This window comes from Yersinia thracica (assembly GCF_902170565.1).
In the GTDB taxonomy this organism is placed as follows: Bacteria; Pseudomonadota; Gammaproteobacteria; order Enterobacterales; family Enterobacteriaceae; genus Yersinia; species Yersinia thracica.
The window spans coordinates 1-57,671 of the sequence record NZ_CABHXX010000133.1; the positions used below are offsets into that span (position 1 = coordinate 1).

The following is a 57,671-nucleotide window of genomic DNA, read 5'->3' on the forward strand; positions in this document are numbered from 1 at the left end:
GCTTCTGCCTGCCGAAACAGGCTTCGATATCGTCTTGCGAGTGCCCACACAGATTGTCTGATAAATTGTTAAAGAGCGTTCGTTACCCGTTTGCCTTTCGGCGAATCTTACGGTAACGCGGGAGGCAGATAATACGCTTTCCCGCTGAAGAGTCAAGGATTTATTTGTTTTCTTTCGAAGCCAAAATGATTCTTTTCTCTTCCTGACCCGGCGAAGTTTGTTTCGTTGTTCCCGGTCAGTGGAGGCGCATTATAGGGAGTTCCTGACAGCCTGCAACCCCTAATTTGAAAAAACTTTTCAACCGTGTTTTTTTTCAGCAATTTGCGGTGATAACCACCATTATTGTCACTTTCTGTACTGTAGCGCCGAGAAATCCTGAGCAAAACCGCTTACCTGTTGCCAATCGGTATACTCAACTTCTTTACTGGTATCCGTTTCTCCACCCGTCATTCGCATAATAAGTTGAATCATGACCCTGTCTATCCACCGATAGCGGGGATAACGCAGGGCTCCAGCGAATACCGTACACAATGTAGGTTGCCAAGGTGTGCCGAGTAAGAACTTGCGAACATAAGCATTAGTCTGTGGCGAACGTTTCTCTGGTTTACGCGCGGTCAGATTGACTGCAAAGAACGCACTCGGCATCTGATTAAGCTGTTCGACATGTTTATTGACGAATTTACTCAATACCGGGCTGAAATGGCCATACCGTACAGAGGCACCAATCATTACTTGCTGGTACTGGCTCAGGTCTATTTTCTCCACATCGGCCAAGTCCTGTATTTCACACGTGACCCCGGTGGATAATTCCTTAGCTATATAAGAGGCGATAGTTTGCGTTTGGCCGTCTCGGCTGGAGTAAAGTATCAATACTTTCATAGCAATGTTCCTTATGCAGAATTACTCACGCCAGAATGTTGGAGTGAAAAGAACCAGCAAGGTGAAAACTTCTAACCGGCCAAATAGCATTGTTATCACTAATATCCATTTAGCCGCCGGATTCATAGAAGTGAAGTTATCCGCAACTACGCCCAAACCAGGCCCCAGGTTGTTCAATGTTGCGGTCACTGCCGCAAAAGCAGAAAACTCATCAACACCCGTCGCGATGATAGCCAACATACTGATAATGAAAACCAATGCATATGCAGAGAAGAAACCCCAAACTGCTTCCAATATCCGCTCCGGCAATGCTCGCCGCCCCAGTTTAATGGTGTAAACCGCGTTTGGATGAACCAAGCGTTTTAGCTCACGCGAACCTTGTAGATAGAGCAACAGGATTCGGATAACTTTCAAACCGCCACCGGTCGACCCCGCACATCCCCCAATAAAAGCAGAGCATAATAAGAGTATCGGTAGGAATAACGGCCACTTGGAAATGCTGTCCGTCGTGAAGCCCGCCGTAGTCGCCATAGAGACCACTTGGAAAAAGGCTTGATTTAAGGTTTCCATCCCCGACTTGTACACACTATGTTGCCAGAGCACTAAGGTACAAACGATAACCAGCGTCAATTGTACAAATATAAACATACGGAATTCGGGATCACGCCAATAAACTTTTAAACTGCGGCCACTGAGCACAGCAAAATGCAGACCAAAGTTACACCCCGAAATCAGCAAGAAAATAGCAATAATGGTGTTAATCGTTGGGCTATTGAAGTAACCAATACTGGCGTCATGAGTAGAAAAGCCGCCTATCGCGATCGTAGAGAAACTGTGAGAAATAGCATCAAACACCGACATCCCGGCAGCCCATAGAGAAAGCGCACAAGCAATGGTCAACAAAACATAGATAAGCCACAGTGTTTTCGCGGTTTCAGCAATCCGGGGGCGCATTTTATTATCTTTCAGCGGGCCGGGCATTTCTGCACGGTAGAGCTGCATCCCCCCAACACCCAAGATAGGCAAAATGGCCACCGCCAACACAATGATCCCCATGCCACCAAGCCATTGCAGCATTTGTCGATAGAATAAAATAGCTTTAGGCAGCGAATCCAATCCCACCAACGTAGTGGCTCCGGTAGTTGTCAGCCCAGAGAATGATTCAAAGAATGCATCAGTCAGCGAAAGATTAGGTCGCTCAGAAAATAAAAACGGTAATGCCCCGACACTGCCCAGCACTGTCCAGAACAGCACCACAATCAAAAAGCCCTCTCGGGGCTTCAACTCATGCTTCTGTTTTCGGTTCGGTAGCCACAACAAAAGACCTATTGCCAGAGCAACAAAAAAGGTTTCGCTGAAGGCACGGCCGGCACCATCACGATAGATCAAGGCCACTATCCCAGGAATAAACATTGTCCCGGAGAATAAGATAACTAGCAGGCCGACAATACGGGTTATGGCACGAAAATGCATTCCGGCACGTTCCTTAGCAATTCACTTGGATGGGGATTATTGCGAAATGGGCGTCAATTGCAACGTACCACGACTGAGATCCCGCAATTTATCCCCGACCTGACTGGCTTGAGTTGCTGGCAAAGAGAGATGAAGTGTCACGAATTGTGCGTAATCACTCTGTAAAATCTGGCCTTCAACCTGCTGTAATAATGTTTCTACTATGGACAACTGCGCATAGTCACACTGCAAAGTATATTCTACCTGCGGGACTTTATATTTTACTTCAATTTGCTTCAACGCCTGTTGAACACCACTGCCATAAGCCCTGACTAACCCACCAGTACCCAGCTTGATGCCACCATAATAACGTACAACTACCGCGGTTATTTCACCTATTCCACTGCCCATCAGTTGAGCAAGAATCGGTTTACCCGCCGTGCCCGAAGGCTCACCATCATCGGAAAAACCTAATTGCTGTGAATCTGTAGGTGCCCCGGCAACAAAAGCCCAGCAATGGTGCCGGGCAGTTGGATGCTGTTGCTTTACCTGCTGAATAAAATCTTTCGCTTCATTCACCCCACTGATGGGAGCCAGCAAGGTGATGAATCGACTTTTTTTAATCTCTTCGCTGATAGTCACCGGCGCAGCAGGTATTAAATAAGGCTGCATCAGGCCAGTTTCAGGTCACGAGTCATGTTCTCAACCTGATTATCGTGAATAACGATATTGTCTTCTATACGAATACCACCATAAGGTTTCAGTGTTTCAATAAGATCCCAATTGAAATGCTGACTGAATTCACCAAAGCGCCAAGGTGCCAGTAAGGATTCGATAAAGTAGAGGCCGGGTTCAATGGTCAACACCATGCGCGGTTGCAGAATACGGGTGCAACGTAAGTAAGGATATTTGGATGGTGCGCTGAGATGCGTTCCTTTATCATCCTGCATAAAACCAGCAGTATCATGAACTTGCAACCCTAGAGGGTGACCAAGGCCGTGCGGTAAGAATGGGCAGGTAAGGCCTTGTTCAACCATCGCCTCTTCACTAATACCAGTCACCAAGTTATGAGTTCGCAGCAACTTGGCAATACGCTGATGCATTTGAACATGATAATCGGTATAGCGCTCACCACTCTTAATGGTTTTAATCAGCTCAAGCTGTTCATTATTAAGGTCTTTGATCAATGCGGCAAAATCGTTTTCACTGTCTGCGGCATAAGTGCGGGTCAAGTCAGCAGCATAGCCGTTATATTCCGCGCCCGCATCCATCAGGAAACTACGCATTTCTGCCGGTGGCTGGTGTTGTAGCGTGGTGTAATGGAGTACAGCCGAATGCTCATTCAGCGCAACAATATTATCGTAGGGAACATCAGTATCACGATGACCGGTAGCCATCAGATAAGCGAGATTGATATCAAACTCACTCATACCGGACTGAAATGCTTCATGAGCTGCGCGATGCCCGGCAACTGCCGTCTTTTGCGCTTCGCGCATGCATGCCAGTTCATAATCTGTTTTATAAGAGCGGTAGAAATGCAGATAATCCAACACCGGCTGCGGGTTGATATTTTCAGCACTGAAACCCAAAGAATGGGCGCGTTCTTGAGCATATCCAATGTACGCAACTCGCTCGCGCTGTGCCGGTAACAGTTGTGCAATATCATTAGCGTTTGCCAATGGTTGAATATCAATGGCCTTAGTCCAGAAGCTATCCGGTAGCGGCTCAACACAGTGCCAATAATCTACCGGGGAGTAAAACCATAACTTCGGCGGATTAACGCCATCAACCCATAACCAGCAGTTTGGAACTTGCGTCACCGGCACCCAAGCTTTGAATTGGGTATTAACTTTAAAAGGATAGTCACGGTCATCAAGGAAAATACGTTGTAACTCACCGGAATGAATCAATAAAGCATCTAACTGATGACGCTCTAACACCTCGCGAGTGCGTTGTTGTAGAGTGGATAAATGTTCGTTATATAAAGAAGCCAGCGTTTCCATCACAGTACCCTTCGCTATTAGAACTTAATTTTTTAATCTTATCATAGTCGCCGAAGCCATGTTTCGCCGACACTCATTCCATGATGTGATAACAACGATATCCAAAATAACTGACGTGACAACTCGCTCGCAAGTAGACAATAAATCCGTTTTTCAGCCCCTCGATACGCCTCGAATAAAATTGATGAAAATCAATTATGCCATCCGATTGACTGTGATCTTCACTGCAAAAAATCAATCTCTTGTTTGCAATTCATTAACAAAATATCCACACTTCCTGAATATCTGGTCATACCAGATCACACGCGCTTATTCAGGAGATAGATATGCTCTACCAAAGCGAAACATTAAAGCTTCACTGGCTGGAAAACGGCATTGCCGAGTTGGTGTTTGAAGCACCGGGTTCAGTTAATAAACTGGATACTAAAACTGTAGCCAATCTGGGTGAAGCCTTGATTGTGTTGGAAAAACAAAGTGAACTCAAAGGGTTGCTGCTGCGTTCCACCAAAGCGGCCTTTATTGTCGGTGCTGATATCACCGAGTTTCTGTCCCTGTTTAATGCCCCACCGGAAAAGTTGCATCAATGGTTGGTTTTCGCCAACGACATTTTCAATCGTTTGGAAGATTTACCGGTACCGACCATATCTGCGATCAATGGGTATGCGCTGGGTGGCGGGTGCGAATGTATTCTGGCCACAGATTTCCGTGTGGCTTCACCAGAAGCACGTATCGGCCTACCAGAAACTAAGCTCGGAATCATGCCAGGTTTTGGCGGTTCAGTTCGCTTGCCACGGTTATTAGGCGCTGACAGTGCGTTGGAAATTATCGCGGCTGGCAAAGATATTATTGCTAAAGATGCTTTAAAAGTTGGTCTGATTGATGCTGTCGTCGCCCCTGAAAAACTGGCTGATGCCGCTTTAACCATGCTGAAACAGGCTATTGACGGCAAACTTGACTGGAAAGCCGCTCGCCTCCCGAAATTGGAGCCTCTGAAGCTCAACCCCACTGAAGCCGCCATGTGCTTTACCATTGCTAAAGGCATGGTCATGCAAGTAGCAGGTAAACACTATCCGGCCCCCTTGACCGCCGTCAAAACCATTGAGGCCGCCGCAAAACTTGGCCGAACCGAAGCATTGAAGCTGGAAACCACCAGTTTTGTCCGTTTAGCAGGATCCAATGAAGCCCGGGCATTAGTCGGTATTTTCCTCAATGATCAATATGTTAAAGGACAGGCTAAAAAACTGTCCAAAGGTGTTAGCGCACCAAAACAGGCCGCTGTGCTGGGTGCGGGGATTATGGGCGGTGGAATTGCCTATCAATCAGCACTAAAGGCTGTGCCGGTCATTATGAAAGACATTAATGAAAAATCCCTGACACTGGGGATGAATGAGGCGGCCAAGTTACTGAATAAACAGTTGGAACGCGGCAAAGTGGATGGTCTGAAAATGGCGAGTATCTTAGCGACCATCCAGCCAACACTTGATTACACCGGTATTGAACGCGCCCAAGTCATCGTAGAAGCGGTGGTGGAAAATCCTAAAGTGAAAGCGGCGGTGCTGGCGGAAGTTGAAACATTGATCGGCGAAGAAACTGTTTTGGCCTCTAACACCTCTACAATTCCGATCGATCAGCTCGCTAAATCCCTTAAACGCCCGGAAAACTTCTGTGGCATGCACTTCTTTAATCCCGTTCATCGCATGCCGCTGGTTGAAATTATTCGTGGTGCGAAAACCTCAGATAAAACTATCGCCGCTGTTGTGGCATACGCCACGCAAATGGGTAAAACCCCGATTGTGGTAAATGATTGCCCAGGTTTCTTTGTTAACCGCGTTTTATTCCCGTATCTGGCCGGGTTCGGTATGTTAGTCAGAGACGGAGCGGACTTCCGCCAGATTGATAAAGTGATGGAAAAACAATTTGGCTGGCCAATGGGCCCCGCCTATCTATTAGATGTGGTCGGCATTGATACCGCGCACCATGCACAAGCCGTCATGGCGGTTGGCTTCCCTGAACGTATGAATAAAGATTATCGCGATGCGGTTGACGTAATGTTCGAAAACCAACGATTTGGTCAGAAAAATGGCCAGGGCTTCTACCATTACACCCAAGATGCCAAAGGCAAACCGCGTAAAGAGAATGATGAACAAGTGGATGCGTTATTAGCACAAGTCATTCAATCGGTTAAGCAATTTAATGATGAAGATATTATTGCCCGCACCATGATCCCGATGATCAATGAAGTCGTGCGGTGTCTGGAAGAAGGTATTATTGCCAGCCCGGCTGAGGGCGACATGGCGCTGGTGTATGGCATTGGGTTCCCGCCATTCCACGGCGGCGTTTTCCGTTACCTTGACACCATCGGCAGTGCAAATTATGTCGAAATGGCTCAGCGTTATGTTCATCTTGGCGCGCTGTATCACGTCCCTGCGGGGCTGAGAGCCAAAGCTGAACATAACGAAAGCTATTATCCTGTAGCAACAGCGCTGCCTGATATTTCTACCAGTCAACCGGCATGAGGTCTGAAAACATGGAAAATGTAGTCATTATTGATGCCGTCCGCACACCGATGGGTCGCTCCAAAGGCGGCGCATTCCGTCAGGTTCGGGCGGAAGATCTCTCTGCTCACTTAATGCGGGCAATTCTGAGCCGTAATCCTAAGTTGAATGCCGCCGAAATCGACGATATTTATTGGGGTTGTGTGCAGCAAACACTAGAGCAGGGCTTTAATATCGCCCGCAATGCTTCTTTGCTGGCCGAAATTCCTCATAGTGTCCCTGCGGTGACAGTAAACCGCCTGTGTGGCTCATCAATGCAAGCTTTGCATGATGGTGCCAGAGCTATCATGGTGGGTGATGCGCAAGTCAGTTTGATTGGTGGTGTGGAACATATGGGCCATGTACCCATGAATCACGGTGTTGATTTCCATCCGGGCATGGGCCGCACTGTGGCTAAAGCCGCAGGAATGATGGGGTTAACAGCCGAAATGCTGGCAAAAATTCACAATATCAGCCGCGAATCTCAAGATGAGTTTGCCGTCCGCTCCCATCTACGGGCATCTGCCGCCACACAAGAAGGCTATTTTGCCAAAGAAATTGTCGCCACCAATGGACATGATGCCGATGGCATATTAAAACGCTTTGATTTTGATGAAGTTATTCGCCCTGAAACCAATTTGGCAGGTTTATCGGCTCTGCGCCCAGCTTTTGATCCAGTGAATGGAACAGTGACGGCAGGTACATCATCAGCACTTTCTGATGGTGCCTCCGCGATGCTTATTATGAGCGAATCTCGTGCAAAATCATTGGGTTTGACGCCACGCGCCCGTATTCGCTCGATGGCGGTGGTCGGTTGCGACCCATCAATTATGGGTTATGGCCCTGTACCCGCCAGCCAACTGGCACTAAAACGTGCCGGGCTTCAGCTCGCAGATATTGGTTTATTTGAATTAAATGAGGCATTTGCCGCTCAGTCACTGGCTTGCCTGAAAGGTTTGGGTCTGCTGGAAAGCATGGATGACAAGGTAAACCTGAATGGGGGTGCCATTGCACTCGGCCACCCATTAGGCTGTTCAGGGGCGCGAATTTCCACCACGTTGCTCAACCTGATGGAGCGCCGTGACGTGCAATTCGGCCTGGCAACCATGTGCATTGGCTTAGGTCAAGGCATTGCTACTGTCTTTGAACGCGTATAACCAAAAAACATTAAGGGCCTGAATACAGGCCCTTAGACTGGAGTTTAGTTGCCGTTTTCCCGCCTGTCAGGGGCGGGCTTTTTAACTGCCGCTTTACTCAGATAAAAGCAAAAGCATCGCCATAAATATGGGATTCCAGCGCGCCGCGCTCTGCACAAAAACGCTCACGTGCAATCTTCGCCATTTCAAAACGACCCGCGATATAAATATCCTGTTCAGCAAGAGAACCGAAGTCTTGCAGCACGGCACTCAGAACCGTTCCGGTACGACCGCGCCAACCCTCTTCCGGTTGCTCAACCACGGGGATAACTTTCAACTGCGGATATTTTATCGACAGCGCTTCCAGTTCACTGAGATCATATAAATGTATAGCTTCGCGCCCTCCCCAATAGATGGAGACTTCGCGATCAGGTCGCTCAGCCAATGCCGCCAACAAAATGGAGCGCGCATAGGAAAAACCTGTACCACCGGCAATCAAGACCAATGGTCGATGACTGCCCTCGCGGAACCACGCCTCGCCATGCGGGATATCCACATCCAGCGTTTTCTCTTTCAGAATTCTATCCATCACCGCCATAGCATACAGATTGAGTTCCGAAGCCCCGATATGCAGCTCGATAAAGTCTGTTTCCAGTGGCGTGGACGCCATAGAGAATGGGCGTTTATCACGTTCATCCATGACGACCATCAAATACTGCCCAGCACGGAAAGAAAATGCAGATGCAGGCACCAATTGCACCCGGTACACCGTATCGGTAATGGCCTCTACGGAGGTTACTTTACAGCTTAAAGTTGTCATGCCTTCCCTCTGTCGGGTCATCAAATGCAAAACTAAGGACAAAATGGACGCCGGTTAGCGTTTCGTTTCTTTGTCACTGAAAATGGCGAGCTCGTCCCAAATAGCATCAACGCGGGCGCGGACTTCTTCATCCATTTTAATTGGACGCCCCCATTCACGCGGAGTCTCTGCTGGCCATTTGTTGGTGGCATCCAGCCCCATTTTCGATCCTAAACCGGAAACCGGCGAGGCGAAATCCAAGTAATCTATTGGCGTATTTTCAATTAATACCGTATCGCGGGAAGGATCCATTCGGGTTGTAATCGCCCAAATAACATCATTCCAATCACGAGCATTAATGTCATCGTCACAGACAATAACAAATTTCGTATACATAAACTGGCGTAAAAACGACCAAACGCCCATCATCACGCGTTTAGCATGACCAGCATACTGTTTTTTGATTGTCACCACGGCCAAGCGGTATGAACATCCCTCGGGTGGTAGATAAAAATCAACAATCTCTGGGAACTGCTTTTGCAAAATAGGAACAAATACTTCATTCAGCGCAACGCCCATCACCGCCGGTTCATCCGGAGGACGGCCAGTATAAGTTGAATGATAAATCGCGTCTTTACGTTGGGTAATATGTGTGACGGTAAAGACAGGGAAGCTATCAATCTCGTTGTAATAGCCGGTATGGTCACCATAAGGGCCTTCTGGTGCCATCTCACCTTGCTCAATATATCCTTCCAATACAATTTCTGCACTTGCAGGAACTTCAAGTGAGTTGGAAAGACATTTTACGACTTCGGTTTTATGCCCGCGTAATAAACCAGCAAAAGCATATTCAGATAGAGTATCAGGCACGGGCGTTACCGCAGCCAAAATGGTCGCAGGATCAGCCCCCAGCGCGACGGCTACCGGGAAACGTTCACCGGGATGTGCTTCACACCATTCTTGATAATCCAAAGCACCGCCACGATGGGATAACCAGCGCATAATTAACTTATTTTTGCCCAGGACTTGTTGGCGATAGATACCCAAATTCTGGCGCTCTTTATATGGCCCACGGGTAACCGTCAAGCCCCAAGAGACTAATGGAGCTGCATCCTCAGGCCAACAGTGCATAACAGGGATTCGGCTTAGATCGACATCCGCCCCCTCCCATACTTGCTCCTGGCACGGAGCGGAGCTTAAGCATTTCGTCGGCATATTCAATACCTGCTTGAATTTCGGCAGTTTATCGAATAAATCGCGAAAACCTTTTGGCGGGTCAGGCTCTTTCAGGAAAGCTAACAGCTTGCCGACATCGCGCAGTGCGCTGACATCTTCTTGCCCCATTCCCATAGCAACCCGTTTGGCTGTGCCAAACAGGTTACACAGCACTGGCATACTGTAGCCTTTCGGATTCTCAAAAAGTAATGCAGGCCCACCAGCACGCAAAGTGCGATCGGCAATTTCTGTCATTTCCAGATAAGGATCAATAGGCTGGCTAATACGTTTAAGTTCACCCCTCTGTTCCAGCAACGAGAGGAAGTCACGTAAGTCACGGTATTTCATGCTGATCATTTCGGCGGCTAGGTGATGCGCCATTATAGGCTGTCTTTATAGCGGTTGCTGTCTTTTTGTTAAAAATGAATGCAGGTTAACTCGAAAGAATATCATGTGGTTATTGACTATTTGTTATTAATATTTACAAAAATAGATAGAGATTTTTCGATAATAATTATAATTAATTTCTTATATAACAAATGAATATGTAAAATGATGTTTTTTCCTTACTGTATATGTATCCCCCTTTTTGTTATGCTGCCGGGTAGTCGCTAAAGGCATATGAAATTATGAAACACTGGCATTTATTATATTGTAAACGTGGTCAGCTTTTGCGTGCTAAAGAGCATCTAGAGCGACAAGAGGTGAATTGCTGGACACCGTTAGTCACTATCGAAAAGTTAGTGCGCGGAAAACGAACTGAAATGACGGAAGCACTATTCCCAAATTATCTGTTTGTGGAGTTTGATCCGGAACATATTCATACCACAACGATAAGCGCCACCCGAGGTGTTAGCCACTTTGTCCGATTTGGCGTACAGCCTGCGGTAATCCCGGCAATCGTTATTACTGAGATGCAATCCCATCCTGCAGATAAAATAATTGATCCTGAAATACCCACTCCTGGCGATATCGTGACAATTACTGAGGGTATTTTTTCTGGTTTACACGCGATTTATACTGAGCCAGATGGTGAAGCTCGTTCAATGTTGTTACTGAATATGCTCAATAGCCAAGTGCTACAAAGTCTGGATAATCGTCAGTTCGAAAAGCAATAAAACTCTTAATTAACAAACCCAAGGTAGGTATCTCAGTACCTACCCTGCGACTTTTATGACTACCAAACAATTAACGCTGCATATGGTCGTCATGCAACCATTGGGCAACTTGCTTGGCAAAATAAGTTAATACTCCATCCGCACCCGCGCGCTTAAAGCACAGTAACGACTCCATAACAGTTGGCTTTTCTTGCAGCCAGCCATTTTGGATTGCTGCCATATGCATCGCATACTCACCGGAAACCTGATAAGCAAAGGTCGGAACCCCAAAAGTATCTTTCACCCGGCGTACCACATCCAAATATGGCATCCCAGGTTTGACCATCACCATGTCGGCCCCTTCCTGCAAGTCTTGAGCGATCTCTTGTAAAGCTTCATCGCTGTTGGCCGGGTCCATTTGATAGGTTTTTTTATTTCCCCCTTTCAGATTGCTACTAGAACCAATAGCATCGCGGAATGGACCGTAGTAACAAGAGGCATATTTTGCTGAATACGCCATAATTTGCGTGTTTACCAATCCTTGTAGCTCTAACTGATCGCGAATAGCACCAATGCGGCCATCCATCATGTCGCTCGGGGCCACAATCTCAGCACCAGCTTCTGCATGTGACAATGCCTGGCGCACTAAAATCTCTTTGGTTATGTCATTAATGACATAACCGTCAACGTCAATCACGCCATCTTGCCCATGGGTTGTGTAGGGGTCGAGGGCAACATCCGTAAGAATACCGAGTTCTGGCACCGCATCTTTTAATGCTCGTATAGTGCGTTGTACCAGTCCATCCGGGTTATAAGCTTCTTCCGCATGTAATGATTTCATACCTGATTCAATAACCGGGAATAACGATATGACCGGAACGCCAAGCTTGGCAATGGTTTCAGCTTCTTTCACCAACAAATCAATCGTCATGCGAGAGACACCTGGCATAGACGAAACAGCTTGTTGATGGTTTGTTCCTTCCATGACAAACACCGGATAGATCAAGTCATTGACTGTCAGCTGATTTTCAGCGACCAGTCGACGGCTGAAATCATGGCGGCGCACACGGCGCATACGGCGACCAGGGAAGGTGCCCGGGAATGCATAGCTCATATTGTTCTCCTAACTCAAACCAACCGGAAAATCCGGCGAGCGTTTTCATCAGTTTTCTGCCCTAGCCATTTAGGATCTTCTTGTCGCCAGACAGCAACCTGCTGGACGATATGGGGCAGAAAACAGGGTTCATTGCGACGAGATGCAGGTTTAGGATGTATATCCCGTGGCAATAAATACGGGGCATCGGTTTCTAGCAGCAATTGCTGGACAGGAATACGCGGCAATAACGCCCTCAATTCAAGGCCACGACGTTCATCGCAAACCCAACCAGTGATACCGATAGATAAACCCAATGCCAGACAGGAATCCAATTCATCAGCAGTGCCGGTAAAACAATGCACAACAGCTGCGGGAATTTTATCTAGCCAAGGTGAAAGCAAAGCAATGAAACGATCGTGCGCTTCTCGGCAATGCAAGAATATCGGCAAAGAGAGTTCGGCAGCTAAGGCAAGCTGGGCGGTAAAGGCAATTTCTTGCTCAGTTGGAGTAGAAAAATTGCGGTTAAAATCCAACCCACACTCACCGATAGCAACGACTGCGGCATGTGCTGCCAATCCCCGGATTTGCTGCTCCACATCTTTTTGCCAACTGCTCGCATGATGGGGATGAACACCGGCGGTTGACCAACAATATCCCGGGTAGGCTGTGGCAAGCTCAAGGACTGCCTGGCTTTCTTCAGCATCGGTACCGGTAATAAGTATACCGGAGACCCCAGCATCTTTTGCGCGGGCCACGACCTGAGGGCAATCTTTTGCAAATTGTGAACTGGTTAAGTTCACGCCGATATCAAACATAAGCGTCCCAAAACAGAAGCCGCCCAGAAGGCGGCTAAAATATCAAAGTAGAAATTTAAGACTCTTTAGGAGGGTTATCGACTTCTTCATCCTCTTCCTCAATATCGGTACGGCGTTGTTTGCCGGTGTAGAAACGAGCAAAGAACACGCCCACTTCAAATAACAGATACATCGGAATCGCTAACAGTGTTTGTGACAGCACATCAGGTGGAGTAAGGAGCATTCCCACAACAAAAGCACCAACAAACACATAAGGCCGTTTCTTCTTCAATGCTTCAGGCGTTGTCACCCCCGACCAGCACAACAGAATTATCGCAATCGGAACTTCAAAAGAAATACCAAAAGCCATAAAAAGCGCCATAACGAAATCAAGATATTTGGTGATATCAGTCGCGATTAACACACTTTCCGGCGCGGTTTTGGCAAAAAAGCCAAAAGCTAGCGGGAAAACAATAAAATAGGCAAATGCCATTCCCAGATAAAATAAGAGGCTGCTGGATATCAGCAGTGGGACCATCAAGCGGCGCTCATGTTTATACAGCGCAGGGGCGATAAATGCCCAAACCTGATAAAGGATCATCGGCGCTGAAACAAATACTGAGACCATCATGGTCAATTTAATCGGGGTAAAGAACGGTGATGCGACATCTGTTGCAATCATACTTGAACCAGCAGGCAGTTGTTTGATCAACGGTGCTGACACCAAGTGGTAGATATCATTGGCAAAGAAAACCAAGACGAAAAAAACCACTAAAATAGTGATGATGCAATTCAATAGCCGCTTACGCAGTTCTATTAAATGAGTAATAAGGGGTTGGGTATCATCAACAGCCATGTTTACCGATCGCCGCCAGGTTGGTGAGTTCGAGGTTGATCAGCACTGAGTGAATCTGTGCTATGAGTATCAACTGCGGCAGTTTGTGCCTTAGTTACGCGGGTATTCGTAACAGGAACAGGCTCCCGTTCTACAGAGGAAATAGACGCAGAAACTACCTCAACCTGAACAATGGGTTTATCATCGCTATTATGGGTGGTTTCAACTGCTACCGGAGCGACGACTTTATCAATATCAGTACCCGGTGCTTGAGGTGATGCTTGAGCCTTCGTTGCTGACTCTGCGGGCGTAACACCATCATGAATCGCTTCCGGTTCAGTAACGAGCGGATTATGGATCGTATGTGGTGCTTCCGAGCCAATGTCAGAATGATAAGAACGCTTCAGTGCTTCAGCAGCCTCTTTGAGTTCATCCATTGAGGCTTTCAGCTCAGGTGTCAAGTTCTGCAAACCAGCTTCTTCTGCTTTTTTCAGGCTGTCTTGCAGCTCTTGTATCTTAAGTTCTTGGGCTAACTCGTTTTGCACTGTTGCCGCAAGTGAACGCAATGTCCGAATCCAACCCGCAACTGTTCTGACAGCAACCGGTAATCGTTCTGGCCCAAGGACGACCAGCCCGATCACCAGCACCAATAGCAGTTCACTAAACCCGATATCGAACACAGCTTATCCCTGCTCTTTGTCGTGACTCTTAGATTCTTCAGCTTTGACTGCCGGCTGCTGTTTTTCAGTAAGAGTCTTTGCAAAATCAGCATCATTGCTGGTTTTATCAGTATCAGTTGGCGGGGTTTGTGTATCATCACCAATCGCTTTTTTAAAACCCTTGATGGATGCACCCAGATCTGACCCTAACGTTCGCAGTTTGTTAGTACCAAACAGCAGAACGACAATCACGGCAATAATTAATAGCTGCCAAATACTTATACCACCCATTACATTCACCTCTATATTACAGGGGTTATTCCACAGAGGGCCGCATTATACGTCATATAGCCCCAGTGAATACCTATCTAACTTACCGCATTTTGAACTAGCGCATAGCTTCTTGAACAAATAAGTGGCTTCTTGAATAACTTTTACATAACTCATAAGCCGCGCAATGGTCTACCCACCGATACTTTTAGCAATAAGTCGCTAACTGGTTCGTCGCCAACCAATAAACCAAGCCAATACTCCAGCGACAAGAAACCCAGTTGAAATTTCTACTGCATCGGCCAAGAATAAAATGGTACCACTGACTAATAGTGTAGCGCCAACACCGAATAAATACCGTGATTGCCCCTGACGTTGCTGCTGACCTTGCATTTGAGTCGTGAGTTTATCGACACTTTGCTGTAGTAATTTATGCTGCTGCAAGCTGTCATAAACAAGTTCTGGTAACTCAGGGAATTTTTCCGCCCAGAATGGTGCTTTCTCTTTCAATGCACGAATAACAGCAGGTAGCCCGACTTGATCCCGCAACCAGCTTTCCAGGAAAGGTTTTGCCGTCGTCCAGAGATCAAGCTGTGGGTAGAGCTGGCGCCCTAAACCTTCAACATACAACAACGTTTTCTGTAATAAAACCAGCTGTGGTTGAACCTCCATATTAAAGCGACGTGCCGTGTTAAAGAGATTCAATAGCACATGGCCGAATGATATTTCCGCCAGTGGTTTTTCAAAAATAGGCTCACAGACGGTACGGATAGCGAATTCAAAATCCTCAACATTAGTGTCACGGGGAACCCAACCAGAATCGACGTGTAGTTCTGCAACTCGGCGATAATCCCGATTAAAGAAAGCAATAAAATTTTCAGCAAGATAGCGTTTATCTGCTTTATTCAGTGAGCCAACAATGCCGCAATCAATACCGATGTAAAGAGGGTCGTGAGGATGCTCATAACTGACAAAGATATTCCCCGGATGCATATCTGCATGGAAAAAACTGTCCCGGAAAACCTGAGTGAAGAAGACTTGGACCCCACGCTCAGCCAACAACTTCATATTGGTGCCTTGATCTTCAAGGGCTGTAATATCAGATACGGGAATACCGTAAATGCGCTCCATCACCAATACACTTTCCCGGCAATAATCAGAATAGACCTCGGGAATATAGAGCATTGGACTGCCTTCAAAATTACGGCGCAACTGAATAGCATTAGCGGCTTCACGCAGTAAGTTCAGCTCATCAAGCAGTGTTTTTTCGTATTCACGTACTACTTCGCGCGGGCGTAATCTACGGCCATCAGGTAAAAGCTTAGGAACCCAACCCGCCAGACGATACATTAAGCGTACATCTGCTTTGATAATCGGCAAGATATCAGGACGAATGACTTTAAGTACAACTTCCTGGCCGTTTTCTTTTAAACGCGCGGTATGTACCTGAGCGATGGAAGCAGAGGCTAAAGCTTCCTGCTCAAAATCATCAAACCATGTTTCTAGCGGCCCGCCCATCGCCATTTCAATATACTTGCGTGCAAGCGCACCATCAAATGGAGCGACTCTATCCTGTAACAAAGCAAGTTGATCGGCAATTTCAGGTGGGAAAAGGTCGCGGCGAGTAGACATCATCTGACCAAATTTGATCCAGACAGGTCCTAGCTCCTGTAAGGCTAGACGTAAACGCTCCCCTAGCGGTTTATCTTTATGACGATTAGGCAACCAGAAGAATAAATGACGGCCAATACGCAATGGTAGCGTCAAACGTATATTCGGGATTAACTCATCCAGCCCATAGCTCAAAAAAACCCGAATGATAAGATACAGGCGCCGAAGTTCTCCTGGCGTCATTGTTTTGTCTCCATGGTTACCAATCTGGTAGTCAAAGCCTCGGTAGCTCGAGCGGTGGCATCAACTTCTTCGTTGAACCACACAACTTCCAGCGGCGCTGGAGCCATTTTCCATTCTTCAGTTATTGCTTCAGCCAAGTAATTTTGCTGCTGTTGCAACTGGTTACTAAGAAAACGGCTACTTTTTTGTACTACCTGCCCAATGGTTTCCGCTGCTATATCACCAATATAGGGAGCCAGCCATTCTGCGGGCTCCCACTCGGCAAGATCTAATAACGTAACAAGCTGTTGAACCAACTGGATATCACCTTCGACAATCAGTTCACTACTACGCATCAAAGATGAAAGCTGCTGACGGTCACGCAGTTTCACCAGCACAGCAACATCCGTTTTCACTATGCAGTCCGCATCACCATCCCATTGACTTAAAACATCAACCTGCCGTTCGCTAAATACTAATAACAGAGGGAAGCTCATCTCACGTAACTCAAGACGCAGGACTTTCCCCGCTAAACGTAAACGTGCAGCTTTTAGGCTTTTATCGCGAAAGAGCACACTATTTAGTGATGTTTCTATAGCGGCTGTTATTAACGGCGACAACAAAGTTGGTTTCAGTAACAAAGGTTTAAATATCAGTGAGTTTAGCGGCATAACCATATTCCTGTTAGAACTTGAAACCCCGATGTAACGCAACAATACCACCGGTTAAATTGGAATAGGTTACGTTTTCAAAGCCGGCATCTATCATCATACCTTTCAGTGTTTCTTGGTCAGGGTGCATCCGAATAGATTCCGCCAAATAACGGTAGCTTTCAGAGTCCTGCGCCACAAGTTCACCAATCTTAGGCAATATATGGAAAGAGTAAGCATCATAGGCTTTGCTCAGAGGAGCCAAAAGTGGTTTGGAAAACTCGAGAACCAACAAGCGGCCTCCGGGCTTTAATACCCGAAACATAGAACGCAGAGCCTTTTCTTTTTCAGTTACATTACGCAAGCCAAACGAAATGGTAATGCAATCAAAGTAATTATCAGGGAAGGGCAAAGCTTCAGCATTGGCCTGTACATAGCTGACATTACCAACAATACCTTTGTCACGCAGCTTTTCACGGCCCATACGTAACATTGACTCATTGATATCAGCCAAAACCACTTCACCCTGCTCACCTACCAGGCGAGAGAATTTAGCCGTCAAATCTCCGGTACCACCCGCTAGATCCAATACCCGTTGACCGCGCCGAACACCGCTACAATCAATGGTGAAACGCTTCCAAATACGATGAACGCCGAACGACATCAGGTCATTCATCAGATCATATTTGGCAGCTACGGAATGAAAAACTTCTGCCACCATGCCTTCTTTCTGTTCTTTGGCTATGGTGCGAAAACCAAAATGAGTGGTTTCCTTCTCCTGATCTACCATTTTCTGTGCCTGCTTTTCAGTCTATTTTTCGAGGAAGTGTACCAGAACTCCGATGAAAGCCCCATCTCACTTGGTATTAAGGTAACTGCTTAATCACAGTTTTCTCAACATCATACAGAAGAGGAACATGCAGCTAGCCCTGATACTTCAGCGGTGCAGAATCATTCATTTCGGACTCTGCATCATCAGATAGCGCTAAATCGCCCTCAGGTTGATCTTCCATACTCGCTTTCTCTGCCAGTGTTGGACTAATAGGCCGTTTTACCTCGACCCCCAGAGTACGAAAACCTTCAACTTGTCCTATCAGGTTACCACGGCCTTGCGACAGTTTGTTCATTGACTGACGATAACTTAATTGCGCTTTATCGAGGCTTTGCCCTAACGACTCCATATCATCAACAAATAAGCGTAATTTGTCATAGAGTTTGGCTGCTCTCTCCGCAATACGTTGTGCATTTTGGCTTTGGTGTTCGTAGCGCCATAAGTTAGTAATAGTTCGTAAGGCCACCAGCAGTGTTGTTGGGCTAACCAACATAATATTGTGCTGTAGCGCTTCGCTGATCAATTCTGGTTGGCGATCAATAGCGACCAAAAATGCAGGCTCAACAGGAATAAACATCAGTACATAGTCAAGGGAACGTAAGCCCGGAAGTTGCTGATAATCCTTACGGCCCAACATCCTGATATGAGCACGCAGTGATGATAAATGCTCATTTAATGCCGCTTCGCGCTCAATATCATCTTCACTATTAAAATAGCGCTCATAAGCTACTAACGACATTTTAGCGTCGATAACGACATCTTTACCCTGTGGTAAGCGCACAATGACATCCGGCTGCATACGGCTATTACCATCAATTTTTACGCTAACCTGGGTTTGGTACTCATACCCCTCACGTAACCCTGAAGCTTCGAGCACCTTAGCTAAAACAACTTCACCCCAGTTACCCTGAGTTTTATTATCCCCTTTGAGGGCCTTGGTCAAGTTTAGAGCTTCCCGTGCCATTTGAGCATTGAGTTGTTGTAAGTTACGGATTTCATGGGTCAGAGTATGTCGTTCCCGAGCCTCTTGCCCAAAGCTATCCTGGACCTGCTTTCGAAAACCATCTAGCTGTTCTCGTAGAGGTAATAGTAAGCGATCCAAGCTGTTCTTATTTTGTTCGTCCGCTCGGCGACCAGTTTGTTCAAAGATGCGATTTGCCAGATTTTCGAATTGTGTGGTTAGCCGTTGCTCACTATTAAGGAGTAAACGCTGCTTTTCTTCTGCGCCCAGCCGTGTTTCTTCCAAGCGGATAGTCACTTCGCGCAATTCAGCTTCTTGCGCGCTATTCACTTCTCGTTGAGCCCGTAATTCTTGATTGAGCTGCTCACATTCATTCTGCCAATGAGCTAGCTGTTGTAGTTTTTCAGCATTTGCCGCTAACTGGCTGTGCAAATTACGCTGTTCTAATTCACCTTGCCGCAATTGCTGTTCATTACGTTGTAAAAGGGACTGTAATTCTAAGGTATTTTGCTGAAACTGTTGTAGTGACTGCTCCAACAACCGCCGTTCAATATCTTGTTGTGCTTTATTGCGCTGCTGATACAAGCTGGCAATCAGCCAACCAATAAGCCCACCAAGTAGGCAGCCTCCCAGCCCATAAAATAAACTGATATCCACGGTTATCTCCCCATTAACCTATTGTCAGTCAAGGTAAGGGGATACTGTATGGATGTCCAGAGTGTTTTTCCGTTACATACTATCTTGCGAAGCTGTACGCATAAATAACAAGCAGATAAAAAACCACTTACTTTGCACCAAAAAAATGCGTTAAAACTGTCAGCCACAAAATATGGAGGCGCTTCAGAACTCACGTAAAATTAATCTATCCAGTGAGAAATCCACTGAATACCGAAAGCGCCAGGAGCTAGAATACCGAATGCCCAGATGATGGCTGAAGTGATATTAGCCAACTGGAAATAGAATTTTGGCATAGCGCATATTCCGGCAACCAGAGGAACGACAGCACGTAATGGGCCAAAGAAACGGCCAATAAAGGCACCAAAGAAGCCCCAGCGCTCAAAGAAAGCGTGGCCGCGAACAAGTAGTTGAGGGTTGCGGGAAAGTGGCCACAGAGTACCGACGCGATTTTTGTAATGATCGCCAATCCAATAGGAGATCCAGTCACCAAAGAAAGCCCCTGCCACAGCGGCGGCCCAAATCGGCCAGAAGGAAATACCGCTTTCGCCAATTAATGCGCCTAATCCGAGCAAGATAACTGTTGCCGGTAGCAGTAAGGATAGAAAGGCTAGTGATTCACCAAAAGCGAGAATAAACACGATAGGCATTGCCCATGCTTCATGTTCACGAACAAAATCAGTAACGATAGTAATGACGTCATTTAAGGTCACAGGCATTTTCCTGTTATCAATAAAGTAGCCACTAGCATACTCAATGTGTCGCTATTTTTGCTTAACAAAAAATAAACGGCCATAAGATTCCGACCGTTCATTAGGACTAAAGCTATTAACTTGTGATATCAGGCGTTGGCAGTAACTACCTTATTGCCAGCCATTTCGGCTGATCTGAGAATCCACAGCTCACGCCATTTTTTCAGTGCTGATATCAAGATAATTACGCCCAGTGTCATCATGATGATAGAGATGATGCCATTGAACAGATTGTAACCTTTCGCTGCTGAGTTGAAGTACACATGAGTGATCATCCAGTAGCCAGCATAGTTTACGGTAACAAACAGATAAGCCAGAGGGATGACACAGGTCAGCATATAAACCCGTTTGGTTGCCAAGCGCAGGATGATAGTGGCACCAATGATTAAGCCAACAGAAGCCATTAACTGGTTTGATACACCAAACAGCGCCCAGACCGAGTTGATATCACCAGAGTTAAGGAGATAACCCCACAATGCACAGGCAATCACACTGCACGCCAATGTGCCCGGTAACCAATCAGTGCGTTTTAACGGAGCCCAGATATCGCCTAGGAAATCTTGTAGCAAGTAGCGAGCAACACGAGTACCAGAGTCAACTGCTGTCAGGATGAAAACAGCTTCAAACATCACAACAAACTGGAAGAAGTAAGCAGCCAGACTACTGAACCATGGCACACGAATGAATATATCTGTCATACCCACAGCTAGGGTTACAGCGCCACCGGTACGGCCATACAAATCTAAACCAATTTCCTGGCTCAGTTTTGGCAGATTAACCACTTCCATACCGAGCACACTCCAAGCTTCAGCTGAAGAGTTAATCGCAAAGTAGTCAGCAGGATGCAAAGAAGTTGCAGCGATCAAGGCCATCACCCCGACCATACATTCGGCCAACATCGCACCAAAACCGACAGGTAAGATATCACTCCATTTGTCGATTTGTTTTGGTGTAGTGCCTGAACCGATAAAGGCGTGAAAACCAGAAATAGCGCCACAAGCAATAGTAATAGAGATAAACGGCCAGACTGGGCCAGCCAGAACTGGGCCACCACCGTGTATAAACTGTGTTACTGCTGGGAATTGAATTTCAGGGTTAATAAACACAACCCCCACAATCAGTGCACCGAATACACCGATTTTCATAAAGCTGGAGAGATAACCGCGAGGAGTTAACAACATCCAGACAGGCAAGGCCGTTGCGAAGAAAGCATACATTGGCAGAATGATACTAACGGTATCTGCCTTCAGCATTAGCCATTCACCAAGCCAGGTACCTTCAATGTAAGGGCCGACGAATACGCATACCATAATGGCGGCGATACCAACATAAGAAGCCCCTTTCATGCTGCCGGTCATGCGCTCCCATAAGCCAACACAAATCGCGATAGGGATTGTCATGAACACTGCGAAAGTACCCCAGGGGTTACGTTCCAGTGCATGTACCACAACCATGGATAGCCCGGCCATGGTAATAGTGATAATAAACAGCATAGCCAGACCGGTACACCAGCCCGCGACTGGCCCGAGTTCTGATTTAGCCACTTCAGACAGTGATTTACCCTGATGTTTCATAGAAGCGAACAGAACAACGGTGTCGTGAACGGCACCACCGATAACACAACCAATCAATAACCATAGGAAGCCAGGTAAATAACCATATTGGGCTGCCAGTACAGGGCCAACCAAGGGGCCAGCCGCAGCAATAGCTGCAAAGTGGCTACCAAAATTCACCCATTTTTTAGTTGGGACGTAATCTTTGCCATCTTCAAAGGTGTGGGAAGGTGTTACTTCACTGTCATCGACGCGCAGAACCTTACGAACAAAAAAGATACCGTATAGACGGTAGCAGATCACAAGGACACACGCGGAGGCGATAACAAAGGTAATCGCATGTTGCATGAGCATTCTCTCCAGGGAATTTGTCAGGCGTTAACATACGCTTGGTTCCTAAGAGAAATATCAGCGAACTGGTTAAGCGGTAGTTTGCATCATTAAGCGGTTAAAAAGAGCCATCCAGTGGCGGCTCAATACACGACAAATTAGAAAAGCGGCTTCTTGGGGAACAACTATTTCAAGAAATATAACTGCTATTCCAAGAAATATAACTGCAATTTTTCACGCTCAGTGCTGCCAAGACCAAATTCCTGCCGTAGCCATTGCTCGCGGCTACCATAATGCTCTTGAATACTGCGCAGTGCTGTTTGGATAAACTCTTCTCGAGCTGACAGTACAAAAGCGAATTGTCCTAATGCTTGATCGTTCAGCTTTAGCGCCAACTCCGCCAACATATGCTCACGGAAAGGTGCGAGTGTCGTTTCGGTCAGCAGGTAATCTTCCAATACGGTCGACTCATCAGCACCTAAAGCAAACAGCACCAAGGCTGAACCTACACCGGTACGGTCTTTCCCGACGGCACAGTGTTGTACTACGCCCGCAGCGGCATGCTCTGGTGAAGCGCTATTTTGCAGCAAACTGACCAGCTGTTTATAAGCCTGATTATTAAATGGCAAGCGGCGATACAGCTCTAACATAAAGGCACGGGCATCAAATGTTGCTAACGTCTCGTTAGTCAGTTTCTCGAGATTGGCGTTAACTTCACTGCTAAGTGGATTGGCTGGAATATTGTGATAACTGGCACCCTGCCAAACGATATCGGGTTTGGCCTGGACTTCATCCGCATCGCGGTAATCAAGAATTTGAGTGACAGAGCCACTACTGAGAACAGCGCAATCTTTGGTACTCAAACGGTCAAGCGAACCCGAGCGAAACAATAACCCACGCTTGATTCGCCGGCCATCTGCAACAACGTTACCACCGAGATCACGAAAGTTAATACCACCATCCAGTGGCAGTAGGGAAGGATGAGATAAAACAGGTGTCGTCATATTTTCCTCTTATTATTGTCCATTATAAGAGCTACGACATTAACAGATACTCAGCCGAAATAAAGAACGGGCCAGTAAACTGACCCACTCATATGATATTTATTGATTTATTTACTGTGGGTTAGTTACCCATCAGTTGGATGAATTACAGCAAGTGGCGGGCCGCTTCAACGACAATTTTTACTGCATGACTTTCAGTCGCTTTCATGGTTTCTTCGTTCGGGATCTCTTGCTGGGTGCGGTTAACAATTACCCCAGCGACCATACCGGCACGTAGGCCCTGACTAGCACACATGGTCAACAAAGTAGCAGATTCCATTTCATAATTCATCACGCCCATTGCTTGCCACTCTTCCATGGAGCCTTTAAAACGGCGGACAACACGGCCAGAGAAAGTATCGTAACGTTCTTGCCCTGGATAGAAAGTATCTGAAGAAGCTGTGACACCAATATGAGTTTTCGCACCAACTGATTTAGCAGCATTAACCAATGCGGTGGTGCAATCAAAATCAGCCACTGCCGGGAATTCCATTGGAGCAAAATGCAGGCTGGCACCGTCTAAACGCACGGCTGCGGTGGTGACTAATACATCACCAACATTAATATGTGGCTGAATAGCGCCGGTAGTACCAATACGCAGGAACGTCCGTACACCAAGTTGCGCCAATTCTTCAACTGCAATAGAGGTTGATGGGCCACCGATACCGGTTGAGCAGACAATCACAGCTTTGCCATCAAGCTCGGCACGCCATGAGGTAAATTCACGATGCGAAGCCAGGTGTACTGGCTTATCCATCAATTTAGCGATTTTCTCAACACGCTGTGGATCACCCGGAACAATCGCCAGAGTCGCCCCTTGCAGATCATTTTTAGTCAGGCCCAAGTGAAAAACGTCGGATTTAGCCATGTGTGAGACTCCTCTTTCATGAGAGATGTTATAGGGGGTACAAAGGATTACTTTACTCAAAATCATCACATTATTTCGTGACATCGGTCACTCTGATAAAAGAAATGATAACTTTGAATACATTTATTATGTGATTTTTATCACATAATAAGCTTATTGAGTTCGATTTTTAGACAAAAATAGACCGCGGCAACGGTGATTTTGTATATGAATAACAATAGTAGGACTCATTGATTAATGTTGGATGAATATCTTCTTATCATCGGCTTATTGAGCAGACGTCCACATATCGCAATAAAATACTTAATTACTGCAAACCTGATCTCATTAATCTTAAAGATTACCTATAGTTAAGATCGTCAACAGCAAATATCAGGGCAATGGATAGCTCAACCCAATAAGACTTTACCGAGTCATACTTTCCTCATTTCGTAAGGAGACCACAGTGAAAACTGATCAATCTATGACTCTCCGGCAGGCAGCAAGCGGATTCACACCTGCGGTCGATCCGCTAGCCTCGACGATCCGCCATACCGATCAACAAGGTATTCACTGCACAGAAACCACCATCCCCTCTCAAGGCGATGAGCTACCGGCTTATGTTGCTAAACCGGCCCAATACTCGGGGCCATATCCTGTGGTTATTGTTGTGCAAGAAATCTTTGGGGTGCATGAACATATTCAGGATATCTGCCGCAGATTGGCGAAACAGGGCTATCTGGCCATCGCCCCTGAGCTGTACTTTCGCCAGGGTGATGCCAAAGAATATGATGATATCAATGCATTGGTTAAAAATCTGGTCAGCAAAGTACCCGACCGGCAGGTCATGGTCGATCTTGATCATACCGCCCACTGGGCATCGCGCCATGGTGGAGATACCAGCAAATTAGCCATTACTGGTTTTTGTTGGGGTGGGCGCATTGCATGGCTGTATGCCGCCCATAATCCGCAATTAAAAGCAGCGGTGGCGTGGTATGGCAAACTGGTGGGGGAGAAAACCTTACTGTTGCCGAAATATCCGGTTGATATTGCAGTGGATCTCAGTGCTCCGGTGCTCGGATTGTATGGCGGTAAAGACGGTAGTATCACGCAAGAACATATCGATATCATGCGCCAGGCATTGCGAGCCGCAAATGCCGATGCCGAAATCATTGTTTATCCAGATGCAGGACATGCCTTTAATGCTGATTACCGCCCAAGCTACCATGAAGAGTCGGCGCTGGATGGTTGGCAGCGCATGCTTGACTGGTTTGCGCAGCACGGAGTCGCAGCTAATCCTGTCGTTGAAGAAGATAATAATTGAAGAAAATAAATAGCAACAAGGGCGCTTGCACGCCCTTCAGACTGCTGATAAACCTCGACGACTCGATCTCAGGTGGTGAGGACAGGTAGAAGAGTAAAGCGTCCGCGCCAGGGATGGCGCGGCTCGAGCCTACAAGGAAGTATTGACGGCGTCTTTACGATCTACCTGTTTTCACCGCAGCGAGCACTTTGTCAGCAATTTCAAGGGCGCTTGTACGCCCTGTTATTGAGGTAAATAATCAGGCCTGTTCTTCGCGCAGACGTTGCGCCGCCAGAACCATGTTTGCCAGTGCCTGGCGAGTTTCCGGCCAACCGCGGGTTTTCAAACCACAGTCCGGGTTAACCCACAGACGTTCCGCTGGGATACGCTGGGCGGCTTTGCGTAATAAAGCTTCAATCCATTCCACACTTGGCACATTCGGTGAGTGAATATCATAAACGCCGGGCCCAATTTCATTTGGATAAGCGAAATCTTCGAATGACTCCAGCAGTTCCATATCTGAGCGGGAAGTTTCGATGGTAATCACATCCGCATCCAGTGCAGCAATGGAATCCATGATGTCATTGAACTCGCAATAACACATATGGGTGTGAATTTGAGTATCGTTTTGTGCAACCGCAGCATTCAATTTAAAGGCATCAACCGCCCACTGTAGATAAGCTTGCCAGTCCGCACGGCGCAGCGGCAGGCCTTCGCGCAGCGCTGGCTCATCAATTTGGATGATACCGATACCGGCCTTTTCCAAGTCTTCTACTTCATCGCGCAATGCTAACGCAATTTGTTTGGCAATGGTTTCACGGCTGACATCTTCGCGCGGGAATGACCAGCACAGTATAGTCACCGGCCCAGTCAACATGCCTTTTACCGGTTTGTCTGTCAGAGATTGAGCATATTTAGCCCATTCAACAGTAATGGCTTCAGGGCGGCTGATATCACCAATAATGACTGGCGGCTTAACACAACGTGAACCGTAGCTCTGTACCCAACCATTTTGCGTAAAGACAAAACCGTCCAGATGCTCGCCGAAATATTCCACCATGTCATTACGTTCAGCTTCACCATGCACCAGCACGTCCAGACCCAAACGTTCCTGCTCTGCAATAGCTTGCTTGATATGCTCGCTAATGCCGGTGCGGTAGTTTTTGCCGTCCAGCCGGCCTTGCTTGAAGTCCAAACGCAAGCCACGGATCTCGGTGGTTTGTGGGAATGAGCCAATGGTGGTGGTCGGCCAGGCTGGCAAGTTAAAGCGCTTACGCTGAGCGGCCGCACGTGCTTCATAAGGCAGTTGACGTTCAATATCTTGCGCCGTGATGGCCGCCAAACGCTGCTCTACTTGCGCGTTATGCACACGGCTGGAAGCCCGGCGGGCGCGGATTGGTGCGCTATAAGCTGCCAACTCAGCCAGTTTGGCTTCGGTCGGTGCATTCAGTGCTTGTGTGAGCAGCGCCAGCTCGGCACATTTTTGCAGGGCAAAGGCAAACCAGCTTTTCACTTCTGCATCAAGGCGAGTTTCTTCACTTAAATCAATTGGGCTGTGTAATAAGGAGCAAGAACTCCCCAGCCACAGCAGACGGCTATTGACCAGTGGTTGCAAGCGCTCGAACCAGTGACTCAGATCCGCACGCCATACGTTACGACCATTAATTACGCCCAGTGATAACAACCACTCTTTTGGCAGTTTTGCATTCAGGTCATTAATATCATCCTGACCAGCAACGACATCAACATGCAAACCTTGTACTGGCAGAGCGCGAATGGTGTCGAGGTTATGGCCGATGCTATCGAAATAGGTGGTCAGCAGCAATTTAACCTGGCCCTGTAGCGCCTGATAAGCCGGTTGGTAAGCACCCAACCACTCTTGTGGCAATTCCAGCACCAATGCCGGTTCGTCAATTTGCACCCACTCGATGCCGCGTTTTGCCAATTCAGCCAACACTTGCTGGTAAACCGGCAGGATATCTTTCAGCAATGAGAGGCGGTCAAACTGTTCACCTTTCACTTTACCCAGCCACAGATAAGTGACCGGGCCAAGCAGTACCGGCTTGATTTTGTGGCCTAATGCTAGCGCTTCGTCCACTTCATCCAACAGTTGAGTCCAGCCCAGTTTGAACTGCTGACCCTGTTGGAACTCGGGCACCATGTAGTGATAGTTGGTATTAAACCATTTGGTCATTTCTGCCGCTGCGGCTGGTGTACCGGTGGGGGCGCGGCCACGGCCAATACGGAATAAGGTATCTAAATCAATCGAACCATCAGCATTCTGATGGCGCTCTGGGACATTACCCAGCAGCAAACTGGTGGTCAGGACATGGTCATACCAGGCAAAATCACCCACTGGCACTACATCAACGCCAGCTTGTTGTTGCTGCTGCCAATGGCGGGCGCGCAATTCACGACCCACATTGAGCAATTCTTCTTGCGTGGAGTTGCCTGCCCAGTAACTTTCTTGTGCTTTTTTCAGTTCACGTTTCAGACCTACACGCGGAAAACCCAGTGTGTGATTTAAAATTGTCATCGTCTTATTTCCCATTTAGCCATCCAGATGTTTACACATCCATAATCAGCAGGTACTGTATTAATCACAAGCGCAATTTGTTCACTATCACTGTGAAGGACTCTCATGATCGAACTGAAACACTTACGCACCCTACAAGCTTTGCGTAATACCGGCTCACTGGCGGCAGCGGCAACACAGCTTCATCAGACCCAATCGGCGTTGTCCCACCAATTCAGTGATCTGGAACAGCGCCTGGGTTTTCGTCTGTTTGTGCGTAAAAGTCAGCCGTTACGTTTCACGACACAAGGTGAAATTCTGTTACAGCTGGCAGAACAAGTGTTGCCGCAAATCAAGCAAGCACTGCAAACCTGCAACGAACCACACCAAACCGCGCTGCGTATCGCCATCGAATGCCACAGTTGTATTCAGTGGCTCACACCGGCGCTGGATAGCTTCCACAAGAACTGGCCGCAAATATCTATGGATTTCAAATCAGGTGTGACATTCGATCCACAGCCTGCCTTGCAGCAAGGGGAGCTGGATTTGGTGCTGACATCTGATATTTTGCCGCGCAGTGGCCTGCACTATTCGCCGATGTTTGATTTTGAGGTGCGCCTGGTACTGGCTCCCGACCACCCATTGGCCAATAAAACCCGCATCGAGCCGGAAGATTTGGCGCAAGAAGTGTTAATGATTTACCCAGTACAGCGCCAACGGTTAGATGTCTGGCGGCATTTCCTGCAACCGGCAGGGGTCAACCCCTCACTGAAAAATGTCGATAACACCTTGCTGCTGATTCAAATGGTTTCGGCCCGGATGGGGATCGCCGCCTTGCCACATTGGGTGGTAGAGAGCTTTGAACGTCAGGGATTGGTGGTGACGAAAACACTGGGGAATGGTTTGTGGAGCCGGTTATACGCCGCCGTCCGTGATGGAGAGCAGCGCCAACCGGTCACTGAAGCTTTTATTCGTTCGGCCCGCCAACACGCTTGCGAGAGTCTGCCGTTTGTAAAGAATGCGGAGCGACCCAACGCCGGTGTACCCATAACGAAGCCATTATCACAATGGCCCCAATGATAAAGCTGGGCCAATGGGGTTTCTCTTGCCAAATGGCCAGATTCACCAGTAACCCAGCCGGAACATGCACATTATTCATGATACCCAAGGTGCCAGCATCGACTTGCGTCGCACCATAGTTCCACATGAAATAGCCCAAAGCCGAGGCGCCGACACCGAGCCACACTAGCACGCCCCATTGCAATGATGTGGTCGGCAGTTTTTGCGGATTGCCGAAAGCAAACCAGGCGATGATGGCGACGACCAAAGCGCCAACATAGAACCATGAAAAGGCCACATGCTGCGGGATCGGATGAACTTCCATCAGCCTTTTGTAGCCCACTTGCCCGATGGCGAAACAGATATTGGCCGCCTGAACCAATATCAATCCCCACCAGAAATGTTCGCTTAGATGGTCATAACGAATGATTGCCGCCCCGACCACTGCCAGCAAAGCACTCAGGGCATAGCTCCACCGTAGGCGCTGACGCCGCAACAAATCATAGATCAATGTGACATACAGTGGGGTCATCACGGTGAAGAGCAAAAACTCCGGCACGCTGAGGTAGAGATAGGCGCGGAAGCTGAACAAGTACATGATTCCTAACTGAATTGCACCCACCGCCATATACAGTAAAATCACCCGCCAGTGGATATTGCGCCAGCGCAGGAAAGGCAAAAAGACCAGCGCCGCTAGCCCGACACGCATCAGCACAGAGAACCAGCTATCCACCTGCCCGGCCAGATATTCGCCAATCAGGCTAAAAGAGAAAGCCCATAAGATGGTGGTGATAATCAGTAAAAACACAATAAATTGGCTCAATAGGATGACAATGCGCCATTGTAGCGGAAGCGGGATAGAATTTTTGCACGGAGTGGGTTTACATCTGGACAATAATAAACCAAACGAATCATGCCCGCAGCCAGGAGCATGATTCGCTGGTGAAAACTCATCTTCTGCGGTTAAGACATCCCGACACCAATAATGGTCAGAATCAATGGCGTGGTGACTGCGGCCAAAATCGTCGACATCACTAAACTGGCGGCAGCAGGGCCGGTCAGCACATTAAATTGGCGCGACATCAGATAGACATTGACGCCAGTTGCCATTGACCCGAGCAATACCACCACCTGTGTTTCCAGCACCGGTAAATTCATCGCCCACGCCAGCGCCCATATCACCATCGGCTGCACAATCAGCTTGAGAAAACAGATGGCACTGCTGATTTGCCAACCTTCACTCACGCGGTATTCCGCCAGCCCCATGCCCAGAACAATCAATGACAACGGCGGTGCCACCTGCCCCAGCATAGTAACCGGTTGGTCAATAAACTGCGGTAATTGCAAACCGGTCAAGCTGAATAATGTGCCGGAAATAATACCTATAATCAGGGGGTTGGTCAGTACACTGCGGGCCGTTTTGACAAAACCGGCTAATGTCGGTGAACCATTACGCGCCCATTCCACCGAAATGGTCACTAATGTCCACAAAATCAGGCCGTTAAACACCAAAACTAGCGCCACTGCCGGGATAGACTGTTCCCCCAGCATGAGGGTGGCGATAGGCAGCCCCAACATCACGTTATTGGAAAAAATCCCGCCGAGGGCAAACACTGAACCGGACACGCCATCCAGATGAAAGACTCGGCTGGCAATAATGCGCCCGATAATAAATACCACCAGACAACTGCCAAAAAAGGCAATCAGCAGGCGAGCATCAACCGCAGGGCGCTCGGAGAAATCGCACATCATGCGAAACAGCATGGCGGGCAGCGCGAGGGAGAAAACAAAGCGGGTCAAACCATCAGTAATGGTGGATGGCCACTGACCAAATCGCACCAAACAGTAGCCCAGAGCAAGTAAAACAAACAGCGGTGAAGACAAGACAATTTGGTGCCAGAGCGAAATAACAAAGGCGGGCATGGTTCACTTCCTGTCAAGCCGGGCCGGGTCAGCCCGTAAATGTAAGAATGGCTGACCTGCTCTGTTTCCTGTTCTGTTTATATCAAAGTCATTGGAGTTAGAGGTAGGCAGCAAACGAGCTAATCCCGATGAGCATACTGACTTTAAAATCAACGACAAGTATGTTATTCGAGTGAGTGAGCGCGGCTAACACCCCTGTAGCTTCAAGGATGAGGATATATTAAATCTATACGGTCAGTACAGATACAATCAACGCCCCAATTTAACAATTCCTGCGCCCGCGCCGGTTGGTTGACGGTATAGACCAAAATACGCAATCCCGCGGCTTTGAGGAGCGCCACCCGCTCTGCTGTCAGTTGTTTGTGATTGATATGCAAAGAAACGCAATCCAACTCACGGGTCAATGCTTGCCAATTATCATCCCATTTATCCAGCAATAAACCGCGCGGTAGCTCAGGTGCGGCTTGCTGTGCTGCGGCTAATGCATCAAACGAAAATGACGATAACAAGGGCGGAGTCGCCTGACCTTGCCACAAGAGGCGCGCCGCCAAAGCAATGGCCCGACCGGTAGGGATTTCAACACCGCTGGTCGGTTTGATTTCAATATTAGCCGCCATGCCATACTGAGCACAGCGAGCAGCCACCTCAGAAAGCAGAGGCAAGCGCTCCCCCTGAAATGCCGGGCTGTACCAGTCACCGGCATCCAACTGAATCAGCTTTTCCCAGGGTAAATCTCCGGCCACCCCCCAGCCATTGCTGGTGCGATCCAGTGTGTCGTCATGCAGGAGAAATATCTGGCCGTCTTGCGATAGCTTGGCATCAAACTCAATCATTTTGTGGCCGTGATGCGCGCCCACATCAATGGCTGCCAAGGTATTTTCGGGTGCTAATGAGCCGCCGCCGCGATGGGCAACCAGGGTAGGATAAGGCCAGTTTTTACTCATGATTCCATCCGTAGTCCGCTTTCTGAATCAAAAAAGTGTAGCGCCGCAGGTGGTAGATACAAATACAACACACTGCCCGCCGTGGGCATTTCTTCATGGGATAAACGGGCAATAACACTCTGACCGCCCCACTGCCCATGCGCCAAATTATCCGCGCCCAATAACTCGAGTGTTAATAAGGACATCGGCACACCCTGCGCTGAGGTTTTTTGCTGAGATACCCTTTGCTGAATATGCTCCGGACGGATACCCAGGGTCAAGCGCCTTTCTGCCCATTGGGGTCGCGGCACTTCCAGCGGCAGAGTCATGCCATCGGCTAAAATAAAGGTGTGCCCGTCCGAACTGACGGTTCCGGCGAGCAGGTTCATCGCCGGTGAGCCGATAAAACTGGCGACAAACAGGGTTGCGGGCCGTTGATAGACTTCACTTGGCGTGCCAATTTGCTCCGCCACGCCTTTGTTCATCACAATCACCCTTTGGGCGAGGGTCATGGCCTCGACCTGATCATGAGTTACATACAAACTGGTGGTTTTTAACCGGCGATGCAGCTGTTGTAGCTCAAGGCGCATCTGTACCCGGAGCTTAGCATCCAGATTAGACAATGGCTCATCGAATAGAAACACCGCCGGTTCGCGCACAATCGCACGGCCCATCGCGACCCGTTGGCGCTGACCGCCGGATAACTCGCGTGGTTTGCGTTTCAGCAGCGGGCCTAGCTCCAGAATTCGGGCCGCCTCATCGACGCGCTGGCGGATCTGCTCTTTGCCAAAACCACGGATTTTCAGACCATAAGCCATATTGTCAAACACACTCATATGGGGATAGAGCGCATAGTTCTGAAACACCATGGCGATGCCACGATCTTTGGGTTCCAAATCGGTTACCCGCTGATTATCAATATAAATATCGCCGCCGGTGGTGCGCTCAAGACCCGCGACCATGCGCAGCAATGTCGATTTGCCACAACCGGATGGGCCGACCATCACGATAAACTCGCCATCCGCGACATCTAAATCAATCTGCTTGATAACTGGCGTTACGCCGTCATAAGATTTGGTTACTGCTTGAAGCTTTAAACATGCCATATCAGGTTACTTCTCACTGTCTACCAGGCCGCGAACAAACCAGCGCTGCATCAGAAGGACCACCGCAACCGGTGGAATTAACGTCAAAATCATCGCTGCCATCACCTGATTCCACTGGGTTGGAGCGCCCGAACTGGAAATCATGCTTCTTATTCCCGCGACCGCCGTGCCCATAGAAGCATCGCTGGTAATCAGGATTGGCCAGAGATATTGGTTCCAACCATAGATAAAAGTGATAACAAACAGTGCCGCCAGATTGGTTTTGGACAGCGGCAAGACGATGTCCCAGAAAAAGCGCATGGCACCCGCGCCATCAATACGCGCGGCTTCCAATAACTCATCCGGCAAGGTCATGAAGAACTGACGAAACAAGAAAGTTGCGGTAGCGGACGCCATCAGCGGCAGAGTCAAACCGGTGTAGCTGTCCAGCATGTCCAGGTTGGCAATGACTTGAATAGTCGGGAAAATTCGGACTTCCACCGGCAGCATCAGGGTCAAGAAAATCAACCAGAAAAACAGATTGCGTAGCGGGAAACGGAAGTAAACGATGGCATAAGCAGACAACATTGATACCGTGATTTTGCCGACGGTAATCGCAAACGCCATCACAAAGCTGTTAAACAACATCAGCCCAAAGGGGGCGCTATTATTGCCCACCCCGGCATGCCAAATATGGCTGATGTTCTGCCATAAATGTGGCCCCGGAATCAGGGTCATGGGCACCTGAAACACCTGAGTGTCATCCAGAGACGCCGCGACAAAAGCCACATACAGCGGGAACAGGATCAATAGCACGCCGATAGTCAGCATGACATGGCAAAAGATATCCAGCCCACGGCGATTCTCAATCATTGGTAACGCACCTTACGTTCAACAAAGCGGAACTGGATAACCGTCAGGCCAATCACCAGCAACATCAAAACAACTGACTGAGCCGCTGAACTGGATAAATCCAACCCGGCAAAGCCTTCGCGGTAAATTTTGTAAATCAGGGTGGTGGTCGCTTGCATCGGGCCGCCGCCTGTCGCCGCATCAATAACCGGGAAAGTATCGAAGAAGGCATAAACCAAATTCACCACCAGCAAGAAGAAACTCACCGGCGAAATCAGCGGCAGCACCAGATTGAAGAAGCGGCGAACTGGCCCCGCCCCATCAATAGCCGCAGCCTCAACTAATGAGCGCGGGATCGATTGCAGTGCGGCAAAGAAAAATAAAAAGTTATAACTGATTTGTTTCCATACAGAAGCCAACACCACCAGAAACATCGCCTGCCCACTATTTTGTGCGTGATTCCAGTTGTAACCCAGCGTGGCAAGAAAATGGGTTATCAGCCCCAGCCCCGGATTGAACAAAAAGATCCACAACACCGCAGCCACGGCGGGGGCGACGGCATAAGGTAAAATCATTAAAGTTTGATAGATGCGGCTGCCCCGTAAAACGTAATCCACCATCGCCGCCAAGAATAGCGACACCACCAGACCGATGCCCGCCACCAGCGAGCTGAAAATTAGCGTGGTATAAAACGAAGCTAAATAGTATTCATCGTGAAACAGCGCTATAAAGTTACTCAGCCCGACAAACTGGCTGGAGAGGCCGAATGGGTCCAGCATTTGCACCGAATACCACAGCGCTTCGCCCGCTGGCCATAAAAAGAAAACAGCGGTGATGGCCAGTTGCGGTAATACCAACAGGTAAGGTAACCAACTACAGGAAAAACCGGGACGGGAAGATGACATAGAATTAACCGTTTATCTGACGTGGATTGATTAGCACCAGAGCGCCAATCGAAAACGCCATGTCCTGATTCAATACAGCACAAACTATTTGACGTTACTGGCGCAGGCAGTTTGGGGGCGGCCAGCGCACAGGTCCCTGAGCGTACACATCGTACGTGAGGAGACCGAGCACAGCCCAACCCCAAACTGACCAGTAAAGTCGTCAAATAACCTTACTTATTTGTTTGCTCGAAGCGGCGCAACAACACATCACCTCGGGACACCGCGGTATCTAATGCTTGCTGTGGCGTTTTCTTGCCAGTCCAAACGCCTTCCAGCTCTTCGTCTACCACAGTACGAATTTGTGGCATATTACCCAGACGCAAGCCCTTGGTGTACGGCAATGGCGGCTTGTTCAGCATTTGGCGAGTGGCAACATCAGCACCTGGATTCTTGTCATAGAAACCCTGCTGCTTCGTCAGTTCATAAGCGGCGGTGGTGATAGGCAAGTAGCCCGTTTTCTGGTGCCATTCGGCAGCAATTTCCGGTTGGGTCAGGAATTGCAGGAATTCAGCCACGCCCTTATAAGTATCTTTATCTTTACCCTCCATCACCCACAGGCTAGCCCCACCAATAATGGCGTTTTGTGGCGCGTTTTTCTCATCGGCATCGTAAGGCATCATACCCACGCCATAGTTAAATTTGGCGTAATGGCGGATATCGGCAAGAGAACCAGAAGAGGCGGTGGTAATGGCACAGTCGCCGTTATAGAACTTGGCGGTCGATTCATCTTTGCGGCCAAAATAGGTAAAATCACCTTTTTTGTTCATATCCGACAGCAATTGGATATGTTTAACCTGCACGGGTTTGTTGAATTCCAATACGGCATCAGTGCCATCAAAACCATTATTACGGCTGGCAATTGGCTGACCATGCCAGGCGCTGAAGTTTTCAATTTGAATCCAACCCTGCCAACCGCTGGCGTAACCACAAGTTGCCCCCGCGGCACGTAATTTAGCGGTGTCTTCGGCCAGTTCTTGCCATGTTTTAGGCGGTTGATCTGGATTCAGACCCGCTTTCTTAAATGCATCTTTGTTGTAATACAGCACGGGTGTAGAGCTGTTAAACGGCTGAGATAATAAATGGCCGGTTTTGGCATCGGTGTAATAACCCGCAACCGTTGGGACGAAGACGGATTCATCAAACTTAATATCGGCGTCTTTGAATACCTGGAATACCGGTTTGATAGCCTTACTCGCCATCATGGTTGCGGTGCCTACTTCATAGACCTGCAAGATGGCCGGGGCTTTCCCTGATCGGAAAGCAGCAATACCCGCCGCCAGACTTTGTTCGTAGTTACCTTTATAAACCGGTACAATTTTATAATCGGTATGCGACTGGTTAAAGCGATCAGCTAATGAGTTAACTTCGACCCCTAACTCCCCCTCCATTGAATGCCAGAAAGGAATTTCAGTGACCGCCATCGCATTGGCACTGAATGCCAAGGTTAGCGCGACACAAATCGACGTTTTACGAATAGTGTTGTTAAACATATCTAGCCCCTGAATAAATCTGTATGGCTCATCTCAATTAACTGCGGTGAATGAGCGAAATAAATCAGTTTTTGTTCGAAAGCAAACATGACACTGTTTCATGACAGAAATATAACTTTCAGATGACATAAAAATGACAAGAAATCTGGCGGGTTAAAATTGAATTGCAGGTTAATGAAACGAGTTATTCGCTCAAAAAAACAAATAGTGATTGATAAAGCAGGAGGAATACAAATATAAACCTGGTATTTATTCAATAACCTTTATTTTATTATTTCTTTTCCTTAAAGCAACCAATTAATTATTGAGGTGGTCTCATGTGGCATGTTAGGGTTATACCCGCTTTATGGTTGGAAATGTATTAATATATCAACATTAACACCCTAGGATTCATTAATATTATATACATTAACCATATAAAGCATCAGACATAAATAATGCCTTCCATATTGGAACGGATTAACTTAAAGGATTAACTACTAGGTATTTATGATGAAAAAGACTCTATTATCTATTATGACTATGGCAGTTTTGGCGAGTAGCACCGTGGCTCATTCAGCAGTGGAAGAAGTATCTATACCAGTTGAAGCAGATGTTCTTCCTGTTGTGGGCATAGTTGATGTTACTACGGGGTTACCATTAACACAGGTGACTAAATTGGTAAAAGATCCTGCTTCTCTTGAACATGCAGTGACCATGGGTGTTGTATTACTTACCAATGGTCATCAAAAAGCCGACGTTAAAATCAAGAATCCATTAGTTCTAGCAAACGCTACTATGGGTGAAGAGCTTATCACGAAAGATATAACATTAGCCGGGAAAGCTTTAACTACTCAGAATACCGAATTTGATGCGGGAGATATAAACATCCCTCGAGAGCTAACAATTGTAGTTGAAGAGATGGCAGGTGGGGCTAAGGTTGGTACATACACAGGGAATCTTGAACTGACTGTAGAATCTAAACCTTAATTCCAACATAGTTATCATATTTTTATTAACACATACAGCCAAGAGATTATTTTCTTGGCTGTATGGCCTTTGACATAAATATATAATGTAATGGTTTAATAACAACCAATGATGAATAAAATATATTAGTCGAAGGGATCTATTTCTATAGCTAACGAGTGGAATGGAATCCATGACAAAGGTCATAAGCGTTAATAAGGTAATGATATCTATTTTGTCATTATCCTTATTTGACTCAGCTTCTGCACAAGATATAACCATCGAACATCTAGTCCCAGTTGGGTTCTCAGAGGTAGAAGAAAATAATAATACTGCGCAGTTATTGGGTATACTTGATGGGAAAACATTACCCAGCCCACTATTTTTCTCCGAAGATAAACAGCAATTAAGTTTCGATAAACAGAAATATCGTAATAACCAGATTGATGAACCCTCTATCACATTACTATCACAGATAGTACCGCAAATTCCGTATTTACAGTGCCAACATGGCTGTGATTATGTCCTATCAGGCCATCGTGTTATTTTAGATAAAATCAATCATGTAGTGACCATAACCCATATTAGCAGCCGCTATCTGATGCCCACAACCACGTGGGGGCTGGTGCATAACCAATATATTGATCTGCGCACCACCGCAGAAAACTACCGGGCGGTATCAGCCCGTGGACAAGGTTATCTGGGGCTACCTTGGCAATCTTATGGCTTTGCTCAGTGGTTTTATAACACTACCCGTTCGAAGAACAATTATCAGTTCACCGACCCATCACGATACAGACACCAGACTGACAAGGGTATCGATAGTTGGTATTTGCAAAAAAACTTTCAAGCCCTCTATTTACGCGCAGGCAAGCAAAATAATATTGATAACAGCGCGGGCAGTATTCATACCCTGATAAATCCGTCTTTAGACCAATTCGTCACCTTAGGTAGCCAAAGCTATTTAGCCTTTGATAAACCTTCGGCAGGTAGTTTAGTGCTATATGCGACTGTCGATGGTGATTATGAAATCTACCGAGATAATCAGCTTATCCGCCGTATTCCCGCGCAACTGGGTCGCAACGAAATTGATTATAACCAACTGCCCGGCGGCTATTACAACGTTGAAATCCGTTTGGTAGACAACACCGGACGCCTCGTCAGTCAAGAAAGCCAAACCATCAGCAATATCAGTACGCAAACCAATTATGGCTGGTTCCTGACCATGGGCCAAGGAGCCATTCACAACAAAAACAATCCCCACTTGGTGCAATTTGGCCGCAGCATGGAGCTAAAAAGTGTTCAAACCAATTTCACACTGCTGCAAGATAATGCTCGTCACTGGGCAATCGAGGGGAATTTCTCGCGGCCACTGGGTTTAACCCCTCTTAATATCACCCCCACGCTGGGTGTGATGTCTGGAGAGAAACACAGCGGTGGCTATCTGCGTTTAAGTGGCGGAAATCCTGTGTTGGGGTACTTTTCTATGGCCCGTTATCAAGCGCCAGATGTGACGACATACACATCAACTATGGGCAGCACATCAGCTTCTTATAGCCGCCGTTTGGGGCCAACACAACTCAGTTATCAATTTAATAAATATAAAAACAACCAACAGCATCGTATTCAAAGTAGTTGGAATTGGCGGCAACCGCAGTTTGGGCTGAACCTGGCCCTTGGCATGCAAAAAGGTGGGCAATGGAACAGCCAAAATAACTACGGTGTCTTTCTAAATAGCACGCTGTCCTTCCGCCAAAGTAGTGCCAGCATCAACAGTGCTTATGCCCGACAACAATTAACCACCAGCGCCAGTTATCAAAAAGAGTTCACCGATAACCATGGCATCAGCTCTCTGGGCGTCAATGGCAGCACCAGCGGGAAAACTCACAGTATCGGTAGCTTTGCTCACCGTAGTGGGAGCCGTGGGGATATTTCTGCCCGAGTGGGTATTGATAACAAGATAGCCAATGGCGGGATCAGCTATAACGGTATGCTGGCCATCAGCCCAGAAAAAATGGCATTAGGCCGCAGCAACTATAGCGGTTCTGTATTACTGATAGAAACACCAGACTTAGCAGATATCCCTTATAGCTTCCAGGCTGAAAACCACCCGATAGCTGGCGGCGGCGTCTATGCCATACCGGTTCCCCGCTACCAGGATCGTTTCTTTGTCCGAACTCACAATGACCGTAGTGATCTGGATATGCACATCCAACTGCCAGTCAATATTGTTCGCGCTCACCCCGGTCAGGTCTTTACCAGCAAAGCCAATATCGCCTTTGACATGCTTTACAACGGTTTTCTTAAAGACTCACACGGGCAACCTGTTAGCGGGATAGTTCAAGAAACCGGTGATGCTGTTTACACCAATGGGCTATTTGCCATTAATTCGAATGTGATATTGAAAAACATTACGGTTAAAAATGACTCAGCCAGCTACCACTGCGATATGCGTCAGAAACATGGCCACACCTACGTTTGTCACCCCGATTAATACCGACAGGAATTACCATGAAATACAACAAGTTACTGTGCTTTTTTGTTTTATTATTGGCCCCTACCAGTGCGACTTTTGCGCAATTAGTGGCGACCCCCGCCCGCATGACCATAGAGGCAATGGCTCAGCACCGGACAATACAAGTTTATAACAGTGGTGATAAACCACTTTATTTGGATATCTCACTGCAACGGGTGGAAAATCCTGGGGTAAGCCCAGAGCAAAAGACACTGATCAGCGATATTGCTCAACCTGAAATGATTTTCAACCCTAGCCGGATTACCTTAGGGCCAAAACAAAAACGGGACATAAAGTTGCTGCCGTTAAAATCTCCAGTTCAGGAAACCTTATACCGTCTGTATGTTGACCCAGTAGTTAATATCAAAGCCGTAGGAGAAGGTGATAAAGGCAAAATCCATGCACCAATGACCATCAGTATTGGCTATGGTTTGCTTATCCATCATGTTCCTCCCAGAGCAGCACAAATTCGCCATTGGCAGTATCAATGCATACCTGACGGCCTGATGCTCAGTTCCACCGGTAGCGTTCACAACAAGTTTGAACAGCTAAAATCACAGGATAACTCTGCACTGACCGACAGCCTGAATTTGTACCCTGGTACGCCGATTACATTATCAACCAAACAACTTAGCGGAAAAGTAGATAATGAACCCTTTACTCTTCGTTGTGACTAGCTTGCTGTCGTTCTGCGCTCGTGCAGCAATAGATATACAGCCGCATGTATTGGAAATGCAGCAGGCCAGTGCGGTGGTAAATGTGATCAACCACGGCCCAACGACGGAGTACATTACGATTGGGTTGTTTCAGATCAATAATCCCGGCGTATCTCCTGACCAGGAATCATTAACTTTTGTTGGGGAGCAGCCACAACCATCGTTATTTGCCGTGCCCGCCAAACTGACTCTCGGCCCTAAGCAAAGCGGCAGAATATTACTTAAAGCACTGCAACCACCCGATAAAGAACAACTTTATCGGTTATCCGTAGTTCCTGAAAAGGATCTACGGATTAGTGGAGACCAGGGAGCAATATTGGGTGTGCAGCTAAGTTATAGGGGGCTGGTCAGGCACCTGCCAGTGTCACTGCAACCCCAATGGACGCATCACTGTGTCGATGGGAAAGTGAAATTACAGAACATCGGCAATATACGTCTACAGTGGCATCAGTTAAAAACCCAACAAGGGGAAATAGATAATTTTAATCTCTATCCCGATCAGCATCGGCAACTGACTGCCAGCAATGTTCAAGGGATGATTGAGGATAAATTATTCAGCTTGCAGTGCTCTGTGAGTTAAATATAAAGGAGTGTTATGAACATGATAAGAATAGCAGCCATATTACTATTATTTCCTTTGCAAGCCGCTGCTGAAGGTATTCCAATTCCATTAGGGGACATTTATATTCAATTGGAAGTTACGGCACAGCCCAGAATTGAGGTAGAGAAACCGCAAGGTGGCTGGTACAGCAGTATAAAATTAGATAATAGCGAAGAAAATCAATCACTTTTTCAGGCAAAAGTCCCAGTAACGGTAAAACTTCGACGACAAGATGGGTTTAAGATTGCCATTAAAGATCAGTTAATACTTATTCATCAAAATAAACCAGAACTGACTTTCTCACCGGCCAAAGTAAGCTGGGGGAAGGATCAGGGTAATCTATCTTTATTATCAAATATCCCACAAGTATTTACTGTTAATAAAGGAACGGCCAGCCAAACTAAAAATGACTATATATTGCATGTTTCTGCGCTGGCACCCACTGAGAAAAATACCGTAGGGAAATATCACGGCCAGCTAACATTAATCTTTGAAACAAATAGCTGAAAGTCATGGAGAGACACTGAATGAATGCTAAAATAAAAAAATTATTTATAGGGGTGTTACTGTTTATATTACAGCCGGCGGCTATGGCTGAGCACTATTATTACGACTACGTGAAAAACTATTCTAATTGCTCAATAAAAATGTCAGGTGATGACAAAGTGGAGGTTGGCTATACGGTGAACTTAGCTCCAGATTTTGATCGGGCTACTCCCGAAAATATTATACAGTGGAATAAATTAATTAATATTCCAGATGAAGATCTGAAAAATGCTTCATTAGATCCAGACAACCCTCTTATTTTGATTTATGCTTATAATACTGATGGTTCAAAGATTGAGATTACAACTCAAGATGTTCATAATGCATCGGTCCAAAACCGAACCCATGGGGTCTATCGTATATTATTCACACTTAACCTCAATACCCTTAATAGAAATATCAGAGTAGCCGCAGGGATTGGACACACCCTTAAATCTGCTAATAAACAGCAATATCCTCTGCACTCATTAAAAGGTATTTCTTTTGGCCCGTCAGGTGATCAATGTGAACCCTTTGATTATCAAGCAAACATCGCACCACAACCATTAAAGGTTGATCCTGAATTTCGTTTAGCCTCGGCATTTTGGCAATTCATTGATGTCGATCTGGATCGTTTACTCGATAGCGGAGCAACAGGTTTGCGTATATTACCGCGTAAGAGCTCTACCGATAGTTTTTGTATTACCTACCGTACTGTGGGGATACAGAATACCCGCTATATGATTAGTGCCAACAATAGCAATGGATTATCTGCCGACGGCAAGTATTTTCAATTCAAAAGAAAAGAAAAGACTATTAACTATAGACTAATTTTATCGGGTAATAACGGTCAATACAGTCCATACTTACCCTTAAGTAAATCATTTATGCTATTGGAAAATGGTAATAGCAATACGAAGCAGATGTGTTGGTCACCCGAAATTAATCTTTTTAGCACTGACACCACCGATAAAGGTTTTTATAGCGATACGCTGAATTTTACCATTACTCCTGAAGCATAAAGTTCATAAATAAGGCCCGAATAGGGGCCTTATAAAAGCATATTTCGTCAAACAACCAAATACCTAACCACCTAAATAAGCAGAGCGCACGGCTTCATTCGCCAGTAAGGCAGCACCGGTATCTTCCAGAACAATACGCCCATTCTCTAGCACATAGCCTCGGTCAGCCAATTTCAGCGCCTGATTGGCATTCTGTTCAACTAAGAAGATTGTCATCCCCTCTTCCCGCAGCTGTTGAATAGTATCGAATATTTGTAAAATGATAATCGGCGCCAGCCCCAAAGACGGCTCGTCCAGCAGTAACAATTTAGGCTGGCTCATCAACGCGCGCCCAATCGCCAACATTTGTTGTTCACCACCAGACATGGTACCAGACCGTTGAATACGGCGTTCAAACAGCCGCGGAAATAAGTCGTAAACCCGCTCAATACGTTGCTGATATTGCTGACGATCAGCAAAGAACCCGCCCATTGCAAGGTTCTCTTCAACCGTCATACGGGAAAATACCCGTCTCCCCTCCGGCACAATGGCAATCGCCTCACGCATAATACGCGCGGTTTGCCAGTCCGTAATATCCTGCTCGCCGAAAACAATGCGGCCCTCGGTAGCTCGCGGTTCACCACACAAGGTGCCCAACAGGGTGGTTTTACCCGCACCATTGGCGCCAATCAATGTAACTATTTCACCTTGCTGGATGTGCAGACTAACCTGATGCAATGCCTGAATTTTGCCGTAATGAGCGGAAACTTTATTAAATGACAACATGTTATGTTTATGCCTCGCCCGTTTTTTTATTTACCTAAAAATACTTTTACTTAAAAATAAGTTATTCGCCCAGATAGGCCCGGATCACATCCGGATTATTACGGATTTCTGCTGGTAAGCCCTGCGCCAACGGGGTTCCCTGATTCACGACATAAATACGATCAGAAATCCCCATCACCAGTTTCATGTCATGCTCAATCAGCAATACAGAAACTTGATGTTGATCGCGCAGTTCCATAATCAATTGATTCAGTTCATCAGTTTCTTTCGGGTTCAGGCCAGCTGCCGGTTCATCTAGCATTAATAGCTCAGGGCGGGTCACCATACAGCGGGCAATTTCCAAACGCCGTTGCTGACCATAAGCCAGATTCCCTGCCTGCCGGTTAGCCAACTCCAATAATCCGACCCGCTCCAACCAAGTTGCGGCACGTTCCAGTGCATCGGCCTCTGCCCGCCGAAAACCCGGCGTTTTCAGCAGGCCAGCAAACACACCACTTTTAAGATGCTGATGCTGTGCCACCAGCAAGTTCTCAACCACCGTCATTTCACGGAACAAACGCACGTGTTGAAAAGTACGAATCACCCCCATCCGCGCAATAACCTGCCCTGGCAACCCTTCAATATGGCGATCACGTAATTTAATCGTGCCACCCGTCGGGCGATAAAAGCCAGTCAGGCAGTTAAATATTGTAGTTTTACCGGCACCATTCGGACCAATCAGTGAGACAATCTCACCATGATTGAGATTCAGGCCAACATTGTTCACCGCCAATAACCCGCCAAAGCGCATCGACAGCCCTTCAACCGCTAACAAAGGTTGCGTATTCATGCTTGTTCCCCCTGTTTAGCTTTGATATCGGCGACTTTCAGCTTCAATTGCGGCCGTTTCATCGGTAATAGGCCCTGCGGACGCCAGATCATCATCAACACCATCAATGCACCCAACAACAACATACTGTACGCATTGAGGTCGCGCATTAATTCACGCGAAACCACCAGCAATACGGCCGCCAGAATAACCGCGAACTGTGACCCCATCCCGCCTAATACCACAATCGCCAATACAAAAGCCGATTCCACAAAAGTGAAAGACTCAGGGCTAACAAACCCTTGTCGAGCAGCAAACAGCGTGCCCGCAAAACCGGCAAAAGCAGCACTGATGGTAAATGCGGTCAGCTTGATTTTAGTTGGGCTCAGGCCCAATGAGCGGCAAGCAATTTCGTCTTCGCGCAATGCTTCCCAAGCCCGGCCCAGCGGCATGCGGAGCAACCGGTTAATCACAAACAAAGTCAGGATCACCAGCAACAGCGCCACCAGATAGAGGAAAATAATACGGTCACTTGGGTCATAAGTCAGGCCAAAGAAATTATGGAAAGTATCCCAGCCGCCGTCTTTCGCGGTGCGACTGAATTCCAAACCAAACAATGTCGGTTTAGGAATTTGGCTAATTCCATTCGGCCCACCGGTAATTTCAGTATTATTGAGCAGCAAAATACGCACAATCTCACCGAAGCCCAGTGTCACAATCGCCAAATAATCCCCACGTAGGCGTAAAACAGGGAACCCGAGCAGGAAGCCAGACAGTGCCGCGACAATCCCCGCCAGAGGTAAACTCTCCCAGAAACCCAAACCGTAATAGTGATTCAGCAGAGCATAGGTATAAGCGCCAATAGCATAAAAACCCCCGTAGCCCAGTACCAGCAAGCCTGATAGCCCGACTACAACGTTCAATCCCAGCCCTAGCATGACGTAAATCAGTGTCAGGGTGGCGATATCTACCGAACCTCGGGAGACCAAAAATGGCCAGGCTATTGCGGCAATAATAATCGCAGCCGCCAATAATTTCTGGCGCGGGGTGGTGCCGTCAAAACTGGGTAATACCCATGCTGGGCCAGAGACTTTTTTAATCCCTTGCTGGATGAACGGCCGCACTAATTGGAAGAAAAACACTACGATGCAAGCTGCGCCAATCCACAACCAGCGCACCTCTGAAGCCCCTTGCACTATAAGCTTGGTGCCGTCTAACTGCAGCTGCAATCCCATCACAAACGAGGCGAGGACGAGCAAAACAAAACTGGAAATAATGGCGTTAAGGAAGTTGAGTTGTTTCATACCTTTTCAACCTCCGGACGGCCTAAGATCCCAGTAGGCATCACTAATAACACAACAATCAGCAGCGCAAATGAAACTGCATCTTTATATTCTGTGCTGAGATACGCAGAAGTTAATGCTTCGGCCACCCCCAGAATCAAACCACCGATCATCGCACCCGGAATACTGCCGATCCCGCCTAACACTGCTGCGGTAAATGCTTTCATGCCAGCCATAAAGCCGATGTATGGGTTAATGACGCCATAAAACTGCCCCAACAAGACCCCGGCGACGGCGGCCATTAGCGCACCGATAACAAAAGTCAGTGAGATAACCCGGTCAGTATTAATGCCCAGCAGACTGGCCATTTTTAAATCTTCAGCACAGGCGCGGCATGCGCGGCCCATACGGGAATAACGGATAAAGAGTGTCAGCGCCAACATGGCCAGGAAGGTGACTATCCAAATGGTCAACTGCATGGTACTGATGGTTGCGGCAAAGCCATTGGTTTCAGCCAACGTCCACTGGCCAGTAACCAAACTCGGTAGAGCCAGATCCCGCGAGCCTTGATTTAGGCTGACGTAGTTTTGCAGGAAGATAGACATCCCGATCGCCGAGATCAACGCGATCAAGCGCTTAGAGCTACGAACCGGTTTATACGCCACCCGTTCAATACTCCAGCCATAAGCACTAGCAATAACAATTGAGACGAGAAAAGCAGAGCCTATCAATAACCAACTGGCATCAATCCCCACCATCATCAATGCGGCAATCACGATAAAGGAGACGTAGCTGCTGATCATATACACTTCGCCGTGGGCAAAGTTGATCATGCCGATAATGCCATACACCATGGTGTAACCAATGGCGATCAGTGCATAAGTGCTACCCAACGTAACCCCGTTGAACATCTGTTGCAGGAAATAAAGAAACTGCTCTGACATACCCTAACCCTTTGATTCACTTGCCTGGCTGCCCTAGCCAACTGCACCAAATCTACTGTGTGCAGTGAGGAAAAATCCCCCCGAAACTTGGGGGGACACAGTTGGTAAAAGGGGCCGGATTGCTGCAACAGCAACCCTACAACTTGATGATTCTAATATTATTTGACTGCGGTGGATGAACCATCCGCATGCCATTCAAAAATACCGAATTCAAACCCTTTCAAATCGCCTTTCTCATCCCAGCTCAGCGGCCCCATCACTGTTTCCACCGGCTTACCGGTTTTCAGATCTTTGACCAAATCAGCAGGTTCTTGGCTACCACTCCGCTCCATCGCGGTAGTCAGCGATTGCAGCGCAGCATAAGTTGTCCAAACGAATGGGCCGGTTGGGTCGAGTTTCTTCGCTTTCAGCGCATCAACAATAGGTTGGTTAGCAGGAACCTGATCATAACGTTTTGGTAAAGTGACCAGCATGCCTTCAGAAGCATCACCCGCGATGTTAGACAGTGAGGAGTTACCCACGCCCTCTGGGCCCATAAAGCGGGCTGTCAGGCCAGCTTGCTTAGCCTGACGCAGAATTTGCCCCATCTCTGGGTAGTACCCGCCGAAATAAACAAAATCGACATTCTCTTTCTTCAAGCGAGCAACCAAGGTAGAAAAATCTTTATCACCTGCGGTCACACCCTCAAACAGCACCGGTTCTGTACCTTGCTTTTTCAGGCTATCGCGCACGGAGCGCGCCAAACCTTCGCCATATTGCTGCTTATCATGCACTACAGCGATACGTTTAGGTTTGATGGTTTCAAGGATATATTTAGCCGCAGTTGGGCCTTGATCAGAATCCAGACCGGTGGTCCGCATGATCATTTTGTAACCACGGGTGGTCAGATCAGCATTGGTTGCAGCAGGGGTGATCATAATCACGCCTTCATCTTCATAAATATCTGAAGCAGGCTGAGTTGAAGAGGAGCACAGGTGGCCGATAACGTAACGAATGCCATCGTTAATCACTTTGTTGGCAACAGCTACGGCTTGTTTCGGGTCGCAGGCATCATCATATTCCACGCCGACCAGCTTATCGCCATTAATTCCGCCTTTGGCATTGATATCAGCAATCGCCTGACGTGCACCGGTAAATTCCATGTCACCGTATTGGGCAACCGGGCCAGACATCGCGCCAACAATGGCAACTTTGATGTCTTTCGCCAGCACAGAATGGCTCATCGCCATTGCTATACACCCAGCCAGCAACATTTTACCTTTTGTTAATTTCATCCGCGAATTCCCCATCTGTCATTGTGAACGTGCTTGTTGTGTTGGTCTTAACGTTTTATAGCACCGTAACGTTTTATTCATAAGTAATAATGATTTAGTCTCAAAAGCGATGCTTTTTTCTAATAAGACTTTATTTTTCATGCCATTAAACAGGAGTTTTATGCTGTAAATCAACTGAGACAAGCAGAAACAAGCGGTGTAAACAGCATAAAATTAGGATTAAATTGAATGGGTTTTGCACAAATACTAGTGAGTTGTGCTGGTTATGTGATCATTTACTCTGTTAAAACTCGGAAAATGCAGTAGCGAAAAAACATTTTCCCCCATGAACGTACAGAAAAACTTACACAACTCTCTGACCCATGATCTAGTACAATAAACCACAGCCCTATAACCCTTACATTTCTGCGGTTTATCGACGATGAAACTGACTATTGAACGTTTAACAAACCTTACTCATCAGGACCTTATCGATTTAGCTAAAATTTGGCCCGAACAGCAACAAACCAGTTGGCTGCAATGGATTAATGACGGCAAGCCACTCTTCGCTGCGCGATTTAATGAGCGTTTGTTAGGTGCAGTGAAAGTTAAGGTAGATTGCCAACAGGCTGAGCTTGAGGACTTGTGTGTCAGGGAAGTGACGCGCCGGCGCGGCGTCGGGCTTTATCTGATTGAAGAAACATTGCGTCAGTTGCCCACAATTCAACAGTGGAGTTTGAGTGATAAGCAAGTCACGGTGACAAACTACGCAGCAATAGACGGCTTTCTGCGTGCCTGTGGCTTTAGCCGTAATACGCAGGGTTGGCAGCGATAACTTTCTAAATCATGGCTGTGCCGTAAATACCAGAAAAGCAAAAGGGCGATATCAATATCGCCCTTTTTCGAATCACACAGCATCGATGTCGCTGTATTAGGCTTCAATAGCCATTCGTAATTTTTTCATCGCGTTCTTTTCAAGCTGACGAACACGTTCAGCAGATACACCGTACTGATCAGCCAGCTCCTGCAACGTAGACTTGTTGTCATCGTCCAGCCAACGAGCACGAATAATATGCTGGCTCCGCTCGTCCAAGCCTTCCAATGCATAAGACAATTTGTCTGCCGCGTGATTGTCCCAATTATCCTCCTCGATGCCATCTGCAAAGTCTGAGGTTTTATCCTGCAAATACAGGACCGGCGCCATAGATTGGCCATCACGTGCTTCATCATCTGGAGATGGGTCGAAAGTCATATCCTGTGCGGACATGCGTGATTCCATCTCACGAACATCTTTACTGGTCACACCCAGTTCTTTGGCAACCAGCTCGACTTCATCTTGGTTAAACCAACCCAAACGCTGCTTAGTTTTACGCAGATTAAAGAATAACTTACGCTGAGCTTTAGTAGTCGCAACTTTGACAATCCGCCAGTTACGCAAAACATATTCATGAATTTCTGCTTTGATCCAGTGTACTGCGAAAGACACCAGACGCACCCCGACTTCAGGGTTAAAACGGCGAACCGCTTTCATCAAGCCAATATTACCTTCCTGAATAAGGTCAGCCTGTGGCAGTCCATACCCAGAATAGTTACGGGCAACATGAGCAACAAAGCGCAGGTGAGACAGGATTAGCTGTTTAGCCGCCTCCAGATCGCCCTGGTAATGCAGCCGTTCAGCCAGTTCCCGCTCTTCCTCTGCTGTCAGCATTGGATAGGCATTGGCAGCCCGAATATAGGCTTCCAGACTACCTTGGGGTACTAAGGCTAAAGTTTGCATTTCTTTGGTCATTCGAAACCCTCTCATTGCATGTTTATACCCGTCATATTTCAAACCGCAGGTTTGTTGGCTGCTTGCGTTCACCCGAATCACTTACTGATGTAAGCTCATCGTGATTATCTTACTTGCCGCCTTCCTGCAACTTGTAATCTATTGGGTATATTAAATAGTGCAGATTTCTCTCAACGCCAATATTTTAGCACCTGCTTAAGCAGATTCAAGCGTTGGGCACCTTATCATTTCACTGTGTTTTTCGACCGGTTATTGCCATAAAAGTTCAAACTGGATCACAGTTTCAGCTATTGATCTTAGCAGATAACTCGCTGTGCGTATCAGGGAAAACCTAAGGTATGAACGGATAAACCGCGCCCTTTCCCTGCCTTATCGCAGCACTGCAGGGAAAGAGTATAACAAACATTTTTTACTGCGGTGTAAATCGGCGTAAATGTTGAACCGTCGCCAACCAGGCGGCGATCCAGCCAATCATCGCCGAGATCAATACCAACAGCAGGCACTCATCCCAACTTAACCCATGTAGTGTAAAGCTAGTACCGAACACCGTGGCCACCTGTGTCACAACCGAACCGAGCTTCCATACCAGCGCTTCAGAGAGAATCAGTGATAACACCGCGCCGCCGAAACCCAGCATCGCACCACCATTCAAGAATGGCCGCAGAATAAACCCATCGGTTGCCCCAATCAGTTTCATGACATTAATGGTATCACGGCGGCTAAAGATACTCAGACGCACGCTATTACCAATGACCAGGAATACGGCAACCACCATCAATACGCCAATCATGGCAGCAACTTGCCCGACCAAGCCGGTTAATGCCGCCAAACGAGCAAACCAGCTGTCATCCATACGAACTTCAGCTACCCCCTCGACCTTACTGACTCGGTCGCGCAGGGTATCGAGCGTCCCTGAACTTTGGAAATCCAGCTTAGGCGTGATAATGGCAACTGCAGGCAGCGGGTTCTCTTCCAGCATATCCAGAGCACCGCCAAAACCTGACCAGTTACGGAACTCGCCCATCGCTTCTTCCCGTGACAGATAGTTAACTTTCTCCACACCGGCCTCTGCTTTTAGCGTGGTCACGACATTTTCAGCCGCGTTATCATCCAGCGCTTTATCCAGATAGACCGTCAGTTGCGGCGTTGGATACCATTGATCCGCAGCCTGACTGACGTTCTTCCACACGATATAACACACACTTGGCAGGGTCAGCGAGATGGCAATTACCATCACGGTTAACAACGTCGCCAACGGTTGGCGCATCATATCGGCAACAGCATTAACCCACGAATAACGCCACTGTTCGCGCCAGCCGCCTTTCAGCGCCTTGGTTTTTGCTTTTTGCGCACTATTATTCGCCATGATGCGCTCCTGACATCCGCCCCTGACTTAATGTCAGAATCGGGTAGCGCCGCCGAGCAATCAACGACGTGTCGTGTGTGGCCATTAACACGGTAACGCCCACGCGGTTAAATTCTTCAAACAAACGCAAAATGCCTTCGGATAATGCATCATCCAGGTTACCGGTCGGCTCATCTGCCAGTAATACCGCAGGCTTGTTCACTACCGCCCTGGCTATACCAACACGCTGTTGCTCACCACCGGAAAGCTGAATAGGGAAGTTTTTCGCCTTATCCAACAACCCCACTTTATCCAGTGCCGCTGACACTCTGCGGCGAATATCTTCGGTGCTGGCACCTGCGATAATCAATGGCATAGCAACATTGTCATAGACCGTTCTGTCCAACAGCAGGTGGTGATCTTGAAAGATCATCCCGATCTGACGGCGCAAGAATGGCACTTCGCGATTTTTCAGGCGGCTGATGTCATGACCACCAAACCAGATATGACCAGCACTGGGGCGCTCGATGCCACAAATCAGTTTCAGCAGAGTACTTTTCCCTGCACCGGAATGACCAGTCAAAAACGCCATTTCCGCTGGGCGCAGATGAAAATCTACCCCTTGCAGCGCCTGTCGTCCGCCCAGATAAGCTTTACTGACCTGTTCAAAGCGAATCATCCGTATTAATCCTCTCGGGCAAAAAGAGCCTCAATAAAATCGTCAGCCTTAAATGGCCGTAAATCCTCTATACCTTCCCCAACACCGATATAACGGATTGGGATACCGAACTGATCTGCGATGGCAAATATTACCCCACCCTTGGCGGTGCCATCGAGCTTAGTCAGGGTAATTCCAGTCAGACCCACGGCTTCATTAAACAGTTTGGCCTGACTAACCGCATTTTGTCCGGTACTGGCATCCAACGTCAGCATAACCTCATGGGGGGCATCGCCGTCCAGCTTTTTCATCACGCGGACAATCTTCTTCAGCTCTTCCATCAAGTGAGTTTTATTTTGCAGACGCCCGGCGGTATCAGCCAACAGCACATCAATGCCTCGCGCTTTAGCGGCCTGAATAGCATCAAAAATGACTGATGCTGAGTCTGCGCCAGTATGTTGTGCAACTACAGCAATCTTGTTGCGGTCACCCCAAACTTGCAGCTGTTCTACCGCCGCTGCGCGGAAAGTGTCACCCGCCGCCAACATGACGGATTTCCCCTCAGCCTGGAATTGGCGCGCCAACTTACCAATGGTAGTAGTTTTACCCACCCCATTGACGCCAACCATTAAAATAACAAATGGATTTTTATCACTGACATCTAATGGTTTGTCTACTTTAGACAGAATCTCAGACATTTCCTCTTTGAGCTTGCCATACAACGCTTCGGCATCTTTTAGCTGTTTACGGCCAGCATGCTCTGTCAGAGAGGTAATAATTTTACGCGTAGTTTCGACACCAACGTCGGCGATCAGGAGCTGTTCTTCCAGTTCTTCAAACAGATCGTCGTCGATTTTCTTACCGCTGAATAACCCCATAAAACCGGAGCCAAGATTCTGCTTGGTTTTGATTAAGCTGCGTTTTAAGCGAGCCAAAAAACCTTCTTTCGTCGGCCGTTCTTGTTCTTGAGCCGTTGCTACGATTGTTTCTTCAGTTTCAATGTCTTGTTCGGTTTCAATGTCTTGTTCGGTTTCAATGTCTTGTTCGGCGACGATTTCGTCTCCAAGGCTAGCAAACTCCTCGATGACCTCGACCGGAGGTTCATCAACAATAGCTTGTGGCTCTGGAATATCGATAGCAACATTGCTTTCTGTCAGCGGCAATTCTGGCGCACTGACAGTACCTTCATCCCATGAGTCAACGTTGGCTTTATCACTATGACTCTGTGAGAAATGATGCTGTAAATACTGAGGATCTTCAGCGAAATCTATATTTTCTTCTGCTATTGGCGCTGTTGGTTCTGCCGTGACCTCTGGCAAAGTTTCAGCCGCAGCTTCACTAATCGCAGCGCTATCCCATTCACCTGGGGTTACCCGCTCTGGCTCTGCAGCCGTGTCAGCGGTATTTTCTGAAACTATTTCAGCCTGTTTTTCGCTGATAGCCTGCTCTTCGATAGCCAGCTCAGCTGCATCTTCTTTCTCAGTAGCCAATGGCTCTGCTGTGTGTTCTTCATTCTGGCGGCCTAAGCCCAGCCAGGAAAAAAATCCACGTTTTTTTTCTTTTGCCATTTTTGGACTCTAATTACTTTGGGTTTGCATAAATAAGATAATAGTTCGCAAGTCTATCACTTTCCCCTGAACAGCAACACGCGCGCGATGCTGCTTTCTATTGTGAATTCAATCAACAAAGGTTTAACCTTTCCCCCACACTGCACACATAGGTAGAATAGTGACTAACTTTTTTATTCAGTGCTGCAATACTGGCCAACTTTCAAGCAAAGCGATCTATGGCAAAGCGACCGATAGTAAAAGCAAAACAAGCTCCACAGCAGTCCGCAGGACAAATCCGCATCATTGGCGGTAAATGGCGAGGGCGCAAATTACCTGTACCCGTTAGCCCAGGGCTGCGCCCTACCACTGATCGGGTCAGAGAAACATTGTTCAACTGGCTTGCGCCCATGATTCAAGGTGCCCGATGTCTGGATTGCTTCGCGGGCAGCGGTGCCTTAGGGCTGGAGGCGCTATCCCGTTATGCTGGTGTTGCTATACTGCTGGAAGCTGACAGATATGTCGCTAAACAGCTGAGCAATAACCTGACGTTATTGAGTGCCACCAATGGGCAAGTGGTCAATACCAATTCTTTGCAATGGTTAACCCAGCCGGGCCAGCCTTTCGATTTGGTGTTCCTCGACCCTCCTTTTCGTAAGGGCTTACTGGCTGAAACCATCAATTTATTGGAGCAATTCAACTGGCTGACGGCTGATGCCTGGATTTATATTGAAGCAGAGGCAGAAAGTGCCGCCACTGATGTCCCGGCCAATTGGCAGTTACATCGAGAGAAAATTGCCGGGCAGGTTGCCTATCGCCTCTATATTCGTAGCGAAGAACCCCTCAAAAACACGGTATCAGCTGAAAAACAGGAGCAACACCATGTGGATTAATATCGGCCGGTTATTGATGTTAGGAGTATGGTTTTTCTTATTGTTGAATCTGTTCCAGCCATTTCCTAAGCCTTTGAAATACTTTATTGATGTCGCAATGATCTTCATGGTCTTGATGCATGGTTTGCAACTGATATTACTTAAATCTACACAGCCGAAAGATCAGCCAATCAGTGGATGGCAACAATTCAAAATTTTTGTGTTCGGGGTTTTCGAATTGTTAGCTTGGCAAAAGAAACAGCCGCCATTGCCTAAAAAATAATACTCACTGTCGCTACATATATTTTTGTTATGGCGACAGGTTATTTATTGGTCGGCTGAATTTGGAGTAAAGCCAATATAGCGCGTCCCCTGTATGTGTAGAGTGCCTTTCGCACCTTGATCTATACGATTATATTCCGACTGTGGCAGTATCATTTTGATGTCGCTGCCCTTAGTGACCTCTAGGGTACTCAATAGTGGCCGGAAATAAACTTCATAGCGTTTATCTTCAGCAACAATCTCTTCACGTTGACGCGAGCGGCGGTTTGGCGCTAATATTTCACGTTTATCAATAACTTCGGCTTGTAAGCTGCGCACCGGTGAACGGTCATTTTCTGCATCTTGCCGCTTCTTCTGCCAATATTGGCGGGTTGCCAACACGACAATCAACACCACCACAGCAATAAATAATAACGGAAGTTTATTCATAATAATCTTGCCCGCTAAAGCTCACTCGGCGAGAGGAGTTTAAGGTTTATTACCCGGTAGATAAGGGAAGCTCATCACGTTACTGCCCAGTTCAGAGATCCGAGCGCTGCCCTTTTCAGTTACCGCATCAATACGAATCACTGAATGAAGGGGGATATAGCTGCGGTTAACGCCGGAAAATTCTGTCTTCAATTTTTCTGTTGAGGGGTCAACCAGCAAGGTCGATTGACTATCAAAGACAAAATCTGCAATTTCAATAAACCCAAATAAGGTACTTGGGCCGACTTCTCTGACATAAAGCTGATAATTCTTACCATTATTTATAAACTGAATGCGATAAAGCAATTGTTCATTGGCCATGTGCTATTGCCTCTATACCCGTCATACTTCAAGCTGCATGTGTGTTGGCTGCTCTCTCTCACCCGAATCATTGACTGATGTCAACTCATCGGGACTCTCTCGCTTGCCGCCTTCCTGCAACTCGAATTATTTAGGGTTTATCCCTTGATTTAACGAACGGAAATCGGCGTTAACATAACATGTGGACCAGACAAGGCCAAGACTTCAGCAGTTTGCCCCCACAGCTAAATCTGATTATGCGCACTGCTACGCATTAAGTGGTACAAATCATGCAAATCACTGTAGTGCTGCTATCACTCTTGGCTTCCATCCCTTACACTTAATTGATGTATTCTCAGAGTCATTGGCGTTGCGGATTATCATTACAACACAGGTACTTTCACTGAAACCTGTATAGAAAAAAGGATAAATAATGAGCTGGCCATTCCTTGCCGTATTCTTTTCTGGTTGGTTGTTTGTCGATGCAACTTACCGAGGCCCACGCTGGCAACGTTGGGTATTCAAACCCGTCACTCTGTTACTGTTGCTGTTACTCGCATGGCAAGCGCCTATTCTAGGCCCTGCGGGCTATCTGATTGTTTTGGGCTTGCTGGCAACTCTGGTTGCGGATGCCCTATTGCTGCTACCCAGTGAGCGCTTACTTTATGCTCTGGGTGCATTCTTCCTCTCCCATTTACTGTATACCATTAGTTTTGCCAGTCAGATGACATTCACTCTATTCTGGCCGCTTCCCTTGGTTCTCATCATCGTGGGCGCATTGTTGTTAGCCACGATTTGGACTCGGCTAGATGAAATGCGCTGGCCTGTGGTTGCTTTCGTCGGAATGACATTACTCATGGTGTGGATGGCTGGCGAACAGTATTTTGCTCGTAGCACCGACATGAGTTTCTCATTGCTGACAGGGACAGTGCTATTGCTGCTATCTCATGTCGTCTGGCTCCTAAACCGCTATCGTTTTTCTTTCCAAGCCTCTGACGCCATTGTTGCGGGATGCTATTTTGTTGGGCACTTCCTGATTGTTAGGTCGCTGTATTTGTAATTACCCCATGACAGCGCAACATTATTTTGTGAAGTATTCTTCTGCAAGGTATTGTTTTACAAAGAACTCTGCCCAACCGGTTCCAGGGATGGAGCCTGAGTACTCAGCGCAGGATGCGTGATCTTCAGTCATGCCCTCTCTTGCTCTCAGCCCTGTTTAGTAATTATTCTCATTTACCCTCTTGACTCTGGAGTTGACTCCAAGGTGTAGAGTGCAGCTATACCGGCTAAATCCTGTATACCTTTTACATTTTGTCCAGGAGGCACCATGCATTCACATTCCGAACATCAACATTCAACAGATACACAGAGCCAATGCGGTTGTGGTCATAGTCATGCAAAAAAACAAACCGGTTGCAGTAGCCAACAAGCAACCAATGACAGCAATAACGGCACAAACTCAGTGAGTGAGCATTCACATCAAGAAGGGGGTTGCTGTAGCCAGAGTCATGCCGATGAAGGTGACGAGGAAAGCGACAGACTGACTCTCGTGACGCCTTCTGATAGTCAGCGTTTTAGTTGGCAAGTTAAAGGAATGGATTGCCCAAGTTGTGCCCGTAAAATTGAAAATGCAGTCAGCAGTCTGAGTGGCGTTGAAAATGTAAAAGTCCTGTTTGCTACAGAAAAACTGGTGGTCGATGCCCGTTTAGATATTCGCCCTCAAGTGCAGCAAGCCGTCATACAGGCAGGATTCAGTCTGGTCGATACTCAGTCTCCCACGGCGAGCAAAAACACTGCGCCAGAATCTCGTGTTCGTGAATATTTACCAATCATATTATTAACCACACTGATGCTCATCAGTTGGGGAATCTCATTATTCAGCATTCGGCTGAGCGAATTCGCCTTTGCCGCAACCACCATTGTCGGGCTGATCCCCGTTGCGACCAAAGCCTGGAAACTCATCCGCTCCGGCACACCCTTTGCAATCGAAACCTTGATGAGCGTCGCGGCTATCGGCGCGATGTTTATTGGCGCGACGGCTGAAGCTGCAATGGTATTACTGCTGTTTATGATCGGCGAATTGCTGGAATCTTATGCGGCAAACCGCGCACGCCGCGGCGTGACTGCGCTAATGGCGCTGGTACCTGAAGAGGCATTACTGCTCAAGAATGGTGAACGCCAGCAGGTGCCTGTCGCCAGTTTACGCCCTGGCGATATCATTGAAATCTCACCGGGTGGCCGTCTGCCCGCTGATGCGGAATTAATGACCCCATTTGCCAGTTTTGATGAAAGTGCTCTCACTGGCGAGTCTGTTCCTGTTGAACGGGTGCAAGGTGAGAAAGTCGCGGCAGGGAGTTTATCTGTCGATCGCGCTACCGAAATGCGAGTTATCTCTGAGCCAGGTAATAATGCCATTGACCGCATTCTACAACTCATTGAATTAGCAGAAGAACGTCGTGCGCCTATAGAGCGTTTTATTGACCGTTTCAGTCGCATTTACACTCCCGCCATTATGCTTCTCTCAGCGCTGGTGATGCTGGTTCCGCCTTTAGCTTTCGCCGAGCCTTGGGAAACCTGGATTTACCGCGGTCTGACATTGCTGCTGATTGGCTGCCCGTGTGCACTGGTCATTTCCACCCCAGCGGCCATTACCTCGGCACTGGCTGCGGCAACACGGCGCGGGGCATT

General features: G+C 47.4%; 54 protein-coding genes (1 of these 54 running past the window's edge). 16 read left to right on the forward strand and 38 right to left on the reverse strand.

Features of this window, described 5'->3' with window-relative positions; genetic code table 11:
- Positions 1–345: 345 nt before the first annotated feature.
- The 4 genes from hemG to pepQ are packed head-to-tail and all read right to left on the reverse strand — an operon-like array spanning position 346 to position 4,334.
- Positions 346–879 carry a menaquinone-dependent protoporphyrinogen IX dehydrogenase gene (gene hemG, locus FTA91_RS18080; protein WP_050115094.1) on the reverse strand — a complete coding sequence of 178 codons (534 nt, stop codon included), beginning with the start codon at positions 877–879 and terminating at the stop codon, positions 346–348.
- Positions 880–900: 21 nt separating this feature from the next.
- Positions 901–2,352 carry a Trk system potassium transporter TrkH gene (trkH, locus tag FTA91_RS18085; RefSeq protein ID WP_050115096.1) on the reverse strand — a complete coding sequence of 484 codons (1,452 nt, stop codon included), beginning with the start codon at positions 2,350–2,352 and terminating at the stop codon, positions 901–903.
- A 36-nt stretch (positions 2,353–2,388) separates the two neighbouring features.
- Positions 2,389–3,003 carry an IMPACT family protein gene (locus tag FTA91_RS18090; protein WP_145583737.1) on the reverse strand — a complete coding sequence of 205 codons (615 nt, stop codon included), beginning with the start codon at positions 3,001–3,003 and terminating at the stop codon, positions 2,389–2,391.
- On the reverse strand, positions 3,003–4,334 hold the full coding sequence (gene pepQ / locus FTA91_RS18095; RefSeq protein WP_050115100.1) for a Xaa-Pro dipeptidase: 1,332 nt from the start codon (positions 4,332–4,334) through the stop codon (positions 3,003–3,005). The genes FTA91_RS18090 and pepQ overlap by 1 nt, the downstream gene beginning before the upstream one ends.
- 326 nt (positions 4,335–4,660) lie before the next feature.
- Between pepQ and fadB the strand changes: the two genes are divergently transcribed.
- Both fadB and fadA read left to right on the forward strand, forming a co-directional pair.
- Entirely contained in the window at positions 4,661–6,850 is a 2,190-nt protein-coding gene (gene fadB, locus FTA91_RS18100) for a fatty acid oxidation complex subunit alpha FadB (RefSeq protein WP_050115101.1), read from the forward strand.
- A gap of 11 nt (positions 6,851–6,861) precedes the next feature.
- Positions 6,862–8,025: an acetyl-CoA C-acyltransferase FadA gene (gene fadA / locus FTA91_RS18105; RefSeq protein WP_050115102.1), complete on the forward strand. Its 1,164-nt coding sequence runs from the start codon at positions 6,862–6,864 to the stop codon at positions 8,023–8,025.
- A gap of 97 nt (positions 8,026–8,122) precedes the next feature.
- Here the strand turns inward: fadA and fre are convergent, their stop codons facing one another.
- Both fre and ubiD read right to left on the reverse strand, forming a co-directional pair.
- Positions 8,123–8,824: an NAD(P)H-flavin reductase gene (gene fre / locus FTA91_RS18110; protein WP_145536042.1), complete on the reverse strand. Its 702-nt coding sequence runs from the start codon at positions 8,822–8,824 to the stop codon at positions 8,123–8,125.
- Between the two features lie 54 nt (positions 8,825–8,878).
- Positions 8,879–10,375 carry a 4-hydroxy-3-polyprenylbenzoate decarboxylase gene (gene ubiD / locus FTA91_RS18115; protein ID WP_050115268.1) on the reverse strand — a complete coding sequence of 499 codons (1,497 nt, stop codon included), beginning with the start codon at positions 10,373–10,375 and terminating at the stop codon, positions 8,879–8,881.
- A gap of 272 nt (positions 10,376–10,647) precedes the next feature.
- Between ubiD and rfaH the strand changes: the two genes are divergently transcribed.
- Complete coding sequence (gene rfaH, locus FTA91_RS18120; RefSeq protein ID WP_050115106.1) at positions 10,648–11,136, forward strand: transcription/translation regulatory transformer protein RfaH; 489 nt, start codon at positions 10,648–10,650, stop codon at positions 11,134–11,136.
- Positions 11,137–11,206: 70 nt separating this feature from the next.
- On the opposite strand, the gene hemB is transcribed toward rfaH, so the two are convergent.
- The 13 genes from hemB to udp all read right to left on the reverse strand — a co-directional run bounded on the left by hemB (position 11,207) and on the right by udp (position 24,266).
- Complete coding sequence (gene hemB / locus FTA91_RS18125) at positions 11,207–12,229, reverse strand: porphobilinogen synthase (protein ID WP_050115108.1); 1,023 nt, start codon at positions 12,227–12,229, stop codon at positions 11,207–11,209.
- A gap of 14 nt (positions 12,230–12,243) precedes the next feature.
- Positions 12,244–13,026 (reverse strand): 3'-5' ssDNA/RNA exonuclease TatD, encoded by a 783-nt coding sequence (gene tatD, locus FTA91_RS18130; protein ID WP_145536043.1) that lies wholly within the window; start codon positions 13,024–13,026, stop codon positions 12,244–12,246.
- Positions 13,027–13,081: 55 nt separating this feature from the next.
- The gene (gene tatC / locus FTA91_RS18135) at positions 13,082–13,861 is read right to left on the reverse strand and encodes a Sec-independent protein translocase subunit TatC (protein WP_050115112.1); all 780 of its coding nucleotides are present in this window, start codon (positions 13,859–13,861) and stop codon (positions 13,082–13,084) included.
- A gap of 2 nt (positions 13,862–13,863) precedes the next feature.
- Positions 13,864–14,520, reverse strand: coding sequence for a Sec-independent protein translocase protein TatB (gene tatB / locus FTA91_RS18140; RefSeq protein ID WP_050115114.1), 657 nt, complete (start codon positions 14,518–14,520; stop codon positions 13,864–13,866).
- Positions 14,521–14,523: 3 nt separating this feature from the next.
- On the reverse strand, positions 14,524–14,790 hold the full coding sequence (gene tatA / locus FTA91_RS18145) for a Sec-independent protein translocase subunit TatA (protein ID WP_038638359.1): 267 nt from the start codon (positions 14,788–14,790) through the stop codon (positions 14,524–14,526).
- A 201-nt stretch (positions 14,791–14,991) separates the two neighbouring features.
- On the reverse strand, positions 14,992–16,623 hold the full coding sequence (gene ubiB / locus FTA91_RS18150; RefSeq protein ID WP_050115116.1) for a ubiquinone biosynthesis regulatory protein kinase UbiB: 1,632 nt from the start codon (positions 16,621–16,623) through the stop codon (positions 14,992–14,994).
- Entirely contained in the window at positions 16,620–17,273 is a 654-nt protein-coding gene (ubiJ, locus tag FTA91_RS18155; protein WP_050115118.1) for a ubiquinone biosynthesis protein UbiJ, read from the reverse strand. The genes ubiB and ubiJ overlap by 4 nt, the downstream gene beginning before the upstream one ends.
- Positions 17,274–17,286: 13 nt before the next feature.
- Positions 17,287–18,042 carry a bifunctional demethylmenaquinone methyltransferase/2-methoxy-6-polyprenyl-1,4-benzoquinol methylase UbiE gene (ubiE, locus tag FTA91_RS18160; protein ID WP_050115121.1) on the reverse strand — a complete coding sequence of 252 codons (756 nt, stop codon included), beginning with the start codon at positions 18,040–18,042 and terminating at the stop codon, positions 17,287–17,289.
- Positions 18,043–18,175: 133 nt separating this feature from the next.
- Complete coding sequence (rmuC, locus tag FTA91_RS18165) at positions 18,176–19,702, reverse strand: DNA recombination protein RmuC (protein ID WP_050115123.1); 1,527 nt, start codon at positions 19,700–19,702, stop codon at positions 18,176–18,178.
- Positions 19,703–19,902: 200 nt separating this feature from the next.
- On the reverse strand, positions 19,903–20,433 hold the full coding sequence (locus FTA91_RS18170) for a DedA family protein (protein ID WP_050115125.1): 531 nt from the start codon (positions 20,431–20,433) through the stop codon (positions 19,903–19,905).
- A gap of 128 nt (positions 20,434–20,561) precedes the next feature.
- Complete coding sequence (locus tag FTA91_RS18175) at positions 20,562–22,373, reverse strand: carbon starvation CstA family protein (RefSeq protein WP_050115127.1); 1,812 nt, start codon at positions 22,371–22,373, stop codon at positions 20,562–20,564.
- Positions 22,374–22,561: 188 nt separating this feature from the next.
- On the reverse strand, positions 22,562–23,359 hold the full coding sequence (locus tag FTA91_RS18180) for a tyrosine-protein phosphatase (RefSeq protein ID WP_050115129.1): 798 nt from the start codon (positions 23,357–23,359) through the stop codon (positions 22,562–22,564).
- A 145-nt stretch (positions 23,360–23,504) separates the two neighbouring features.
- On the reverse strand, positions 23,505–24,266 hold the full coding sequence (udp, locus tag FTA91_RS18185) for a uridine phosphorylase (protein ID WP_145536046.1): 762 nt from the start codon (positions 24,264–24,266) through the stop codon (positions 23,505–23,507).
- Between the two features lie 445 nt (positions 24,267–24,711).
- Here udp and FTA91_RS18190 point away from each other — a divergent pair, with 445 nt between their 5' ends.
- Positions 24,712–25,569, forward strand: a complete 858-nt coding sequence (locus FTA91_RS18190; protein ID WP_050115133.1) for a dienelactone hydrolase family protein — start codon at positions 24,712–24,714, stop codon at positions 25,567–25,569.
- A 238-nt stretch (positions 25,570–25,807) separates the two neighbouring features.
- Here the strand turns inward: FTA91_RS18190 and metE are convergent, their stop codons facing one another.
- Positions 25,808–28,084 carry a 5-methyltetrahydropteroyltriglutamate--homocysteine S-methyltransferase gene (gene metE / locus FTA91_RS18195; protein WP_072082656.1) on the reverse strand — a complete coding sequence of 759 codons (2,277 nt, stop codon included), beginning with the start codon at positions 28,082–28,084 and terminating at the stop codon, positions 25,808–25,810.
- A 105-nt stretch (positions 28,085–28,189) separates the two neighbouring features.
- Here metE and metR point away from each other — a divergent pair, with 105 nt between their 5' ends.
- Positions 28,190–29,143: an HTH-type transcriptional regulator MetR gene (gene metR / locus FTA91_RS18200; RefSeq protein ID WP_050115136.1), complete on the forward strand. Its 954-nt coding sequence runs from the start codon at positions 28,190–28,192 to the stop codon at positions 29,141–29,143.
- Here metR and FTA91_RS18205 read toward each other — a convergent pair.
- The 7 genes from FTA91_RS18205 to ugpB all read right to left on the reverse strand — a co-directional run bounded on the left by FTA91_RS18205 (position 29,031) and on the right by ugpB (position 36,342).
- Positions 29,031–29,930, reverse strand: a complete 900-nt coding sequence (locus FTA91_RS18205; RefSeq protein ID WP_050115270.1) for a carboxylate/amino acid/amine transporter — start codon at positions 29,928–29,930, stop codon at positions 29,031–29,033. The genes metR and FTA91_RS18205 overlap by 113 nt on opposite strands.
- Before the next feature lie 155 nt (positions 29,931–30,085).
- Positions 30,086–31,045 carry an AEC family transporter gene (locus tag FTA91_RS18210; RefSeq protein WP_050115137.1) on the reverse strand — a complete coding sequence of 320 codons (960 nt, stop codon included), beginning with the start codon at positions 31,043–31,045 and terminating at the stop codon, positions 30,086–30,088.
- Positions 31,046–31,248: 203 nt separating this feature from the next.
- On the reverse strand, positions 31,249–31,989 hold the full coding sequence (gene ugpQ / locus FTA91_RS18215) for a glycerophosphodiester phosphodiesterase (protein ID WP_050115140.1): 741 nt from the start codon (positions 31,987–31,989) through the stop codon (positions 31,249–31,251).
- Positions 31,986–33,074: a sn-glycerol-3-phosphate import ATP-binding protein UgpC gene (locus FTA91_RS18220; protein ID WP_050115141.1), complete on the reverse strand. Its 1,089-nt coding sequence runs from the start codon at positions 33,072–33,074 to the stop codon at positions 31,986–31,988. Before FTA91_RS18220 ends, ugpQ begins: the two co-directional genes overlap by 4 nt.
- Positions 33,075–33,080: 6 nt before the next feature.
- Positions 33,081–33,926: a sn-glycerol-3-phosphate ABC transporter permease UgpE gene (gene ugpE / locus FTA91_RS18225; protein WP_145583739.1), complete on the reverse strand. Its 846-nt coding sequence runs from the start codon at positions 33,924–33,926 to the stop codon at positions 33,081–33,083.
- On the reverse strand, positions 33,923–34,810 hold the full coding sequence (gene ugpA, locus FTA91_RS18230) for a sn-glycerol-3-phosphate ABC transporter permease UgpA (protein ID WP_050115145.1): 888 nt from the start codon (positions 34,808–34,810) through the stop codon (positions 33,923–33,925). Before ugpA ends, ugpE begins: the two co-directional genes overlap by 4 nt.
- Before the next feature lie 212 nt (positions 34,811–35,022).
- Complete coding sequence (gene ugpB / locus FTA91_RS18235; protein WP_050115148.1) at positions 35,023–36,342, reverse strand: sn-glycerol-3-phosphate ABC transporter substrate-binding protein UgpB; 1,320 nt, start codon at positions 36,340–36,342, stop codon at positions 35,023–35,025.
- Positions 36,343–36,834: 492 nt separating this feature from the next.
- Between ugpB and FTA91_RS18240 the strand changes: the two genes are divergently transcribed.
- The 6 genes from FTA91_RS18240 (at position 36,835) to FTA91_RS18265 (ending at position 42,669) form a co-directional block, all read left to right on the forward strand.
- Entirely contained in the window at positions 36,835–37,311 is a 477-nt protein-coding gene (locus tag FTA91_RS18240) for a CS1 type fimbrial major subunit (RefSeq protein ID WP_186377381.1), read from the forward strand.
- Between the two features lie 172 nt (positions 37,312–37,483).
- A complete protein-coding gene (locus FTA91_RS18245) occupies positions 37,484–39,784 on the forward strand; it encodes a TcfC E-set like domain-containing protein (protein ID WP_050115151.1) in 2,301 nt (766 codons plus the stop codon).
- A gap of 17 nt (positions 39,785–39,801) precedes the next feature.
- The gene (locus FTA91_RS18250; protein WP_050115153.1) at positions 39,802–40,482 is read left to right on the forward strand and encodes a fimbrial biogenesis chaperone; all 681 of its coding nucleotides are present in this window, start codon (positions 39,802–39,804) and stop codon (positions 40,480–40,482) included.
- Positions 40,454–41,101 (forward strand): hypothetical protein, encoded by a 648-nt coding sequence (locus tag FTA91_RS18255; RefSeq protein WP_050115155.1) that lies wholly within the window; start codon positions 40,454–40,456, stop codon positions 41,099–41,101. The genes FTA91_RS18250 and FTA91_RS18255 overlap by 29 nt, the downstream gene beginning before the upstream one ends.
- A gap of 15 nt (positions 41,102–41,116) precedes the next feature.
- Complete coding sequence (locus FTA91_RS18260) at positions 41,117–41,629, forward strand: fimbrial protein (protein WP_145583743.1); 513 nt, start codon at positions 41,117–41,119, stop codon at positions 41,627–41,629.
- A gap of 20 nt (positions 41,630–41,649) precedes the next feature.
- Positions 41,650–42,669, forward strand: coding sequence for a hypothetical protein (locus FTA91_RS18265; RefSeq protein WP_050115159.1), 1,020 nt, complete (start codon positions 41,650–41,652; stop codon positions 42,667–42,669).
- A 63-nt stretch (positions 42,670–42,732) separates the two neighbouring features.
- Here the strand turns inward: FTA91_RS18265 and livF are convergent, their stop codons facing one another.
- From livF to FTA91_RS18290, 5 genes are all read right to left on the reverse strand, one after another.
- Positions 42,733–43,434 (reverse strand): high-affinity branched-chain amino acid ABC transporter ATP-binding protein LivF, encoded by a 702-nt coding sequence (gene livF / locus FTA91_RS18270; protein WP_038638294.1) that lies wholly within the window; start codon positions 43,432–43,434, stop codon positions 42,733–42,735.
- 61 nt (positions 43,435–43,495) lie between these two features.
- Positions 43,496–44,263, reverse strand: a complete 768-nt coding sequence (gene livG, locus FTA91_RS18275; protein WP_050115161.1) for a high-affinity branched-chain amino acid ABC transporter ATP-binding protein LivG — start codon at positions 44,261–44,263, stop codon at positions 43,496–43,498.
- Positions 44,260–45,546 carry a high-affinity branched-chain amino acid ABC transporter permease LivM gene (locus FTA91_RS18280; protein ID WP_038638289.1) on the reverse strand — a complete coding sequence of 429 codons (1,287 nt, stop codon included), beginning with the start codon at positions 45,544–45,546 and terminating at the stop codon, positions 44,260–44,262. The genes livG and FTA91_RS18280 overlap by 4 nt, the downstream gene beginning before the upstream one ends.
- A complete protein-coding gene (gene livH, locus FTA91_RS18285) occupies positions 45,543–46,469 on the reverse strand; it encodes a high-affinity branched-chain amino acid ABC transporter permease LivH (protein ID WP_004391347.1) in 927 nt (308 codons plus the stop codon). The genes FTA91_RS18280 and livH overlap by 4 nt, the downstream gene beginning before the upstream one ends.
- Before the next feature lie 158 nt (positions 46,470–46,627).
- Positions 46,628–47,743 (reverse strand): branched-chain amino acid ABC transporter substrate-binding protein, encoded by a 1,116-nt coding sequence (locus FTA91_RS18290; protein WP_004391346.1) that lies wholly within the window; start codon positions 47,741–47,743, stop codon positions 46,628–46,630.
- A gap of 421 nt (positions 47,744–48,164) precedes the next feature.
- On the opposite strand from FTA91_RS18290, the gene panM reads away from it, so the two are divergent.
- A complete protein-coding gene (gene panM / locus FTA91_RS18295) occupies positions 48,165–48,557 on the forward strand; it encodes an aspartate 1-decarboxylase autocleavage activator PanM (RefSeq protein WP_050115165.1) in 393 nt (130 codons plus the stop codon).
- 96 nt (positions 48,558–48,653) lie between these two features.
- On the opposite strand, the gene rpoH is transcribed toward panM, so the two are convergent.
- The 4 genes from rpoH to ftsY all read right to left on the reverse strand — a co-directional run bounded on the left by rpoH (position 48,654) and on the right by ftsY (position 53,082).
- On the reverse strand, positions 48,654–49,511 hold the full coding sequence (rpoH, locus tag FTA91_RS18300) for an RNA polymerase sigma factor RpoH (protein WP_025379881.1): 858 nt from the start codon (positions 49,509–49,511) through the stop codon (positions 48,654–48,656).
- A gap of 409 nt (positions 49,512–49,920) precedes the next feature.
- On the reverse strand, positions 49,921–50,877 hold the full coding sequence (gene ftsX / locus FTA91_RS18305; RefSeq protein ID WP_145536052.1) for a permease-like cell division protein FtsX: 957 nt from the start codon (positions 50,875–50,877) through the stop codon (positions 49,921–49,923).
- Positions 50,867–51,535, reverse strand: a complete 669-nt coding sequence (gene ftsE / locus FTA91_RS18310) for a cell division ATP-binding protein FtsE (protein ID WP_004391337.1) — start codon at positions 51,533–51,535, stop codon at positions 50,867–50,869. The genes ftsX and ftsE overlap by 11 nt, the downstream gene beginning before the upstream one ends.
- 5 nt (positions 51,536–51,540) lie before the next feature.
- On the reverse strand, positions 51,541–53,082 hold the full coding sequence (gene ftsY / locus FTA91_RS18315; RefSeq protein ID WP_145583745.1) for a signal recognition particle-docking protein FtsY: 1,542 nt from the start codon (positions 53,080–53,082) through the stop codon (positions 51,541–51,543).
- Positions 53,083–53,300: 218 nt separating this feature from the next.
- Between ftsY and rsmD the strand changes: the two genes are divergently transcribed.
- Together rsmD and FTA91_RS18325 are read left to right on the forward strand one after the other, a co-directional pair.
- Positions 53,301–53,954 (forward strand): 16S rRNA (guanine(966)-N(2))-methyltransferase, encoded by a 654-nt coding sequence (gene rsmD / locus FTA91_RS18320; protein ID WP_050115171.1) that lies wholly within the window; start codon positions 53,301–53,303, stop codon positions 53,952–53,954.
- On the forward strand, positions 53,944–54,216 hold the full coding sequence (locus FTA91_RS18325; protein ID WP_004391333.1) for a DUF1145 family protein: 273 nt from the start codon (positions 53,944–53,946) through the stop codon (positions 54,214–54,216). Before rsmD ends, FTA91_RS18325 begins: the two co-directional genes overlap by 11 nt.
- Before the next feature lie 44 nt (positions 54,217–54,260).
- On the opposite strand, the gene FTA91_RS18330 is transcribed toward FTA91_RS18325, so the two are convergent.
- Together FTA91_RS18330 and FTA91_RS18335 are read right to left on the reverse strand one after the other, a co-directional pair.
- Positions 54,261–54,644 (reverse strand): DUF2500 domain-containing protein, encoded by a 384-nt coding sequence (locus FTA91_RS18330; protein ID WP_145583747.1) that lies wholly within the window; start codon positions 54,642–54,644, stop codon positions 54,261–54,263.
- 39 nt (positions 54,645–54,683) lie between these two features.
- Entirely contained in the window at positions 54,684–55,004 is a 321-nt protein-coding gene (locus FTA91_RS18335) for a DUF1820 family protein (protein ID WP_004710182.1), read from the reverse strand.
- A gap of 412 nt (positions 55,005–55,416) precedes the next feature.
- Here FTA91_RS18335 and FTA91_RS18340 point away from each other — a divergent pair, with 412 nt between their 5' ends.
- Both FTA91_RS18340 and FTA91_RS18345 read left to right on the forward strand, forming a co-directional pair.
- On the forward strand, positions 55,417–56,043 hold the full coding sequence (locus tag FTA91_RS18340; protein WP_050115175.1) for a lysoplasmalogenase: 627 nt from the start codon (positions 55,417–55,419) through the stop codon (positions 56,041–56,043).
- Between the two features lie 267 nt (positions 56,044–56,310).
- On the forward strand, positions 56,311–57,671 hold the 5' portion of the coding sequence (locus FTA91_RS18345; RefSeq protein ID WP_145536054.1) for a zinc/cadmium/mercury/lead-transporting ATPase. It continues 967 nt past the right edge of the window; the window shows 1,361 of its 2,328 coding nt (coding positions 1–1,361); the start codon lies at positions 56,311–56,313; the stop codon falls past the right edge of the window.

What these genes read in the sequence shown, in the direction of transcription:
- hemG (WP_050115094.1), bottom strand. Translation starts at nt 879, where the DNA reads ATGAAAGTATTGATACTTTACTCCAGCCGAGACGGCCAAACGCAAACT.
- trkH (WP_050115096.1), bottom strand. Translation starts at nt 2,352, where the DNA reads ATGCATTTTCGTGCCATAACCCGTATTGTCGGCCTGCTAGTTATCTTA.
- FTA91_RS18090 (WP_145583737.1), bottom strand. Translation starts at nt 3,003, where the DNA reads ATGCAGCCTTATTTAATACCTGCTGCGCCGGTGACTATCAGCGAAGAG.
- pepQ (WP_050115100.1), bottom strand. Translation starts at nt 4,334, where the DNA reads ATGGAAACGCTGGCTTCTTTATATAACGAACATTTATCCACTCTACAA.
- fadB (WP_050115101.1), top strand. Translation starts at nt 4,661, where the DNA reads ATGCTCTACCAAAGCGAAACATTAAAGCTTCACTGGCTGGAAAACGGC.
- fadA (WP_050115102.1), top strand. Translation starts at nt 6,862, where the DNA reads ATGGAAAATGTAGTCATTATTGATGCCGTCCGCACACCGATGGGTCGC.
- fre (WP_145536042.1), bottom strand. Translation starts at nt 8,824, where the DNA reads ATGACAACTTTAAGCTGTAAAGTAACCTCCGTAGAGGCCATTACCGAT.
- ubiD (WP_050115268.1), bottom strand. Translation starts at nt 10,375, where the DNA reads ATGATCAGCATGAAATACCGTGACTTACGTGACTTCCTCTCGTTGCTG.
- rfaH (WP_050115106.1), top strand. Translation starts at nt 10,648, where the DNA reads ATGAAACACTGGCATTTATTATATTGTAAACGTGGTCAGCTTTTGCGT.
- hemB (WP_050115108.1), bottom strand. Translation starts at nt 12,229, where the DNA reads ATGAGCTATGCATTCCCGGGCACCTTCCCTGGTCGCCGTATGCGCCGT.
- tatD (WP_145536043.1), bottom strand. Translation starts at nt 13,026, where the DNA reads ATGTTTGATATCGGCGTGAACTTAACCAGTTCACAATTTGCAAAAGAT.
- tatC (WP_050115112.1), bottom strand. Translation starts at nt 13,861, where the DNA reads ATGGCTGTTGATGATACCCAACCCCTTATTACTCATTTAATAGAACTG.
- tatA (WP_038638359.1), bottom strand. Translation starts at nt 14,790, where the DNA reads ATGGGTGGTATAAGTATTTGGCAGCTATTAATTATTGCCGTGATTGTC.
- ubiB (WP_050115116.1), bottom strand. Translation starts at nt 16,623, where the DNA reads ATGACGCCAGGAGAACTTCGGCGCCTGTATCTTATCATTCGGGTTTTT.
- ubiJ (WP_050115118.1), bottom strand. Translation starts at nt 17,273, where the DNA reads ATGCCGCTAAACTCACTGATATTTAAACCTTTGTTACTGAAACCAACT.
- ubiE (WP_050115121.1), bottom strand. Translation starts at nt 18,042, where the DNA reads ATGGTAGATCAGGAGAAGGAAACCACTCATTTTGGTTTTCGCACCATA.
- FTA91_RS18175 (WP_050115127.1), bottom strand. Translation starts at nt 22,373, where the DNA reads ATGCAACATGCGATTACCTTTGTTATCGCCTCCGCGTGTGTCCTTGTG.
- FTA91_RS18180 (WP_050115129.1), bottom strand. Translation starts at nt 23,359, where the DNA reads ATGACGACACCTGTTTTATCTCATCCTTCCCTACTGCCACTGGATGGT.
- udp (WP_145536046.1), bottom strand. Translation starts at nt 24,266, where the DNA reads ATGGCTAAATCCGACGTTTTTCACTTGGGCCTGACTAAAAATGATCTG.
- metE (WP_072082656.1), bottom strand. Translation starts at nt 28,084, where the DNA reads ATGACAATTTTAAATCACACACTGGGTTTTCCGCGTGTAGGTCTGAAA.
- metR (WP_050115136.1), top strand. Translation starts at nt 28,190, where the DNA reads ATGATCGAACTGAAACACTTACGCACCCTACAAGCTTTGCGTAATACC.
- FTA91_RS18210 (WP_050115137.1), bottom strand. Translation starts at nt 31,045, where the DNA reads ATGCCCGCCTTTGTTATTTCGCTCTGGCACCAAATTGTCTTGTCTTCA.
- ugpQ (WP_050115140.1), bottom strand. Translation starts at nt 31,989, where the DNA reads ATGAGTAAAAACTGGCCTTATCCTACCCTGGTTGCCCATCGCGGCGGC.
- FTA91_RS18220 (WP_050115141.1), bottom strand. Translation starts at nt 33,074, where the DNA reads ATGGCATGTTTAAAGCTTCAAGCAGTAACCAAATCTTATGACGGCGTA.
- ugpE (WP_145583739.1), bottom strand. Translation starts at nt 33,926, where the DNA reads ATGATTGAGAATCGCCGTGGGCTGGATATCTTTTGCCATGTCATGCTG.
- ugpA (WP_050115145.1), bottom strand. Translation starts at nt 34,810, where the DNA reads ATGTCATCTTCCCGTCCCGGTTTTTCCTGTAGTTGGTTACCTTACCTG.
- ugpB (WP_050115148.1), bottom strand. Translation starts at nt 36,342, where the DNA reads ATGTTTAACAACACTATTCGTAAAACGTCGATTTGTGTCGCGCTAACC.
- FTA91_RS18240 (WP_186377381.1), top strand. Translation starts at nt 36,835, where the DNA reads ATGAAAAAGACTCTATTATCTATTATGACTATGGCAGTTTTGGCGAGT.
- FTA91_RS18245 (WP_050115151.1), top strand. Translation starts at nt 37,484, where the DNA reads ATGACAAAGGTCATAAGCGTTAATAAGGTAATGATATCTATTTTGTCA.
- FTA91_RS18250 (WP_050115153.1), top strand. Translation starts at nt 39,802, where the DNA reads ATGAAATACAACAAGTTACTGTGCTTTTTTGTTTTATTATTGGCCCCT.
- FTA91_RS18255 (WP_050115155.1), top strand. Translation starts at nt 40,454, where the DNA reads ATGAACCCTTTACTCTTCGTTGTGACTAGCTTGCTGTCGTTCTGCGCT.
- FTA91_RS18260 (WP_145583743.1), top strand. Translation starts at nt 41,117, where the DNA reads ATGAACATGATAAGAATAGCAGCCATATTACTATTATTTCCTTTGCAA.
- FTA91_RS18265 (WP_050115159.1), top strand. Translation starts at nt 41,650, where the DNA reads ATGAATGCTAAAATAAAAAAATTATTTATAGGGGTGTTACTGTTTATA.
- livF (WP_038638294.1), bottom strand. Translation starts at nt 43,434, where the DNA reads ATGTTGTCATTTAATAAAGTTTCCGCTCATTACGGCAAAATTCAGGCA.
- livG (WP_050115161.1), bottom strand. Translation starts at nt 44,263, where the DNA reads ATGAATACGCAACCTTTGTTAGCGGTTGAAGGGCTGTCGATGCGCTTT.
- FTA91_RS18280 (WP_038638289.1), bottom strand. Translation starts at nt 45,546, where the DNA reads ATGAAACAACTCAACTTCCTTAACGCCATTATTTCCAGTTTTGTTTTG.
- livH (WP_004391347.1), bottom strand. Translation starts at nt 46,469, where the DNA reads ATGTCAGAGCAGTTTCTTTATTTCCTGCAACAGATGTTCAACGGGGTT.
- FTA91_RS18290 (WP_004391346.1), bottom strand. Translation starts at nt 47,743, where the DNA reads ATGAAATTAACAAAAGGTAAAATGTTGCTGGCTGGGTGTATAGCAATG.
- panM (WP_050115165.1), top strand. Translation starts at nt 48,165, where the DNA reads ATGAAACTGACTATTGAACGTTTAACAAACCTTACTCATCAGGACCTT.
- rpoH (WP_025379881.1), bottom strand. Translation starts at nt 49,511, where the DNA reads ATGACCAAAGAAATGCAAACTTTAGCCTTAGTACCCCAAGGTAGTCTG.
- ftsX (WP_145536052.1), bottom strand. Translation starts at nt 50,877, where the DNA reads ATGGCGAATAATAGTGCGCAAAAAGCAAAAACCAAGGCGCTGAAAGGC.
- ftsE (WP_004391337.1), bottom strand. Translation starts at nt 51,535, where the DNA reads ATGATTCGCTTTGAACAGGTCAGTAAAGCTTATCTGGGCGGACGACAG.
- ftsY (WP_145583745.1), bottom strand. Translation starts at nt 53,082, where the DNA reads ATGGCAAAAGAAAAAAAACGTGGATTTTTTTCCTGGCTGGGCTTAGGC.
- rsmD (WP_050115171.1), top strand. Translation starts at nt 53,301, where the DNA reads ATGGCAAAGCGACCGATAGTAAAAGCAAAACAAGCTCCACAGCAGTCC.
- FTA91_RS18325 (WP_004391333.1), top strand. Translation starts at nt 53,944, where the DNA reads ATGTGGATTAATATCGGCCGGTTATTGATGTTAGGAGTATGGTTTTTC.
- FTA91_RS18330 (WP_145583747.1), bottom strand. Translation starts at nt 54,644, where the DNA reads ATGAATAAACTTCCGTTATTATTTATTGCTGTGGTGGTGTTGATTGTC.
- FTA91_RS18335 (WP_004710182.1), bottom strand. Translation starts at nt 55,004, where the DNA reads ATGGCCAATGAACAATTGCTTTATCGCATTCAGTTTATAAATAATGGT.
- FTA91_RS18340 (WP_050115175.1), top strand. Translation starts at nt 55,417, where the DNA reads ATGAGCTGGCCATTCCTTGCCGTATTCTTTTCTGGTTGGTTGTTTGTC.